The sequence below is a fragment of the Mesorhizobium sp. M1027 genome, assembly GCF_040318745.1.
Lineage (GTDB): Bacteria > Pseudomonadota > Alphaproteobacteria > Rhizobiales > Rhizobiaceae > Mesorhizobium.
On the sequence record NZ_JAMYMW010000011.1, the window covers coordinates 115,344 to 170,121 of the forward strand.

The window sequence follows — 54,778 nt, forward strand, 5'->3', positions numbered from 1 at the left end:
TCGGGCTGGCGGGCTATCATGTCGTCCGGTGGCGTCCATTTCGGCCATTTCTGCTTCCATTGGACTACCGCATCGCCCGACCATTCGAAGCCGGCGCGGCCGAGGCCGACGCCGTAGCGGATCGCCTGGCCGCCCGGGCGCACCAGGTAGAGGAAGTGGTTGGTCGTGTCGACGACGATGGTGCCGGGCTGCTGCCCGGTCGGATTGTCAACGATCTGGCGCAGGAACTGCGGGTCGATCTTGTCGACAGGTATGGCCGGCAGCTCGAAGCCCCCATCCGACATCGGCCCATACATCGTCACATAGTCGCCGAGCGCCGGCTCGACATAGGTCGGCGGCGGTGGCTCGACTGGCTGCTGCGACAGCGTGGTGCAACTGGAAACCGCGACCGAGGCGGCGCCAAGGGCGGCCGCGTTGAGGAAACCGCGACGGCTAAGGCGCAGAGAGGACGATTGGGGTGTGAACATGATTGCCTTTTTTAAGTCTCAAATCGCAACAAAGCGTGAATGCGTCCGATACGGCGCAGGTGCTTGAGCAATGCCAGTGCGATAGGCGGTTCCAATTCTGGCCGCAGGGTGGACAAACAAAGGCAAAGCTGTGACTGGACCGTACTGTTGCGTCGAGGCAACATGTCCGACCGTCAAACCCCGGAGATCAGACCATCGAGGGACGGCAGGATCAGGGCCGGTGGAAAATCCCGGTATTCCTCTGGCTGATTGGCGCGGTTGATCCACACCGTCCTGAAGCCGAACTTGGTGGCGCCGGCGACGTCCCAGCGGTTGGATGACTGGAAAGAGACGGCGCCCGGATAGAGGCGCCAGCCCGTGGTGACCATGTCGTAGACCGACGGATCGGTCTTGAAGCGCCTGACGCTGTCGACGGAAAAGACGTCGTCCAGGACCTGGTCGAGCGCGGCGGATTTGACCGCCGCTTCCAACATCTCAGGCGAACCGTTTGACAGGATCGCCAGCCTTGCCCCCGATGCCTTGAGCGCCTTGAGCACGGCCGGTACCTCCGGATAGCAGTCCAGCCGCCAATAGGCCTCGAGCAGTTTCGCCCTCAGCCCGGCATCCGCGGATGGAACCTTGCGCAGGGCGAAGTCGAGGGCCTGCTCGGTGAGCTGCCAGAAATCGGCATAGGCCCCCATCAGCGTCCTGACCCAGGAATATTCCAGCTGCTTGGCGCGCCAGATATCGGACAGCAACTGGCCGTCCGGCCCAATCTGGTCGGCGTGACGGCGCACGGCCGCATGCACGTCGAACAGCGTGCCATAGGCGTCGAAAACGTAAGCCGCGAACTGCATTCGACAGTTTTGAGGCCGCGTAAGGCAAGGCGCAAGCGCTGATTGCAGTCCGCCAGCCCGCTGGCCTCAACAAATCTCAGCCAAGCCGGTTGACGGCGGCCGCCAAAGCATCTTCCAATGCGCCGCAACAAGCATCGAACGGAACCTGGCAATGACACTGGCGACTGCGGCGCAATCCGCGACATGGACCTTCGTCGACGGCGACTGGTACGAGGGCAATGTTGCCATTCTAGGGCCGCGCAGCCATGCCATGTGGCTCGGCACCAGCGTGTTCGACGGCGCCCGCTGGTTCGAGGGCGTCGCTCCCGATCTCGATCGCCATGCAGCGCGGGTCAATGCCTCGGCGATCGCGCTCGGCCTGAAGCCGACGATGAGCACCGACAAGATCGTCGGCCTGACCTGGGACGGGCTGAAGAAGTTCGACGGCAAGACGGCGGTCTACATCAGGCCGATGTATTGGGCCGAGCATGGCGGCTATATGGGCGTGCCGGCCGACCCGGCCTCGACGCGTTTCTGCCTTTGCCTCTACGAATCGCCGATGATCTCGCCAGCGGGGTTTTCGGTGACGGTGTCGCCGTTCCGGCGCCCGACCATCGAAACCATGCCGACCAACGCCAAGGCTGGCTGCCTTTATCCCAACAACGGCCGGGCCATCCTCGAAGCCAAGATGCGCGGCTTCGACAATGCGCTGGTGCTCGACATGCTGGGCAATGTCGCCGAGACCGGCACCTCGAATATTTTCCTGGTCAAGGACGGCCATGTCCAGACGCCGGCGCCGAACGGCACCTTCCTGTCCGGCATTACCCGCGCGCGCACCATGGCCCTGCTGGGCGAATACGGCTTCACGACGACGGAAAAGACGCTGTCGATCCGCGATTTTCTCGAGGCGGACGAAATCTTCTCGACCGGAAACCACTCGAAAGTCGTGCCGGTCACCCGTATCGAGGAGCGCAATCTGCAGCCCGGACCGGTGGCCAAGAAGGCGCGCGAACTCTATTGGGAATGGGCGCATTCGACTTCGCCCGGCTGACCCGCTAAAAAGCGGCCGGCGCTTCGTTTCCGGAGTTGTTCCAGACCAATCCAGTCCTATGTTAGTCCGGTATCGACACCGGATTTTTCCACGAGGGAGTACGACCGATGGCTTTTGAATTGCCCGCCTTGCCCTATGATTACGAGGCCTTGCAGCCTTATATGTCAAAGGAAACGCTGGAATATCACCACGACAAGCACCACAAGGCCTATGTCGACAACGGCAACAAGCTGGCCGCCGAGGCGGGCATGGGCGATTTGTCGGTCGAAGAGGCCGTCAAACAGTCCTTCGGCAAGAATGCGGGCCTCTTCAACAATGCCGCCCAGCACTACAATCACATCCATTTCTGGAAATGGATGAAGAAGGGCGGCGGTGGCAACAAGCTGCCGGGCGCATTGCAAAAGGCGGTCGACAGCGATCTTGGTGGCTACGACAAGTTCAAGGCCGACTTCATCGCCGCCGGCACCACACAGTTCGGTTCGGGCTGGGCCTGGGTTTCGGTCAAGGACGGCAAGCTGGCGATCTCGAAGACGCCGAATGGCGAGAACCCGCTCGTCCATGGCGCGACGCCGATCCTCGGCGTCGATGTTTGGGAACATTCCTATTACATCGATTATCGCAACGCCCGGCCGAAATACCTCGAAGCCTTCGTCGACAGTCTCATCAACTGGGACTATGTGCTCGAACTCTACGAAAAGGCCTGATCCGTTCCAGAAAAGCCCCGGCAGAACCGGGGCTTTTCTTTTTCAGCATCAGAAACGACAGCTGCAAAAATTTCACGCAAGCGTGAGGCGCAGCGTCGGAATTTTTAAGCCATCCTTGCCGTTTGTCATCGGGGTGGGACCGCATCCTGAATTGCCTTCAACATGGAGCCAAGTGAATGAGAAAGCTTATCCTCGCCATCTCGATGCTCGCCTTCGTCGGTTCGGCGGCGTTTGCCGACCCGGTTGCTGACCGGCAGGCCCTGATGAAGGAACGTGGCAAGATTGCCGCCGGCTTGTCGAAAGTGGTCAAGGGCGAGACGCCCTACGACGCAGCTTCGGTGCTGACCGCGTTGCAGGCACTGCAGGCCAATGCCGAGAAATTCCATGCCGGCGTCGACACGCTTTTCCCCGCGGGCAGCGACACCGGCGACACCACGGCGTCTCCCAAGATCTGGCAGGACATGGCCGGCTTCAAGACGGCTGAAGGCAAGTACCTCGCAGACGTCAAGGCAGCGGTCGCCGCAGCACCTGCGGACGCCGAGGCGTTGAAGGCACAGTTCAACACCATCGGCGGCGGCTGCGGCAACTGTCATCAAAACTACAGGGTGAAAAAAGGCTGATGGCGGGCAATGCGCTTGCTGAAGAAACTTGTCGGCGCCGCCCTCGTTCTGGGCGGCGCGGCCGCGATTGCCGGCTGGTTCCTGTCGGCTCCGGTCAGGCTCGATGCCGCAACGCTGGCTGAGCTTGGTCCCGGCGACGCCGCCAGGGGCAAGCGCATCTTCTACGCCGGCGGCTGCACGTCCTGTCATGCCAAGCCCGGCTCGCAAGGCGACGCCCGCCTTCAACTGGTCGGCGGCCTCGAGCTCAAGACGCCGTTCGGCACCTTCGTGCCGCCGAACATATCGCAGGATGCGAGGGACGGCATCGGCGCCTGGTCGGTCGAGGACTTTGCCAACGCCATGCTGAAGGGCGTATCACCCTCGGGCGAGCATCTTTATCCGGCATTTCCCTATACTTCATACGCGCGCATGAAGCCGGCCGACATTGCCGATCTCTATGCATTCCTCAAGACCTTGCCCGCGGTCGCCGGCAAGGCGCCCGCCAATTCGCTGGCATTTCCCTTCAATGTCCGACGCGGTCTTGGCTTGTGGAAACTGCTCTATTTGAGTGACCAGCCGGTCGTTTCCTTTCCCGACGGCACGCCCGACCCGGTGCTGGCCGGCCGCTATCTGGTGGAAGGCCCCGGTCATTGCGGCGAATGCCACACGCCGCGGGACCTCGCCGGCGGCACCAGGAAGGGCCAGTGGCTGGCAGGTGCGGCCGCCGCCGAAGGCAGCGGTATCGTGCCGAACATCACGTCGGGCGAGGGCGGCATCGCCGACTGGTCCGAAGCTGACATCGCCAACTATCTCGAAACCGGCTTCACGCCGGATTTCGATACGGTCGGCGGCGCGATGGTCGACGTGCAACGGAACATGGCCGTGCTGACCCCGGAGGACCGTGCGGCGATCGCCGCCTATCTGAAAGCCGTGCCGCCGCATCCCAACGGCTATCCGGCTCGCAAGAAGCCGGCGAGCTGACGGCCGTTGCGTCAGCGGTCGCCGAGAAAGTCGAAGCCGGTTTCGAAGAAGTGATTGTAGTCGCAGGTCATTTCCTCGCCAGGCGCAATGTCGCGCAAGGCATAGGTCTCCTCCGGCTGCGAGACGTCGCAATTCGGGTCGTCGGCATGGTTCATGTAGCGCGCATCGTCGGCTTCGAAGACGATGTAGTTCGGGTCGCACCGGTCCGGGTAGGCGTAGCGGTCAAGATAGGTTTTCACCGGCCCGGTTTCCCGCTCGTAGGTCGTCACCTCGATGCGGCGGTCGTATTTCGGGTCGAGCTTCCAGACCAGCGTGCCGCGGGGAATGTGGTTCTTGGCAAAGACGCCGATGCCCTGGATGGGCGATTTGTCGAGATAGACATCGACGAGCAACATGGCAGATCCCTGGGTGAATGAGTGTTGGCGGCGACCGTGAAAAGGCCGCGCATTGGGTAGCGCGCGACCTTTGCAATTGCGAGCGGAAAATCAACTGTGCTTGCCCAGTATCCGAAGCCTCATACGGCGTCGCATGTCGAGAACCCTAGCGCTGCTGCAGCGCCAGCCGGATGCCCAAGGCGCAATAGATGCCGCCGACAGCCTTGCCCTGCCATCTCAGCACCGTAGGGTTTCGGCGCAGGAAAGCGCCAAGGCCGCCCGCACCCACGGCGAAAACCACCGTGCTGACGAGGCCCAACAGAACAAAGATCACGCCCAATGTCGCCAGTTGAAGCATCACCGATCCGTTTTCAGGCCGCACAAACTGCGGAAGAAATGCAAGGAAGAAAAGCGCGGTCTTGGGGTTGAGAATCTCGGTCAAAACAGCCTGCCGAAATGCTTTGGCAGCGGGGATCGCAAGTGCGCCGGCGGCCGGATAGGCAGGCGTTTGCTCGATGATCGCGCGAATGCCGAGATAAATGAGGTAGGCTGCGCCGATGTACTTCACTATGCTGAAAAGCGCCGCCGACGTGGCAATGATCGCCGAAATGCCGACGATCGCCATGAAGGTGTGAACCACGTCGCCGGCCGCGATCCCCGCGCCGGTCGCGATGCCCACCCTGGTTCCAGAGCTGGTTGCTCGCGCCACGGTCAAAAGGGTGGCAGGACCCGGGATGAAGACAAAGCCAAGCACAACCGCGACATACGCAATCAATGTGGCAAGATCGATCATTGGTGGGCTTCTCCGCAACTTTCATCCTCAATGAAGGCATGTAGCGGAACAGCAAGCAATACCTGCCTATCCGCGGTGTTCACGCGGCAAGCTCGGCCTTGCCTGTGACCTTGAGCGCAAAGGCATAGGTGAAGGCGATTTCCTCCAGCCTCGAAAACCGGCCAGAGGCGCCGGCATGGCCTGAATCCATGTTGATCTTGAACAGCACCGGATTCTCACCTGTCTTGCGGTCGCGCAACCGCGCTACCCATTTGGCCGGCTCCCAATAAGTGACGCGCGGGTCGGTTAGGCCGGCCAGCGCCAGAATCGGCGGATAGTCGAGTGCGGCGACATTGTCGTAGGGTGAATAGGCGGCGATGGTCCGGTAATCCTCCGCCGAAGCGATCGGATTGCCCCATTCCGGCCATTCCGGCGGCGTCAGCGGCAAGCTGGCGTCGAGCATGGTGGAGAGCACGTCGACGAAGGGAACCTCGGCGACGACGGCGCCGAAGCATTGCGGCGCCATGTTGGCGACCGCCCCCATCAGCATGCCGCCGGCCGAACCGCCTTGCGCGACGATGCGGTCATGCTGCGTATAGCGTTCGGCGACGAGGTGCTGAGCGACCGCGATGAAATCGGTGAACGTGTTCATCTTGTTCGCCCGCTTGCCGTCGTCGTACCAGCCATAGCCCTTGTCCTTGCCGCCGCGAACATGGGCTATCGCGTAGACAAAGCCGCGGTCGACCAGCGAAAACAGATTGGTATTGAACGCGGCCGGCGCGGTGATGCCGTAGGAGCCGTAGCCGTAAAGCAGGCACGGCGCCGACCCGTCGAGCGGCGTGTCGCGGTGATGGAGGAGCGAGATCGGCACCAGTTCGCCGTCGGCGGCAGGCGCCATCAGCCGGCGCGTGACGTAGTGCTCCGGGTCGTGGCCGGACGGCACTTCCTGGGTCTTGAGCAGCACCCGCTCGCGGGTGCGCATATTGTAGTCGAAGACCTGCGCCGGGGTCGTCATCGACGAATAGGAAAAGCGCATGATCTCGGTGTCGTATTCGTAGGAGCCGGACAGGCCGAGCGAGAAGGCCTCCTCGTCGAAGGAGATCAGGTGCTCCTCGCCGCTCTTGCGGTCGTGCACGACGATGCGCGGCAGGCCTTCCTTGCGCTCGAGCCGGACCATGTGGTCCTTGAAGCCGATCACCGAAAGGATCAGCCGTCCCGCTTCGTGCGGCACCAGTTCCTGCCAATTGGCGCGCGCCGGATCATGCGCCGGCGCCGTCATGATCTTGAAGTCCTTGGCGCCGTCGGCATTGGTGAGGATGAAGAAGATGTCGCCGCCTTCCTCGAGCTCGTACTGCAGGCCGGTCTGGCGCGGTGCAACCAGCTTCGGCTCTGCGAACGGATCGTTGGCGCTCATGATGCGGTATTCCGAGGTCTCATGGTCGTTGATGCCGATCATGATCCACTCGTTGGAGCGCGTGCCGCCGACATCCATGAAGAAGCCGGGATCAGTCTCCTCGTAGATCAGCCGGTCGTTTTCAGGACTGTCACCAAGCGCATGGAACAGCACTTTGGAAGGACGGTGGTTGGGGTCGAGGCGAGTGTAGAAAAAACCGTCATTGCCGGCATCCCAAACACCGCCACCGCCGGTGTCCGGAACCCTGTCCGCCAGATCGTTGCCGCCGGCGAGATCGCGGACGCGCAGCGTGTAGAATTCGGAACCCTTGTCGTCGAAGGCCCAGAGCAGCTTGCTGTGGTCGTCTGAATGATCGACGCCGCCCAGCCGGAAATAGGGCTTACCCTCGGCCTCGGCATCGCCGTCGAGCAATATCTGCTTGTCGCCGCCGTCACGCGCGGTGCGGAAATAACGCGGCTGCTGGCCGCCAAGCTTGAAGGAGGAGCCGTAGGCATAGGGCCCATCCTTCATAGGCACAGAGGAATCATCTTCCTTGATACGCCCCTTCATTTCCGCGAAAAGCTGCTTCTGCAGCTGAGCCGTGTCGGCCATCAGCGCCGCCTGGTAAGCATTCTCGGCTTCGAGGTGGGCGCGGATTTGGCCGTCGAGCAGAGACGGATCCCTGAACATCTCTTGCCAATTGGTGGCCCTCAGCCAAGCATAGTCGTCCGTCCGCGTCATGCCGTGATGCGTGTCGAAGATCGGCCGTTTCTCCGGCTTCGGTGGGGTGGCGGTCGGAAACACTGGGGTTCTGGTCATTGCGTCTCGCTGTGGAAGTTACTTGAATAGCGAATGAACACGCCGCTCAGCGCGAGTTCAACGGCTATGATCTATTGTCTGGTGGCTCGAGGGGACGGGCTGGAGGAGAGGACAATGAACATTTTTTCTCGGACTGTCGCGGCCCTCGCCGTCGCTGCGACGACCCTGGCCAATGCCGGTCATTCTCATGCAACTGCCTTTGCGGCTTGGCAAGTGGCCAATGTGCCGTTCGGCGACACACTCAATGTGCGCAAATATCCTTCCGGAACTTCGCAGAAGCAGGCCGCCTATCCCAACGGGACGGTTCTGCAGATGACCGGCAAATGCACCGGTGGGATAAATCTGCTCAATCTCGCCAACCATTCGTACTGGCAGCAGAAACAGAAGATCCGCAATCACTGGTGCCAAGTCTGGCATGATCCGGCACAGAACGGCCAGTTCGTCACCGGCTGGGTCTACGGAAAATACATCACTCCGTTTCAGTGACGCGGCACGCCGCTCCCGGCCGACGGCTCACGAGCAACAGTAATGCTTCGCAACCTATGATTTTACTGAATCCGCCGATTGGCCAGGCTGTAATGCTGCCGGCTGGAACAAGCATTGAGCTCTATTTACCTGCTGCAGTCTGTGTAATGGCTGCTTGCCGCCGCGTCAGTCGATGCTGGTCTGACCAGAAAAAACGGCAAGTTTACACTCTGCACGAAAGAGTGAAGCTGAATATGAAAGATTTGACTTGCATCGCTGAATAGAGCGCAAGAAGCGAATTGACTTACTTGACGCCAAGGCCCATTAAGGTGCCGCGACGCGAATCGCGGAGGCTTTTTCCTGCACAAGTTCGCGCGATGCCCAACTATCGAAACGGGCGCAAACAGAAACAATTCTCGTTGGGGCCTGAACGCCATGGATATTACCGAAACACCTTCCAGAAACAGTGACGCGCTGATCGAGCTTACCGCCGACGTGGTGGCCGCCTATGTCAGCAACAATCCCGTGCCGGTCGGCGAATTGCCGAACCTCATTGCCGATGTCCATGCCGCTTTGGGGCGCGTCGGCGGGGCCGCCGAGCAGCCGCCTGCCGACAAGCAGAAGCCGGCGGTAAATCCGAAGCGTTCGGTGCATGACGACTACATCATCTGTCTCGAAGACGGCAAGAAGTTCAAGTCGCTCAAGCGTCACTTGATGACCCACTATGATCTCACGCCCGACCAGTATCGCGAAAAGTGGAACCTGGACCCGAGCTATCCGATGGTTGCGCCCAATTATGCGGCCGCCCGTTCGCAGCTCGCCAAGAAGATGGGTCTCGGCCGCAAGCGCAAGGGACGCTGATAACCGGCTCTTCGGGTTTGACACTCAAACGGCGCCTGCAGGCGCCGTTTTGTATTATGGGGTCAAAGGTCGAACCCGCCATGCTGCCGGCAACTGCTGTACGGTCAGGCGGTCTGCTTCAACGCTGCTTCGGCGTCACGCTTGATGCGCTTGACCATCGAGCGAAGACCATTGGCGCGCTGCGGCGACAGGTGCTCGTCAAGTCCGAGCGCCTTCAATGTGGCCTCCGCGTCGGTCCTCTGGATTTCGCTGGCCGGCCGTCCCGAAAACAGCGCCAGCATGATGGCGACCAGACCGCGCACGATATGGGCGTCGGAATCGCCCTTGAAGGTGATAACGGGGTCGGGACCCCCGCCCTGTTCGGTGGTCAACCAGACCTGGCTGACGCAGCCGGGCACCTTGTTGGCCAGTATGCGTTGCTCGTCGGGAAACGGCGGCAGCGCTTCACCCAGTTCAATCACATAGCGATAGCGGTCTTCCCACTCGTCGAGCAGGGAAAAGTCGTCGCGGATGGTCTGGATCGTCGTAGTCATCACCCCGGATATAGTTATCCGGCGCTGCCACGTCACGGAAAAAGAGGAGAAACGCTGCAGGCGCCGGGCGTGGGGAGCCTTGCGGTCTGGCGACGAATTCGGCCGAAACCGTCTCAGTTCTTCGCAGGCAAGTGCAGTTTCGCCGGCAGATCGACTTTCGCCGGCAAGACGATTTCCTCGGGCACGCTGCCGGTGGTCGTCACCGTATCTGGTTCAGGGGTTTTGTCGTCCAGCATGGCGGCCGCGATCTTGGCGGTTTCCCTGGCCCGGGCGGTGATGGTGTGCATTGCCGATTTGCCGGTCTCGCACACGTCCGGCTTGCGCTCGCAGATGCCGGCGATGTCGCCGACGGCTTCGCGCGCCGCAAACAGCGCCTGGAGCGGCCCGACGCTTGCGCGGCCCGCATCATCGGCGCCGACACCCAGCGGCAGCGCCAGAAGCACGAGGGAAAACCAGAAAGCAGCTCTTATCAGAAAGCCCATCTGTCTGTCCTTTATGACGGTCATGCCTCCGAACCGCACGACCCTTGTACCGCGATACTGGCACAGACGCGCAAAGGACGGCTTGTCCCGAAAGCAACAGTTTTCCTCAAATTTTAGGCAGATTCGAAACGAAGCGTTTTGAAGTTCATTTGCCTCGAATGGTTCATATTTCATTCAGCAAATGGTAACCATCCAACGTGCTGTTTTTATTAGTTATTTTTTGCGTTGGTGACAGTTTGATGCGATCGGCCGCAAGCCCAGGCGCGGGTGGTCCGGATAACGCTCCGTTTACTATGGCGGCAATTGCCCCGGTTTTTACCCACCGGTATCCCGATATTTGCAGCCTGCCGGGGGACGATCGGCGCAGCCTTATCCATTCCTTAAACGCTGGATGCGAGTTTCGGATCGACAAAAGCCGCCTGCAAAGCAGAGCCGTTCACGACCGGGTGCGTTGAGTTGAGTGCGATCAAGGCCAGATACGCCGAGTTGCCAGGCGCGATAGCCGCCGGTTGCGAACGGATGGTTCATCCGTCCGTCCTCGGCCAGGACGACCGCCGCCGTGAGAGCCGGTTCATTGGCGTCATGCTGGCGGCTCCCTTCTTCAGCGCGGGTGCAGCGGTGACGCTGGTCACGTCGGGCATGGGCGCGGCCGTGACTGTGGCTGCGATCTTTGCGGCGTTCGGCCTTTGCTGGTTCGCCGCCCTGCTGGTGGCTGCATCGGGCAAGATGACCCTGGCCGGCCAACTCGCCTTGGTCGTCGGCAGTGTTGCCCTGGGTGCCCTTATCGCTGCCGCCGGCGGTGTGGCCTCGCCGGTTGCCTTACTCGCGGTGGCGCTGCCGTTTGAAGCCTGGTGGATCGGCCAGTCGCGCCGTGCCGTGATCTGGGGCGCCATATCGGCCCTTGTCGCAGTCTTGCTGCAGCCTTTAGCCGGTTCCGTCTTGCCGCTCGGCCAGACCGAAATCGCCGCATGGCACTGGCTAGTGCCGTTGGCCTGGGCGCTCACGCTCATTCCGCGTGTCGCTTCACTTCGTGCCACCGCCAGCGCTCAGCTCGATCCGGCCGGCAGCCACCGGCTCGAAGACCTGATCGACGCCGTCGTGCTGCGAATCGCTGCGCATGGCGAGGTTCTGGACGCCTCGGCTAAGGCACGCACGATACTGAGGCTGCCACCGGAGCTGCTTTTCGGCACCGGACTTTTCGATCGCATCCATCTGTCCGACCGCGTCCCATATCTCAGTGCGCTGGCCGATATGCGCGAGGGCGCCCTGTCGCGCCGGCTCGATCTTCGCGTCCGGCTACCGCAGAGCAGCGGCGTGACGGCCGACAACTACCAGCCGTTTTCGCTCGAGATGATGCGCGCGCCTGGGCAGGAGACTGTCTTCACGCTTCTTCTGCGCGAGAACGATGAACTGGCCGGACTGCGCCAGGAGCTTGCCGCTGCCAACGAGGCGGCTGCTTCGGCCGAGGTGGCGAAAGGTCGCTTCCTTGCCGTCGTCAGCCATGAGTTGCGCACCCCGCTCAATGCCATCATTGGCTTTTCCGACATGCTGCTGCACGAGATGTTCGGCAGCTTCAAGGATCCGCGCCAGAAGGAATATGTCGGCTTGGTCAGGGATTCGGGCCAGCACTTGCTTGCCGTCGTCACCTCGATACTCGACGTATCGCGGATCGAATCGGGCGCCTACGCGACCGAACCGGAACCGTTCCGCTTCCGCGAAGCGGTCGAGATGTGCCAGTCGATGATGCGCCTGCAAGCCGAGGCAAAGGCCATCGATCTGCAGGCCCAGATCGCGCCGGATGCAGGCGAAATAAATGCCGACCGTCGCGCCGTGCAGCAGATCCTGATCAATCTCGTCTCTAACGCGATCAAGTTCACGCCCGAAGGCGGCAATGTCGTCATCGGCGCCAAGCGGATCGGCTCGCGGCTGCATTTCTGGGTCCGGGACACCGGTATCGGCATCGCCGAGGAAGATTTCGCCAATCTCGGCAAGCCGTTCATGCAGATCCAGAACGACTATACCCGTCGTTTCGAAGGCACAGGGCTCGGGCTTTCGCTGGTGAAGGGGCTGGTGGCGCTGCACGAGGGCACAATGTCGATCGAAAGCATGCCGGGCGAGGGCACCACGGTGACGATCAGCCTTCCCGTGAGCGGCCCGACGGGCCGCTCGGCGGAGAAGACCGGCGTGGTGCCGATGTCCGCGGTCAAAGCCAAGGCGGACGGTGGCAAAGGGGAGAGCAATGGGTCGCTCCGCAAAACAGCCTAAGGCGGTCAAACGCCGCGGCAATGCCTTCGAGCACGGAGCGATGGCGCTGGGCAGCCTGATCTCGCGCAATCCTGTTGTGGTCGGCGGCTCCACCGCGTTCCTGGTGACGCTGTTCTACGTCTCGGCGAACGCGCTTTGGTACCAGCCCTTTCCGCATGCCGGAGCGTTTTTCGCTACCAGAAGCATCGAACGCTTTCCGCGGGCGGATAGCGATGAGCCCGAAACCACCATCAATATCGTGCGTCCGGCCGCTACGCCGATCAAGAGCGACCCGGTCGTCGAGCAGGTCCAGGGCATCTTGAAGGATCTCGATTTCTATTCCGGCACCATCGACGGTATTCCCGGACCGAATACGCGCAAGGCCATCCAGGCCTATCAGCAGAAAGTCGGATTGAATGCCTCCGGCGAGATCGACGGCGTCCTGCTGGATCAACTGGGCGCCACGCCAAAGACCGCGGCCGTGGTTCCGCATCCCGTGCCGCGGCCGGTCGAAACGGCCGCTGCTCCGGCCGCCATTCCGGTATCCGCACCAGCAAACGCAGCGGCGCAAACGCCGGATCCCCGCATCGTCAAGATCCAGGCCGGACTGAAAGCGTTCGGCAATGAGGACATGCAATTGGATGGCGTCGTAGGCGCGCGCACCAAGGCCGCGATCAAGGAATTCCAGGCGCTGTTCGGCTTGCCGGAGACCGGCGAGCCAGACGAGATCGTCTACGTCAAGATGCGCGAGATCGGCCTGACCAACTGAGGGCCGAAACCTAGTCTCCCGGCCTATTTAAGCCATTGCTCCGGGTCACGCATTCCATGGACTATCGCCACGGCTAACACGCCGTAGGGCATGGGCTCGTAAATCACGATGTAGCGCCCCTCGACCAGAATGCGGGCGGTGGCGCTCAATTCCGGTCGAGCTGCGCCCATTTTGGCGTGCTCGCAAGCCAATTCCAGCCTGTCGAAAATGCGTCCGATCAGCTTGTCAGCCGCCTTCTCGTTATCGACGGCAATGTGATGCCAAATATCTCGCAAATCCTGAGAAGCTCGCGGGGTGAGCCGGTATTCAGCCACGGACTGCGCGTTCGGCCTTCAGAGCGCGTAAGAAAGCCGTACGATTTACGTGTTGACCTTCGCCACTTGCCATCCCTTCGTCATAGGCCCTTTTGAGGCGTTCCAGTTCAAGAGTGCGGAATTCCTCGCGCTGCTCCCATAGACGTAGTGCTTCCCTGACGATTTCACTGTTGGAAGCATAGTCTCCGCTGTTCACGGCGTCTTGTAGACGGGCGGCCTGCTTGGGGGTAAGCGACACAGTAAGAGTGCGCATGGGCTGGGCTTTCATACCGGGCACTATAGCATTTTTCACAGAGGCCAACAAGTTTTGTTAGACTTTGTTGGTAAATCGTCGCATTCCGGGACTTGCTTTGATGGCCAACCGTTGCTCGCGAATAAGTGAGAATCTCGACACCACAAACCCGAAATCGTACAGGGTCCCGCCATGCGGGTAACCACCGATCTGTGGGTGTCGGCCCTGTTGCGCCGGGTTTTTAGCGCCGGCGGCTTTGCCGCCGTGGTCAAGCGCGGCGCCACGGAAGCCGGCGCAGTTTTCGTGTTGGCGCGTGGCCGGCTAGGAGAGATGGCGCTGTTCGGGCCGGCGCCGCAGACGAGCTACGATTCGGCCAGGCCGGACGACCGTTTTTTCAGTCTGCTTGGCGAAGGCGACGATGCCGCCATTTTCGACGCGCAGCTGGAGCGCGAGAAGAAATTCGATCCGGATATCTGGGTGATCGAGATCGAGGCGGGCGTCGTTCCCGTCGAGGAGCTTATCTCGGTCAAGGCGTCGTAACGGCAAGCCTTCAGATGCGAAGCGCCTTTGGGGTGGCGGTTACATCGGCGCTGTTCGGCTTGCGCAGGTCGGCATTTGCCGCGACGCGCCCGGGCTTGCGAACGATTTTCGACACGGTGTCGGCCTTCCAGCCGCGGAGCCTGTCCAACGCAGCGTCGCGGTGCAGCAGGCGGTAGCGGTCGAGGAAGATGCGGATCGCCTGCGGGTGCGGAAACTCGGTCGGATAGATGGCAGCCGTGATCAGGAACGCCTTGTCTTCGCTGAGGTCGAGCGCGCGCAAGGCGAAAAGTAGCGGTGTGTAATTTTGGCTCGCGGTGAGCGTCCGCGCCGTTGAAAAATCGACTTCGAGCGCATCGGCGAGCGCTGTCTGAAAGAATGCCGCATTGCCGGTCAGCGCGGTTTCGCGCAGCTTGACGTAGGTTTGTGGCTCGACGAACGGTCTGATGGCGGTGCCGCGCTCGGAGCGCATCATGGATCGCAACCGGCGGCGTACGGTTTCGGCGGCGTCGGCCGCCTCTTGTCTGTTTGCGTCGCTCGCGACCATTTCCGCGTTTTCGGACGGGGCAATGGCAGTTGCTTCCGGCTGCTGCTGCGACCGCACCAGCGTCGGCCTTTCAAGCACTTTGATGAGATCGGCGATGGTTTGGTTGAGATCCTTGCGGCGGGCAATGGCACGGGCATGCGGCAGGCCGTGACGCCCGATCAGCGCGATCAGGTCGATGTCGCTGAGGGCACGCGAGCGGATGAGTAGCGGAGCGGCGATGTCGACCCGCTCCTGGCAAAGCCGCCGCACCAGCGCGGCGGGTGCATATTCGCATTCGGAAAGGGCCGCTGCGACGTAGCGGCGCGATTCGACCGAGACATTCTCGAAAAGCGGCAGCGTCAGGTCTTCGAGCTGCGCGATCTCCCGGCGCGAAGGGCGGGTGAGCGAACAGAATGCCGATACCGCGGCGCGAAACAGCCTTTCGGCCTTTCCCGATTCAGCTCCTGCTGCGATTTGCCCGAAATCCGAAGCTGACACGAAGGATACGCCTGACACTCGACACGATCTGGAGGGCGCTCTGCCGGGCTGTACCGGTTTCGCGTTTCCCAAGAACAAAGATCAATTTAGCGGCGATCCGTTAGCGCTCCGTTAACCTACTGCCTTCTTAATCGACTATGGAGGCGTTGCGTTGTGCTCCGGGGCAACCGAGAGGAATACGCGAACCATGGGCATGGTACTGTCTTTCGTGCCGCGAACGGCGGCAACCAATCGAGCACAACAAGCCGCGCCGGCGGCAGTGATCATATTTCCCGGGGTGCGCTACGAGCAGCGGCCGCTGACGGCCGAAACGCGGCCGACCGGCCCCGACAAGCCGGGACCGTCGGGAACATTGCCGGTACCGCACCACTGAGCATCGGAACCGGCCTAAAAATCCTGCAGTTCGCAGGAACTCTGTTCGAGAAAGCGCGAGACAATCGGCTTCCAGCTGTCGTCGGGCACGAACGAACGGATGACGAACACGCCTTCCTCTATCGGCGCCTCGACGAAGATGGCCCCTTGCAGTTCCTCGGGAAGATCCTTGCGGACCTCGATCATCTGGGCCGGCGTCAGCACAACGGTGTCGAGCACGCCTGCGGTCGCGCTGTGGTCGTTGAACGAGTAGATGTTGTGGCCGCCGCGGTCATAGACCGATATCGACCAGAATGGCACCTTGCCCGGCGCCTTGACCCGCACCATCCCCTCGGCAAGGTCGAAGCGGCAAGCCGCCGCATAAAACAGCGGATCGACCGATTTCACCACCGGCGCGCCGCCGGCTTCCGCGTCGAGCCTGGTCATCTTGTAGAGATCCGAGGCCATGGCCAATCGCGACCAGGCGTCGCGTTCGGAGAACTCGGGGACGAGCAGCAGCACGACGATGTGCACGATGCCGGCGCCGAGCAGGCCGAGCAGCACGGCATGCAGCAGGCTACGCATTGCAGCCGACCTTCTGGATTTGTGGTAGCGTGACGTCCGACAGACCGGTGCTGCTGGCGATCGGTGTGTCGTAGAACGTGAGCACCAAATACATCTTGCCGGCGCCGCTGGTCAGCAGCCAGTTGCCGGGCGCAGGGCGGCTGCCGACGGAAATGACCACCGAATTGTCGGCCTGGCGCAGCACTTGATAGGACTGCAGCGCAGCCGGCCTCGGCGTGCCGGTCTCGACCACCCCAAGCGACTGGTCGGCGGCATAAAGCGTCCAGAACCGGGCGGTGGGAAAACCGCCCGCAATCTTGTAGGCGCATTGCCGCTTGAGCTGTTCGCCGCCGGAATCGCGTTCGGCTATGAAGGACAGTCCTTCCGCCTGTCCAAGCGCCAGCACGCCTTCGCGAGCCACGCGGGCCTTGGAATAGGGATCCGCCGTCGGCGTGCCGATATCCGGGAAGGCGGTCCATTGGCCGATCCTGATGGCGCCGACGCCATCCTGCAGCTTCAGCGCGTACCAGACGCTGGCGCCACCGCCACCGATGGCGATGGCAAGCGAAAGCAGCGTCAGGAAGGCGTTCTTGAGCATGAGGAGCCGAGAGAACCGAAGGCCGGGGACAGAAAGATTGCGGCCCGGGATATCTCGGCGCAGGGGCTTATGGCAAGCGGCCCCGCGGAATTGGCCGTCACAGCGCCGACAGGGTCTCCGGTGCAGCGGGCGCGTCGAGCACGGGTGCCGCCTGGAAAAGCCTGGTCAGTTCTTTCAGGGTCCGGGTGGTCCGGCTGGACAGCACCGGCGGACGCTCGGCGTCGGCGTCGGCTGCTGCCTGTTCGGCGTTCTTCTTTTCCGCTTCCTCGGCCTTGGCGGCAATTTCGGCATCGACGAAGGGGTGATCGATACCGGGGATCGGTTTCAGGTCTATATTCTGGTGCGCATAGAGCATCAGCCGCTGCCACACCATTGCCGGCAGCGTGCCGCCGGTCATCTTGTTGGTCGCGGTGAAGTCGTCGTTACCGAGCCAGACGGCGGCTGTGTAGTTGCCGGTAAAGCCGACGAACCAGGCATCGCGGTAGGACTGCGTCGTGCCGGTCTTGCCGGCGACAACGATGTTTGGAAGGGCCGCGCGCCGGGCCGTGCCGATCACCGGCACCGCCGCCAGCATGGTGTTCATGTATTTGAGCGCCTGCTCCGACAGCACCCGGTGCGGCGGCGGCGCGTCCTTGGCGAAGTCGTAGACCACCTCGCCGGTACGGTTGAAGAGTTGGCTTATGCCGTGCCGGGTTCCGGCAAAGCCGTTCTGGGCGAACACGCTGTAGCCCGTCGCCTGGTCCATCACAGTCATGCCCGATGTACCGAGCACCATGGTCTTGTGCGATTCCAGCGGCGACTCGACGCCCATGGCTTCGGCCATCGCCTTGATCGGCTTGATGCCGAGATAATCCTTGGCCAGCCGCACCGGCACGGTGTTGATCGATTTGGCCATCGCCGTGATCAGCGTCACCTTGCCGGCCGACCCGCCATTGTAATTGTGGGGCGACCAGCTGCCCCAGGAGATGGGTCCGCCGGACACCACCGAATCCGGCGTGAAGCCATGCTCCATCGCCGTCGCATAGACATAGGGCTTGAACGAGGAGCCGGTCTGGCGAAGTGCCTTGGTGGCGCGGTTGAACTGGCTGGCGCCGTAGTCGCGGCCGCCGACGATCGCCCGGACGGCGCCGTTGGTCTCGATGACGACGATGGCGCCCTCGGTGACGTTGTATTCCTTGCCGAACTGGCGGAGGTGGAACTCCATCGATTCTTCGGCCGCCTTCTGGATGTTGGCGTCGAAAGTGGTGTGGGCGACAAGCGAGTGCGGGCCGCCTTTGGCGGCGATCTTCTTGACCTCGTCGAAGGCCCAGTCGAGGTAATAATCGGGGCTCTTCTGCTCGCCGCGGTCGACGATTTCGGCCGGGTGTAATCTTGCCTGCAGCACCTGGCCTTCGGTCATGAAGCCGGAATCGACCAGATTGGACAGTACCACATTGGCCCGCGCACGGGCGGCGGGCAGGTTTATGTGCGGCGCGTATTTGGTCGGCGCCTTGAACAGGCCGGCCAGCATCGCCGCCTCGGCAAGGTTCAGGTCCTTGACGCTCTTGCCGAAATAGAAATCGGCTGCTGCCTCGATGCCGAAAGTGCCGCCGCCCATGTAGGCGCGGTCGAGGTAAAGCTGCAGGATTTCCTTCTTCGACAGATTGGCTTCGAGCCACAGCGACAGGAAGGCTTCCTTGATCTTGCGCTCGAAGGTCCGTTCGTTGGTCAGGAACAGGTTCTTGGCCAGCTGCTGGGTGATGCTCGAGCCGCCCTGGACGACGGAATTTGCCCGTACGTTCTCGAAGATGGCGCGCGACAGGCCGAGCACATCGATGCCGTAATGGTCGAAGAAACGGCGGTCCTCGGTGGCCAGCACCGCCTTGATGACATGGTCGGGCATCTCGTCGACCGGCACCGAATCGCGCTGGATGATGCCCCGCTGGCCGATCTCGTTGCCGTAGCGGTCTAGGAAGGTGACGGCGAAGTCGCCTTGCGTGCGCCAGTCGCCGGCGGTTATCTGGAAGGCCGGCAAAGCCAGCGCCAAAAGGACGACGATGCCGCCGGCACCGAGCGTAAAGCCTTCACTCAACAGTTCGATCAGGCCGCGGCGCCAGCCGCCGACGCGGAAACGCCGCGAGAAGATGGTGGCCGCCTCCCAGAACTGGCGCGCCCTGAAGCCGATTTCGTAGGCAGAGGAATCGATCCACGCATCCACCGCCAGCAGCCTTGCGGCGATCGGACCTCTTCTCTTGCGTGGTTCCAAAGGACTGGCCATTCCAGGATCCGGCTGCGGGGACGCCGCCAACTGAGAAACCGCATGCCGGCAATTTCACGGCGGCGCGCCTTTCAAGACTATTCGTCCATTTTGGTGCTGCCTACAAGGGCGATGAAGGTTCCGCGCTTGCGTGGGTGCTGAGGATCGGCAGCGTCACATGGGACGCTTGTCCGCGATCTTTTTCGGGTCGCGGCCTATCATACCGGCGTTGGCTTTCCTGTGCTTGTCGGCAAGCCTGCGAATGCGATCGAAGCGGCTTTCCTCGGCCACTTCGATTTTCGCCGCTGCATTTGGCTTCGGGACGAATGCGATCATTGATCGATCTCCTTGCCGATGGTGCGCGCCGGGGATACCCGGCGGCTGTCTTTCAGGCTTGTTTCCGGCAGTGGCTGGTCAATAGCCCATGCCGCCGGGCGAAGCAGCGGCTTCCTTCGCCGGAACGTCGGTGATCATGGCTTCCGCCGTGATCAGAAGCGCCGCAATGGAGCCCGCGTCCTGCAGCGCCGTCCGTACCACCTTCGCCGGGTCGACGATGCCGGCCTTGATCATGTCGACATAGACCTCGTTCTGGGCATCGAAGCCCTGATTGTGATCCTTGCCGTCGGCGAGCTTGCCGACGACGATCGAACCTTCGACGCCGGAATTCTCGGCGATCTGCCGGATCGGCGCTTCGAGCGCTCTCGACACGATCGAAATGCCCGCCGTCACATCGGCATTGGCTCCGGTCATCCCGTTCAGCACAGCCTTGGCGCGCAGCAACGCGACACCGCCGCCCGGAACGATGCCTTCTTCAACGGCCGCGCGCGTGGCGTTCAGCGCATCGTCGATGCGGTCCTTCTTTTCCTTGACCTCGGATTCGGTGGCGCCGCCGACGCGGATGACGGCAACGCCGCCCGCCAGCTTGGCGAGACGTTCCTGCAGCTTCTCCTTGTCATAGTCGGACGTGGTTTCCTCGATCTGCGCCTTGATCTGCTGGACGCGCGCCTGGATGGTGGTCTTCTCGCCGGCGCCGTCGATGATCGTGGTGGTGTCCTTCTCGATCAGCACGCGCTTGGCGCGGCCGAGCATGTCTATGGTAATGTTCTCCAGCTTGATGCCGAGATCCTCGGAAATCATCTGTCCGGCGGTGAGCACGGCGATGTCTTCCAGCATCGCCTTGCGGCGGTCACCGAAGCCAGGCGCCTTGACGGCCGCTACCTTGAGGCCGCCGCGCAGCTTGTTGACGACCAGCGTTGCCAGCGCTTCGCCCTCGACGTCCTCGGAGATGATCAACAGCGGCCTCCCGCTTTGCACCACGGCTTCGAGGATGGGCAGCAGTGCCTGCAGATTTCCGAGCTTCTTTTCGTGGATGAGGACGTAAGGGTCTTCCAGCTCGGCGTGCATCTTCTCGGCATTGGTGACGAAATAGGGCGAGAGATAGCCGCGGTCGAACTGCATGCCTTCGACGACGTCTAGTTCGGTTTCGGCGGTCTTGGCCTCCTCGACGGTGATGACGCCGTCATTGCCGACCTTGTCCATCGCCTTGGCGATCATGGCGCCGACGCTGGTGTCGCCATTGGCGGCAATGGTGCCGACCTGCGCGATCTCGCCTGAGGACTTGACCTTCTTGGCGCGCGCCTGGATTTCCTGGACGACGGCGCTGACGGCAAAGTCGATGCCGCGCTTGAGGTCCATCGGGTTCATGCCGGCGGCAACGAATTTGGCGCCCTCGCGCAGGATGGAAGCGGCAAGCACCGTGGCGGTGGTGGTGCCGTCGCCGGCGAGGTCGTTGGTCTTCGAAGCCACTTCGCGCACCATCTGTGCGCCCATGTTTTCGAACTTGTCGGAAAGCTCGATTTCCTTTGCTACGGCCACCCCGTCCTTGGTGACGCGCGGCGCGCCGTAGGCCTTGTCGATGATGACGTTGCGGCCCTTGGGGCCGAGCGTCACCTTGACGGCGTTGTTGAGGATTTCGACGCCGCGCAGCATGCGGTCACGCGCGTCGGTGGAGAATTTGATTTCCTTGGCAGACATGGTTTTTTCCAGTTCGGTTGTCGTGGCACGGCGCTTGCAGCGCCTGAATCAAAGCTCGGAGCGTCCGTGCGCGCCCGGGTGGGCGCGCGGCCTTCCAATCAGGCGGCCTTCTTCTTGGCAGCCACGGTCTTGTCGACGATGCCCATCTCGCTTTTTTCGATGATGCCCATGATGTCGGCCTCCTTCATGATCAGAAGGTCCTCGCCGTCTATCTTGACCTCGGTGCCGGACCATTTGCCGAACAGGATGAGGTCGCCAGTCTTGACGTCGAGCGGGATCAGCGCGCCGCTTTCGTCCCGCGCGCCCGGCCCGACAGCGATCACTTCGCCTTCCTGCGGTTTTTCCTTGGCATTGTCGGGGATGATGATGCCGCCCTTGGATTTGGTGTCGCTTTCGGCGCGCCGAATGACGACGCGATCGTGGAGTGGCCGGAATTTCATGGGGACTCTTTCTGGGGCCGGCTTAGGCGGCCGCCCCCTCTCTATAGGCGCCTTGGCACTCGATTGATAGGAGTGCCAAAAAATATTCATAGGGCATATAAAATATTGAACGAATTATCTTGCCTGATCATCCCTTGGTGTTCGGGGCCTTTCCGAATATTAATGAAATTGAATTTCTGTCTTTGAACACCTATTTACGATGAAGTTCACAGCCATGACTTTCGCTGCAAGGGAGATTTTACCGATGGCCGAAGGCAATCAGAACATCATGGAAAAAGCTCAGGCTCGCTTCATGGAAAACCAGAAGAAGACGGCGGAACGGAACAAAGCAACTGCCGAATATCTTTCGGAGGCGAAGGCTAGGAGCATCAAAACGGCAAGGCTGAGGGAATTGCGACTGGCCAAGGAAGAGGCGGACCGCGCGGCGGAAGCTCTGAATCCGGTCGCCGCAAAGAAGAAGCGGGCGTCACGGGCAGTCAAGAAGGCCGTAACCGCATCGACGGAGGCGAAATCATGAGCCTGACATTTCCCAATCCCAGCCGCAGCTACGACGAGGCAAGCAAACGCATCCGCTTCGTCGGCCATGACGGCATGTTCCAGATTTCCTTCTCTGTCGCTACCGATGCCATCTCCAAGATGCAGCCGGGAACGGCGGCCTCAGAAGCTACCTACCTGGCAGCCTTCGACACGGCTTCCAACTCGATCCACGATGTCGCCAGGAATGCCTATGCCCGCACCCGCAGGAGCATATATGTGCTGACCGCGGCCGATTTTCGCTAGTCGCGATCCGTCCACAAGACGCTTTCTCAGGGCGTCCGACTTCGCTCGCCGTTTGACGTCGCGACCGTTCAGCCGGTCACGGGTCCGTGACGCGGACGGCTGCGGCGTCGCGCATTCCAGGAGCAGGGCTTATTCCCGAGGTCATGAAGGTTCATAATCCGTATGAGACGCGCTGATTCGCGCTTTTGCCGGGATGCCGTCATGCAACGCAGCTACGCAGCCGGGAGGTCGACGCGACGGGCGAGGGCAAAGACAATGACCGCGCCGGCCGTCGAATTGCAGAGGGCAATATTCGAGGCAGTGAACGGCGATCCCGACCTGTCGGCGGCACTGGGCGATGCAAGACTGTTCGACCATGCCCCGGAAAATGTTGCGTTCCCCCACATGACCTTCGGCCGCACCAGCGTCTACGACTGGGCAACGGGGACGGAGAACAACGCCGAGCAGTTGCTGACGCTGCATGTCTGGTCGAAATCCGAGGCCAGCAAGGAAACCACCGACATCATGGACCTGGTCAGCGCCCGCCTGCGAGATGCGGCGCTCTCGCTTGGCGAACATCGTCGCGCCCATCTCAAGCTCGAATTCGCCGAAGCCCGCTACGACGAGGACCTTTCGGCCCATCACGGGCTGCTGCGCTTCCGCGCCGTGATCGAGGAAGACGGCTGAGCGTCGGGCACTTTCCGTAAAATCGGGCAATTTTGTTCTTGCTTTGTGCCGGCAGCTATGCTACTAATTTGGCTATGGTGCTGATTGGCGCCAATGACCCGTCGCAGAGCGGGTTTTTTTATTTCCGGTCGGTTCGGCTGAATCTGCCTTCGGTTGCCGGATCGATTGTCGAAGTCGGGGCAAACCTAAAGCGATTGCCTTTCACCGCCAAACGATGCCCGGTTGTCGGCGGAGGATCGGAGGGCTAGGTTAAACTTGGCAATTCGCGGGACGGGCGGCGAAATGGCAATCCGGTAATCTCGCGCTTCAGGGGTGTGGCGGGCATGCATTCGAGCGTTCACCGTTCATATCATGTTCAGCACCGGCGCGTTAGAACGCTGGCCATGAAAACCCTTCGCTCCCACTTCCGGACCGCGGCACTTGCGCTCTCAGCCGCCGGCCTGCTTGCGTCGCAAGCGATGGCGATCCCCGCTGTCACGCCCGAGCGGACTCAGCCGGTCGTCCTCGCCGCGTCCGACTGCTACGCGATCGGCCAGCAGGTGGCGGAGCAGAATGGCGGCACTTTGGCCAAGGCCTCGCAGTCGACACGCGGCGGCCAGCCGGTCTGCGTCATCGTCGTGCTCCTTCCGGGCAAGGACGGGCAGCGTCCCCGTCGCTCGGAGATCGTCGTTCCGCTGAACTGAACCGTGCCGTTTCCCAGTCCGCCGGAATCGGCCTATATCTGAACAGCTTCAACAGGCCTTCCGCATGCGCGTACTCGTCGTCGAAGATGACAAGGATCTCAACCGGCAGATCGGCGACGCGCTGGTCGATGCCGGCTATGTCGTCGACCGCGCTTTTGACGGCGAGGAAGGGCACTTTCTCGGCGACACCGAGCCCTATGATGCCGTGGTGCTCGACATCGGCCTGCCGCAGATGGACGGCATCAGCGTGGTCGAGCGCTGGCGGCGCGGCGGCCGCAAGATGCCGGTGCTGATCCTGACGGCACGCGACCGCTGGAGCGACAAGGTTGCCGGCATCGACGCCGGCGCCGACGACTACGTCACCAAACCCTTCCACATCGAGGAAATTCTGGCCAGGGTGCGCGCTCTGATCCGGCGCGCTGCCGGGCATGCCTCGTCCGAGCTGACCTGCGGGCCGCTGCGTCTCGACACCAAGGCCTCCAAAGCCGACGTCGACGGCGTGCCGCTGAAGCTGACCTCGCACGAATTCCGGTTGCTTGCCTACCTCATGCATCATATGGGCGAGGTGGTGTCCCGGACCGAGCTGGTCGAGCATCTCTACGACCAGGATTTCGACCGCGATTCCAACACGATCGAGGTCTTTGTCGGACGGCTTCGCAAGAAGATGGGCATCGACATGATCGAAACCGTTCGCGGCATGGGCTACCGCATGCGTAAGCCGGAGGCGTAACGCGGAACCGCTTCCTACAAGACCCGCCGTCTCGAACACGCCGTCGCTGCGGTCATGGCCGCGTTCGCTGGCGTTTCGCGTCATCGCCTTTTCCACGGTCTGGGCGATCCTCACACTGGTGGTCATCTTCACCTTGATCACCACGCTCTATCGCCAGGCCAGCGAGCGCGGTTTCGACAGCCTGCTTTCGGCGCATCTGTTCAACCTGATCGGCTCGGTGGGCGTTTCCGAAGGCGGCCAGTTGACGGGCGCTCCCGACCTTGGCGATTTGAGATTCTCGGAGCCGAATTCCGGCTGGTACTGGTCGGTCGAGCCCGCCTCGGAAGGCGTGCACGGCGATCTCCATTCGTCGTCAATGACCAAGGCGATCCCGTCGCCAAGCGTTGCCGAGGTGCCCTTCAATGCCAGCTTCCAGCGCAGCTATTCAGCGGACGGCATCGAAGGCGAGCAGTTGGAGGTGTTCGAGAGCGAGTTCGTCCTCGATGCGAAAAATCGCGCCGCGCGCTTCCGTGTCATGGGCAACCAGACCGAGCTCGAGCAGGAAATCGCTACCTTCCAGCGGCGCCTCTTGACCTATCTGTCGCTGTTCGGCGTCGGCATGATCGCCATCAACGCAATTGCGATCCTGCTCGGCCTGCAGCCGCTGCGCCGGGTCAGGAATGCGCTTGCGATGGTGCGCGAAGGAACCGCGCAACGCCTCGACGGCCGTTTCCCGGCCGAGATCGAGCCGCTCGCCAACGAGACCAATGCGCTGATCGAGAACAACAGGCGTATCGTCGAGCGGTCGCGCACGCAGGTCGGCAACCTGGCGCACTCGCTGAAGACGCCGCTTGCCGTGCTGCTCAACGAGGCGCGGGCGCTGGGTGGCGCCAAGGGGCAGCTGATCGCTGAGCAGGCTGCTTCCATGCAGAAGCAAGTGGACCATTATCTGCAACGTGCCCGTGTCGCCGCGCAGCGCGACAGCGTCGTCTACCGAACGCCGGTGACACCGCTGGTCCAGCGCATGGTTCGGGTTCTGCAGAAGCTCAACCCGCAGGCGGCGCTGTCGCTCTCACTGCCGGCTACCGACATCGTCTTTGCCGGCGAACGCGAGGACCTGGAGGAGTTGCTCGGCAATCTGCTCGACAATGCGATGAAATGGGCAAGGAGCGCGGTCGCCGTTTCGGTCAAGCTCGTCGCTGGCACGGAAGGCTCAGCCAACCTGTTCGAGATAGCCATCGAGGATGACGGCCCCGGCATTCCCGACGACAAGGCGCGCGAGGTATTGCAGCGCGGCCGGCGCCTCGACGAGACGAAACCGGGCAGCGGGCTCGGACTTGCCATTGTCGCCGACCTTGTCAACGAGTATGGAGGCTCTCTGGCGCTGGAACGATCCGTCATGGGTGGATTGAAGGCGATGGTTCGATTGCGGAGCCTTCAGTAATGCTTTTCCAGGTGGCCGGCTGCGGCCAAATTTCCGACAAACATCGACATTATCGCCGCGCCAGCCTGCTGACAGCGCGGCGGTCCAGCTCAAGAAAGCCGGTATTGGCATGAAGATTCGCGTCGCGCTCGTTTCCGCCCTGCTCGCCGTCTCCGGCTGCACAACGCTCAGCAAGGGCCCGGCCGTTACGGTAACGCCGGCCGCCACGCCCCCCAGCGGCGCCAAGGTGGCGACGACGATCATCTCCGCCATGGGCGGCGGCCTCGTCGGCGGCTCTATCGGCGCCGGCCTGAGCGAGACCGAGAAACGCAGCGCGCTCGAGGCGGAATACAAGGCGCTTGAATACACGGCGAGCGGCCAGAAAGTGGCTTGGAAGAGCGACAGTTCGGCCCATCGCGGCGAAGTGGTTGCCGCCCAGCCCTATCGCGTCGGATCGCAGGATTGTCGGCAATACACCCATACGGTGTTTACCGGCACCGCCGGCGCCACCGCGCGCGGAACCGCCTGCCGCAATGCCGACGGCAGCTGGACGCCGCTGACGTAGCTGGTCCGGCCGTTCCCGCCAAAGCGTCGCAGCACGCTTGTGTTGGCAGGGCAGGGGTCTCGTTCTATTGGAAGAGCCATGCTGTTCTGGGTCATAGCCGCAATCCTGACGCTGGGCGCGAGCCTGGCGGTGCTGCTGCCGTTGGCTGGCGGTTCGAAGAACGCGTCCGCTGCCGGCGATCACGACCTCGAAGTCTATCGCGACCAGCTGGCCGAGCTTGACCGCGATATGGCGCGTGGCCTGATCCAGCCGATGGAGGCCGAAGAGGCTCGCGCCGAAATCGCCCGCCGCATCCTTCGCCTGAGCAATGCCGGCCAAGCCGGCGAGACGGCGACGCAGCCGTCGCGGTCGACAAGACTGGTGGCGACGGCTGCCGTGCTGGTGGTTCCACTGGTCAGCTGGGGCCTCTATGGCCAGCTCGGCTCACCCGACCTTCCATCGCAGCCACTCAGCGAACGCCTGGCCAAGAACCCCGCCGACAGCTCGGTCGACGAGCTGATAGCCCGCGCCGAGGCGCACCTGGCGGTCAACCCATCCGATGGCCGTGGCTGGGACGTTCTGGCGCCGGTCTATCTGCGCATGCAGCGATACGCCGATGCGGTGACCGCCTATCGCAACGCCATCCGCCTCGACGGCAACAGCGCCGCCCGTCAGGCGGGTCTTGGCGAGGCGATCGCCAATGCGGCCGGCGGCATTGTCTCAGCCGAAGCGCAGGCGGCGTTCAAGGCGGCGTTGAAGCTCGATCCGGCCAATCCGAAGGCCGTGTTCTATCTCGCGATGGGCATGGCACAGGAAGGGCGCATAGCTGAAGCCACGGCGGCCTGGCAAAAGATGCTTGCCGCCTTGCCGCAGGGCTCGCCGTGGCGCGGCGCCGTCGAGCAGGCGCTGGCTGAATCCGCCGCCCGCAACGTCGCTTCCGGAGCGCCCGCGAAAGGACCGAGCGCCGAGGATATCGATGCTGCCTCCTCGATGTCGCCGCAGGACCGACAAGCCATGATCAGCACTATGGTTGCCGGCCTCGATGAAAAGCTTCGGCAAAATCCGCGCGACGAGGAAGGGTGGATGCAGCTCGTTCGTTCTTATGTCGTGCTGGGCAAGACAGATCAGGCACGTGACGCGCTCAATCGCGGTATTGCCGTCTTTGGCGCCGATAGCGACCAGGCCAAGAAATTCACCGCCTTTGCCGCCTCGCTCGGCGTGACGGCGACGGAGTAGACGATGACGCGCAAGCAGAAACGACTGTCGGCGATCGCCGCGGGGCTGGCGTTTCTCGGTGTTGCCACCGGGCTGACCTTCTATGCGCTTGGCCAGAAGGCCTCCTATTTCTACATGCCGGCCGATCTGGCCACCGCCAGCCTTCAGCCGGGCCAGCGCATCAGGCTCGGCGGCCTCGTCGAAAAAGGCACGGTCGAGCGTAGCCAAGGCGCCACCGTCGCCTTTTCGGTGACCGACAACCAGAAGGACGTCAAGGTTACCTATACCGGCATTCTTCCCGACCTTTTCCGGGAAGGGCAGGGCGTGATCACCGAAGGCTCGTTTGGCCCTGACGGCATTTTTGTCGCCGACAGCGTGCTCGCCAAGCATGACGAGACCTATATGCCCAAGGAAGTGGCCGACGGCCTCAAGGCCAAGGGCGTGTGGCAGGAGAGCAAGAGTGACTGAGCAGGTTCCGCAAAAGTGTTCCACGGTTTTGCGGCAAGAACCTGCGGCAAGATCTAGCGGGTGCGGCGACAATGGTTGAAACCGGACATTTCGCCCTGGTCCTGGCGTTTGCGCTGGCCCTGGTGCAGACGGTGGTGCCGGTGTTCGGCGCGCGCACCGGCAACCACAAGATGATGGCCGTCGGCGCACCCGCCGCGCTGACCGGCTTTGCCTTGACGGCGCTGTCCTTCGTAGCGCTGGCGACCGCCTATGCAGGGTCCGATTTTTCGGTTGAGAGCGTCTGGGAGAACTCGCATTCGCTGCAGCCGCTGATCTACAAGATCACCGGAACCTGGGGCAATCACGAAGGTTCGATGCTGCTCTGGGTGCTGATCCTGACCTTCTTCGGCGCGCTTGTCGCCGTTTTCGGCGGCAATCTTCCGGCGACGCTCCGGGCCAATGTGCTTGCCGTGCAGGGAGCGATCGGCGCCACGTTCTTGCTGTTCATCCTGACGACGTCGAACCCGTTCGTCAGGCTCAATCCGGCGCCTATCGAGGGACGCGATCTCAACCCGATCCTGCAGGATCTCGGCCTCGCCATCCATCCGCCGCTGCTCTATCTCGGCTATGTCGGTTTCTCGATCTGCTTTTCCTTCTCGGTCGCCGCCCTCATCGAGGGCCGCATCGACGCTTCGTGGGCGCGCTGGGTAAGGCCATGGACGCTGGTCGCCTGGATGTTCCTGACCGGCGGCATCGCCATGGGCTCCTACTGGGCCTATTACGAGCTCGGCTGGGGCGGCTTCTGGTTCTGGGATCCGGTCGAGAACGCATCCTTCATGCCGTGGCTGGCGGGCACGGCGCTGCTGCATTCGGCCATCGTCATGGAAAAGCGCTCGGCGCTGAAGATCTGGACGCTGCTTCTGGCGATCCTGACCTTCTCGCTGTCGCTGCTCGGCACCTTCCTGGTGCGCTCCGGCGTGCTGACCTCGGTGCACGCCTTTGCCACCGATCCGACGCGTGGCGTGTTCATCCTCTGCATCCTGACGCTGTTCATCGGCGGCTCGCTGGCGCTGTTTGCCTTGCGCGCCTCCCGGCTGACGGCCGGCGGCCTGTTTCACCCGATCTCGCGCGAAGGCGCGCTGGTCCTGAACAATCTGTTCCTGACCACCGCCACCGCCACCGTGCTGGTCGGCACGCTCTATCCGCTCGTCGTCGAAGCCCTGTCTGCCGACAAGATTTCGGTCGGCGCGCCGTTCTTCAACCTGACATTCGGCCCGCTGATGGTGCCGCTCTTGGTCGTCGTGCCGTTCGGGCCGCTACTCGCCTGGAAGCGCGGCGACATTTTCGCGGTCGCCCAGCGCCTGATGGCGGCTTTCGCCGCGGCGCTGCTCACCGTACTGGTGACGGCCTTGTTCATCGATGGCGCATCGGTATTCGCAGCGCTCGGTGTCGGCCTTGCCTTCTGGCTAATCTGCGGTGCGCTCACCGATCTCGGCGTCAAATCCGGCTTCGGCACCGTCGCGCTCGCCACCATGCTCAGGCGCTTCGCCGGCCTGCCGCGCTCGGTCTTCGGTACAGCGCTTGCGCATCTCGGTCTCGGGCTGACGACGCTCGGCATTGTCGGCACGCTTTGCTTCGGCACCGAAAAAATCCTGTCGATGCATGCCGGCGAGACCGTCGAACTGTCCGGTCACAGGCTGCGCTTCGAGGGGCTCTACCCGGCCCAGGGGCCTAACTACAGTGAGGATCGCGGCCGCTTCGCCCTGCTTGGCGCCGACGGCAGCGTCGCAGGCGAGATCACCTCGGCCAAGCGCTCCTATCCGGTGCGCCAGATGACTACAACCGAATCCGGCATCAGGACGATCGGCTTCAGCCAGCTCTATCTTTCGCTTGGCGACGAGGGCAGCGATGGCTCTGTGGTCGTTCGTCTGTGGTGGAAGCCGCTGGTGACGCTGATCTGGGGCGGCGGACTGGTGATGATGGCGGGCGCGGCGATGTCGCTGCTCGACCGTCGCCTGCGCGTCGGCGCACCGTCGCGCCGCAAGCCTGCAGGCGCCATGCCATCGGCGAGCCCGCAATGAGAAGGAGCACGCTGGCCTCGCTGGTCCTGCTGCTGGCGCTGTTGTTCGCCGGCGCCGCGCAGGCGGTCAAGCCCGACGAGGTGCTCGCCGACCCGGCACTCGAGGCGAGGGCGCGCGCTTTGTCGGAAGGCCTGCGCTGCATGGTCTGCCAGAACCAGTCGATCGACGAGTCCGATGCCGATCTCGCCCGTGACCTGCGCATCCTTGTGCGCCAGCGTCTGGTCGCCGGCGATACCGATCAGCAGGTGATGGACTATGTCGTTTCGCGCTACGGCGAGTTCGTGCTGCTGAAGCCACGCTTCAATCTGCGCAATGTCTTGCTCTGGGGGACGCCAGTTCTTCTGCTGCTCGTTGGCGGGACGTTTATCCTGCTGGCCGCCCGCTCGCGCCGCTCGACGGCGACAAATGCCCTGACCGCGGACGAGCAGGCGGCGTTGGACGCAATGCTCCGCCGCGATTGATCGATACATTACGAAAGTTTCATGTACCGGAAATGGCGCCGTAATGTGCGGCTCTCTATTTCCTTTGTCGAGGATGCCAAACAAGGGGCGTCCCTTGAAAAGAGGATACGAGAACCATGAATGTTGCCCCCAATTCATCTCTTCGCACTCGCAAACGCCTGCTGGCCGCAGCCGCATCCCTGGCCATTGCCGGCGCGATCGGCTTCGGCGCCGTTGCCACCGGGACAGCCCCGGTGCTGGCCGACGCCGTGCGTGTCGAGGCACCGCAGGTCCCAAGCTTCGCCGATGTGGTCGAGCGTGTTTCGCCGGCGGTTGTCAGCGTGCGCGTCAAGGCCAAGATCCAGCCGACGGCCGATGACGGTTCCGACCAGATGGACGACGAGGACGGCTTAGGCAATCTTCCCGATAACCCGCAGCTGCGGCGTTTCTTCCGCGAATTCCGCGGCTTTGGCGACCAAGGCCCGAACGGAATGCGTCGTTTTGGACATCGTGACCGCAACAACGACCAGCCGCGGCCGGTGGCGCAAGGGTCCGGCTTCTTCATCTCCGATGACGGCTATCTCGTCACCAACAACCATGTCGTCGAGGAGGGGACCGCCTTCACCGTGGTGACCAATGACGGCAAGGAACTCGACGCCAAGCTGATCGGCACCGATCCGCGCACCGATCTTGCCGTGCTCAAGGTCGATGACGGCAACAGGTTCACCTATGTCGACTTCGCCGATGATTCCAAGGTTCGCGTCGGCGACTGGGTGGTGGCTGTCGGCAATCCGTTCGGCCTCGGCGGCACGGTTACCGCAGGCATCGTTTCGGCCCGCGGCCGCGATATCGGCGCCGGTCCCTATGACGACTTCATCCAGATCGACGCCTCGGTGAACCGCGGCAATTCGGGCGGCCCGACCTTCAACCTCAACGGCCAGGTTGTCGGCATCAACACCGCGATCTTCTCGCCGTCGGGCGGCAGCGTCGGCATTGCCTTCGACATTCCCGCTTCGACCGCCAAGCAGGTCGTGCAGGACCTGATGAGGAACGGTACCGTCCAGCGCGGCTGGCTCGGCGTCGAAATCCAGCCGGTCACGCCTGAAATCGCCGAGTCGCTTGGCCTTGGGTCCGGCAAAGGCGCGCTCGTTGCCAGCGCGCAGGACAACGGTCCCGGCAAGAAGGCCGGCATCACCGCCGGTGACGTGATCACCCAGGTGGACGGCAAGGACGTTGCTTCGCCGAAGGAACTCGCCCGACTGATTGGCGCTTACCCGCCCGGCAAATCGGTCGACGTCACGGTGTGGCGCAACGGCAAGAGCGAGGCGGTTAAGGTCGACCTTGGCAAGCTGCCGTCGAGCGACAAGCAGGCCTCGGCCGACCAGCAGCCTGCTCCGGCACCGAAGACCGACACGCTCGCCGATCTCGGCCTGACCGTTACCAAGTCCGAAAATGGCAAGGGACTTGTGGTGACCGACGTCGACCCCGACAGCGATGCCGCCGATCGCGGCATCCAGCCCGGCGACGTCATCACCTCCGTCAATTCGACGGAAGTGAGCGGCACCGCCGACGTCGACAAGGCGATGGCCGACGCGGTGAAGTCCGGCCGCAAAGCGGTGTTGATGCAGATCACCCGCGACGACAGTAACCGCTTCGTCGCACTGCCTGTCGCCAAGGGCTGACTTTTCCGGTGCGGCGGTTTTCAACACCCCCGAGCCGCCGCACGGGAAAGCACGGGGCCTGAATACGTTAGTCAGTCATCGTGTTCCGCCCCAGCGGCAGCGGGCTTCCCATCGCCCGCTGCCGCTCGAACATGTCGCTCAAAGCGTGAAGCGGTTTTAGGCTACGACATGCTAAAACAAAGACTTACCGCGTATCCTTGAATCACTTTGTTCGCGATACGCCATGGAGAAGGCCACGATGCGTATGCCGGCCACTCAATCTTCCAGCGAAATCGCGTATAACGGTTCTATGAAGATTCTCGTCATAGAAGACGATCGCGAGGCAGCCGACTACCTGCAGAAGGCGTTCGCCGAGGCCGGCCATACCGCCCATGTCGCCGGCGACGGCGAAACCGGCTTCGCGCTCGCTGATTCCGGCGACTATGACGTCATGGTCGTTGACCGCATGATGCCGCGCCGCGACGGCCTGTCCGTCATTGCCGGGCTCAGGTCCAGAGGCAATACGACGCCCGTCCTGATCCTTTCGGCGCTCGGCGAAGTCGACGACCGGGTCACCGGTCTGCGCGCCGGCGGTGACGACTACCTGACCAAACCCTACGCCTTTTCCGAACTGCTCGCCCGCGTCGAGGTGCTGAACCGCCGCGCCAGCGCCAGGGAAGCCGAAACCGTCTACCGGGTCGGTGATCTCGAACTCGACCGGCTGTCGCACTCGGTGCGCCGCGCCGGGCGCGAGATAACGCTGCAGCCGCGCGAGTTCCGCCTGCTCGAATATCTGATGCGCCATGCCGGCCAGGTGGTGACGCGCACCATGCTGCTCGAGAACGTCTGGGACTATCATTTCGATCCGCAGACCAACGTCATCGACGTTCATATCTCGCGGCTGCGGGGCAAGATCGAGAAGGGGTTCGACAAGCCGATCCTGCACACGGTTCGCGGCGCCGGCTACATGCTGAAAAGCGGCTAGAACCCCATGGCTCTTTCCGTGCCGGCCATCATGAAGACGACGGCAGCGCGGCTTTCAGCGCTTTATCTTCTGCTTTTTGCGCTGTGTGCGGTGTTGCTGGTCTTGTACATGACCTCGCTCTCGGTGCGCATGCTGACCGCCCAGACGCAGGAGACGATCAACGACGAGGTGCTCGGCCTTGCCCGCGCCTATCAGCGCGGCGGCCTGCCGCTGCTGGTCCGCGTCGTCGAGCAGCGCTCCCGCCAGCCCGGCGCCAATCTCTATCTGATCGCCGATGCCAACGGCCAGATCCTGACCGGCAACGTGCAGAGCCTGGAGCCGGGCGTGATCGAGGCCGAGGGCTGGACCACCGAACCGTTCTCCTACCGCCGCTTCGGTGAGGGCGAGCTCGAACGGCAGCGCAACCCGGTCTCCGACCCGAACGAGCCCGCCCAGAGCGAAGTCCAGGCCGAAGGCGAGAAAGGCCACAACGCCGTTGCCCTGGTGCTGCGCCTGCCCAACCAGATGATCATGCTGGTCGGCCGCGACCTCGGCGAGCCGGAGCGCTTCCGCGCTGTCATTCGCCGTGCCTTGATGCTGGCGCTCGGCATGATGGGCGTCGGCGGGCTGCTGATCTGGTTCTTCGTCGGGCGCGCGGCGCTGAAGCGCATCGACAGCGTGTCGGAGGCGAGCCGCCGCATCATGGGCGGCGATCTTTCCGGCCGGCTGCCGGTCACCGGCGCCGGTGACGAGTTCGACCGGCTGTCGGAAAACCTCAATTCCATGCTGGCCCGGATCGCCACGCTGAACGAGGGCCTGAAGCAGGTCTCCGACAACATCGCCCATGACCTGAAGACGCCGCTGACCAGGCTGCGTAATCGCGCCGAGGCGACGCTTTCCGGCAAGCACAACGCCAGTGACTACCGGCAGGCTCTGGAAGGAACGATCGCCGAATCCGATCAGCTGATAAAGACCTTCAACGCTATCCTGATGATTTCGCGGCTGGAGGCCGGCTATTCCTCGGAAAGCACCACCAGGGTCGATCTGGCCGCTGCCGTGCACGATGTCGTCGAACTCTACGAGCCGGTAGCGGAGGAGGCGGGCGTGACACTCGAAACTTCGGTGCAAGGTTCTTTCGTCGTCGACGGCAATCGCGAGCTGATCGGCCAAGCGCTGTCCAACATCGTCGACAATGCGATCAAATATTCGACCGACTCGACCTCCGGGCCTACGGTTCGCGTGACGCTGGAGCGTGTCGGTAGCGAGATCAGACTCGCCGTCTCCGACAACGGCCAGGGCATTCCCGACGATGTCGACCGCGCCAGGGTGACCGAGCGTTTCGTGCGGCTGGAAAAGAGCCGCTTGCAGCCGGGTTCCGGCCTTGGCTTGAGTCTCGCCAAGGCGATCATGACATTCCACAATGGACGGCTTGAGCTGCTGCCCGGCAATCCCGGATTGTCGGTCGTCATGAGTTTTCCCGGGCGGGAGGATCGCTGATGGTTGCGAGGATGGCAGTGCGACGCCTGGAAACGGACTGGCTGTTGAAGCCGGCGGTAGAGCTCGTTCCGCTGGATGCAAGCCGCGCCAGGCAGGAACTGTCGGAGATCGCCGACGCCGCGCGGCAAAAGGAACTGCCGCGACTGGCGAAATTTCTCGCCGGCAAGGGGGTCGTCCAGGATTTCCTCGCCGCCGTGTTCGACCTGTCGCCGTTCCTGCGCGATACCGCGCGCCGCCGGCCGCAGATACTCGATGCGCTTTTCGACGGGAGGGTCGAGGCGCGGCTGTCATCGATCGGCGCCGCGATCGACAAGGCAGCACGCGCAGAGGCCGTCTCCGAAACCAGCCTGATGATGGAGCTGCGCCAATGCAAGGCGGAGGCGCATTTCCTGATCGCCTTGGCCGATCTGGCCGGCGAGGCCGAGACCTCGTTGACAGTGCGGCGACTGAGCGACCTTGCCGATGCCTGCACGCGTGCGGCCGTCGATTTCCTGCTCCGCGACGCGCATGAGCAGGGCAAGCTCCGATTGCCGGATCCCAAAAATCCGGCGCGACGCTCGGGCTGGATTCTGCTCGGCATGGGCAAGCTCGGCGCGCATGAGTTGAACTTCTCCTCCGACATCGACCTCGTCGCCTTCTTCGACCCCGATGCGCCTGCCGTCGTCGACCCGCTCGATGCCACAGAGCTGTTTTCGCGCCTGACCCGTCGGCTGGTCCGTATCCTCCAGGACCGCACCGAGCACGGTTACGTCTTCCGCACCGATCTCAGGCTTCGTCCTGACCCCGGCTCGACACCGCTGGCGATCCCGGTCGAGGCGGCGCTGCGCTACTATGAGGCGCGCGGCCAGAACTGGGAGCGCGCCGCCATGATCAAGGCTCGCCCGGTGGCCGGCGATGTTGCTGCCGGCGCCGCGTTCCTGAAGGAACTGCAGCCCTATATCTGGCGCAAATACATGGACTATGCGGCGATTGCCGACGTCCATTCGATCAAGCGCCAGATCCACGCCCACAAGGGCCATGGCGAGGTCGCGGTCAAGGGCCACAACGTCAAGCTTGGCCGCGGCGGCATCCGCGAGATCGAGTTCTTCGTCCAGACCCAGCAGCTTATCGCCGGCGGCCGCTTTCCCGAACTGCGCGGCCGCGAGACCGTGCCGATGCTCGGCGAACTCGCCGCGCGCGGCTGGATCACCGCCGACGCGCGCGATGCACTCACCAGGCAATACTGGTTCCTGCGCCGCGTCGAACATGCCATCCAGATGGTTGCCGACCAGCAGACGCATATCCTGCCGGAGGACGAAGAGGGGCTGGAACGCGTCGCCCGCATGCTGGGCTTTGCCGATGCGGCAGGCTTTGCCGAAACGTTCCGCGCGGCGCTGCATCAGGTCGAGCGCCACTATGCAGCGCTGTTCGAGACCGCGCCGGAGCTTTCGGCCGGCATCGGCAATCTGGTCTTTACCGGCGACGTCGACGATCCCGATACCTTGCAGACCCTGCGGCGGCTCGGCTTCCAGCGGCCGAGCGACATCTGCCGGGTTATCCGCGGCTGGCACTTCGGCCGCTACCGCGTCACCCGGTCGGCGGAGGCACGCGAGCGGCTGACCGAACTGACGCCGGCGCTGCTGCAAGCCTTCGGCCAGACGCGGCGAGCGGACGAGGCGGTGATCCGCTTCGACGAATTCCTTGCCGGCCTCCCTGCCGGCATTCAGCTGTTTTCGCTGCTGCAGTCGAATCCGGCGTTGCTGAAGCTGATGGCGACGATCATGGGCGCGGCACCGCGGCTGGCCGCCATCATCACGCGCCGGCCGCATGTCTTCGATGGCCTGCTCGATCCGGCGCTGCTGAGCGAACTGCCCAACCGCGCCTATCTATCGGCGCGCCTTGCCGGCTTTCTCGAAGGCGACAGGGCTTATGAGGACGTGCTCGACCGGCTGCGCATCTTTGCTTCGGAGCAAAAATTCCTGATCGGCGTCAGGCTGCTTGCAGGGTCGATCGATCCGCCGCGCGCCGGCCGCGCCTTTTCCGATCTCGCCGATCTGACCATCGGGGCGGCGTTGCAGGCGGTGACGGCGGAATTCGCGTTGCGTCATGGCTATATTGCCGGCGGCAGGGTCGCACTGCTCGGCATGGGCAAGCTCGGCAGCCGCGAACTGACGGCGGGTTCGGACGTCGACCTCATCCTGCTCTACGATCACGACGCCGATGCCGAGGAGTCCGACGGCGACAAGCCGCTTGCCCCGTCGCATTACTACAGCCGGCTGACGCAGCGGCTGATCGCCGCCGTTTCCGCGCCGACCGCCGAGGGCGTGCTCTACGAGCTCGACCTTCGCCTGCGACCGTCCGGCAACAAGGGGCCGGTGGCCACGCACGTCGATGCATTCAAGAAGTACCAGCGCCAGGACGCCTGGACGTGGGAGCATATGGCGCTGGCGCGGGCCCGCACGATCGGTGGCGATGCCGAGCTCTGCCGCGAGGTTGAGGAGGAAGTTGCCGCAGTACTCGCTCTGCCGCGCGATCCAGCCAAGGTGATGGCCGAGGCATCCGAGATGCGCGCCATGGTCGACAAGGAGAAGCCGCCGCGCGATCCCTGGGACATCAAGCTGATCCCGGGCGGCCTCATAGATCTCGAATTCATTGCCCAGGTTGCGTTGATCACGGGAAAGATCGAAGCCGGCCGCAGGGCTACCGGCACGGCTGAGGTCCTGTCGCGCTTGGCGCCGGATTTCGCCAGCGCCCAGGTCAGGCAGGAACTGGTGGATGCCTTTTCGCTCTATCTGGCGCTGACTCAGATGATACGGCTTTGCCTCACCGGCGCGTTCGAACGCGACGACGTTCCGCCAGGGCTTTCCGATCTGCTTCTTGCGGTCACCGACCTGCCTGATTTCGGTGTGCTTGAAGGGCATCTCAAGGAGACGTCGCAGAAGGTCAGAAAGGATTTCGACCTTCTGGTTCGTGCGAAATAACCGTGACGGCAACCAGCCGTACGGGCGAGAGCATCGGACCCGAAATTGCGACCTTTTTTGGGAGGTTCCGATGTTCAATCAAAGAGATAGGGCGGGGGATGAAGGTCCGCCGCTCTAGCATCGGGGGTGACGATGCAACAGGAGAAGACCATGAGAAAGACAACCAGACTTGCACTCGTTTTCGCAGCCCTGGCCGGCGCCGTCGGCACCGCAGCCTTGCAGACGAGCACTCCGGCGCCAGGCCGCGCGACGGCATGATGATGCGCCTCGGCAAGGTCATGAAGGACAATGACGGCACCATCACCTTCGACCAGTTCTCCGACGCCATGAACGCGCGGCTGAAGAAGATGGTCGCTGACAATGGCGGCAAGCTGACCGTGGCACAGCTCGCCGACGCGCTGGAGAAGGCACGCTTCGAGCAGATGGCCAGGCGCATCATCGCCCGTTACGACACCAAGGGCGACGGCACGCTGACCGCCGACGACATCACCAGCCGCCAGAAGAAGGTGTTCGCCATGCTCGACCGTGACAATGACGGCAAGATCGAGAAGAACGAACTGCCGAAGGGTCTCGGCCGCCACCGCCAATGGGACGGCGAGGGCAATGATGGCGCTGACGGCATGCAGTGAGAATTGACAACCGCTCCGGCGGCGCAAGCCGCCGGAGACCTATGTGGTCATTCAGGCAGCCGCCCTGACCGCCTGCGCGACTTTCTTCATCGGGATGCGTACCGAGACGATCGTGCCGATGCTTTCGGTCGAACGGATCTTCAACGCGCCACCCTGAAGCTCGGCCAGCGAGCGCGAGATGGCGAGGCCGAGGCCGGAGCCGGTATGGCTCTTGGAGAACTGGTTTTGCACTTGTTCGAATGGCCGTCCGAGCTTGCTCAGCGCCGCTTTCGGGATGCCACAGCCATTGTCCTCGATCGTCAGGATCAGCGCGCTGGAAATGCTGCGGGCTCTGACCGAAATGTGGCCGCCTTGCCCGGTGAACTTCACCGCATTGGACAGAAGGTTGATGAGGATCTGCTTGATCGCCCTGCGGTCGGCGAACAGCGTCAGCGAATCGGCGATGCGGGTTTCGACGGTGATCGACTTTTCCGCCGCCTGCAGCGAGACGACGCGAACCGTCTCCCTGATGAGCGGGCAGAGATCGATTTCTTCCTGATCCAGGGCGAACTGGCCGGCCTCGATCTTCGACATGTCGAGGATGTCGTTGATCACGCCGAGAAGATATTTGCCGCTGCCGTTGATGTCGGTGGCATACTCTTCGTAGCGCGGCGACCCCAGCGGCCCGAACAGCCGCCGTTCCATCAGTTCCGAGAAGCCGATGATCGCGTTGAGCGGCGTGCGCAACTCGTGCGACATGTTGGCCAGGAATTCGGATTTGGCCCGGTTTGCCGCTTCGGCCCGCTCGGTTTCCTTCATGTATTTGCGATTGAGCTCGACGAGCTCACGAGCCCGTTCTTCTTCCGCGCGGCGGGCAAGGCTGAGGTCGTGGATTGTCGCCATCAGCCGGCGCTCGCTGTCGACCAGCTTCTCCTGGTGCAGCTTGATCTGGGTGATGTCGGAGCCGACCGAGACGGTGCCGCCGTCCCTTGTCCGCAACTCGTTCACTTGCAGCCAGCGGCCGTCGGCAAGCTGGCGCTCGAAGGTCACGCCCCCCTGCGGTCCATTGGTATTGGCAAGCCGCCGCTCCGAGGCAAAGGCCAGCATGCGTTCCTCCAGAACGGCGCGCGGAGCGCCCGGCATCACGTCGCGATCCGACAGGCCGTTGTCCTGCTGGTATTTGGAATTGCACATGATCAGGCGCTCGGACGAATCCCACAGCACGAAGGATTCGTTGATGTTTTCGATGGCCGTCCTCAGGCGCAGGTCCGCCGCTTCGGAGCGCAGCGCCAGGTGCCGCTGCTCGGTGACGTCGACGGCGATGCCGATCAGCTGGATCTCCGGCGCTTCCGGGTCGATAACCTGCGCTCTTGCGCGCATCCAAACCCATTGCCCGTCGGCATGGCGCATCCGGAACACCTGGTCGATATAGTCGATCTCGCGTGCGACGATCCTGTTGGCGAGTTCGAACAAATCGCCGTCCTCGGGATGAATGATTTCGTCGACTTCGCCGAACGACAGCATCGTGTCGCAAGGCTCGTAGCCCAGCATGTCGTACATCGAGCGCGACCAGTACATCTTGCCGCGCACCATGTCCCAATCCCACAGGCCGCAGCGGCCGCGTACCAACGCCATGTCGATGCGCTGGTGGGCTTCGAGATAGATGCGGTCGGCGGCCTGGGCACGCGCCGCCTGGCCGAAATAGGCATAAAGGATGACGATCAGCACGCCGGCCGTCAGCACGAACAGCGTGACATTGAGTGAGACCGTCTTGCGCCAGGCGTCAAAAACTGCCTCCTGCGGCACGAACGCTGCCGCGGCACCCTTTCGGCCATTCGCCAGGCTCACTGCTGTGTACCAGTCCTGTCCGCCGATGCTGACCTCCATCACTCCGGCGCGATCGCCGAACATGAACAGCGGCTGCCCGCCCTGCACGACGCCATCGAGCGATCGGCCCTCCCAGTGCATCGACTGCGGCGACACGGCAATGATCTTGAAGGCGCTGTCGGTGATCGCCAGTACGTGGCTTCGGCCCATCGCGCCCTGACGACCGGTGCTCTCCAGCAGGTCCTGGATCGCACCTGGCGCGGAAACCATGGTCGCGTCGGCGATCGAACTGGCCAGTTGGCCGGCGGCCAGCGCAAGGATCGCTTTGGCGTCGCGCTCGATCTCGTCGCGCTCGTTCATCAGCGACAGAAAGCGCAGTACTGCGATGATCAACAGAAACATGATAATGAGGGCCGGTATCGATCGCCGCAACAGCGGCTCGGCTGCCAGCAGCCGTCGGTAGGCAGGTTCGGCGATGAGCCGCGTATTGCCCGCGAGACCGTCGTTTCGCGCCTCGCGACGCTCAAACGCCGTCCCACCGGGCGCGCCCCACGCGTCCGCCTTCGCCATAAATGGCACTCCCCGATTTTCTGTCCCGCTTGACGATCCGGCAACGCCGCACTTCCGAATCGTCACTAAAGAATCAAAGGTGATTCGCCTTGTCCAGAGGTGCGGCGAAAAAAGATTAAAAATCGACTAAAATAATGGGTTTTCGGATGGTCTTCCCTTCTCCCACGACAAGGGGAGAAGGGGAGGTCGCTTACGCCAGGGTGCGCTCGACGATGTCTCGCAAATCGGCCGACAGCTTCTCGGTATTGGCGATTGAAAGCAACGCCTCCCTTGCCTTGGCCTGCCGCACGGGTTCGAGCGAGCGCCACGACCTGAGCGCCGTCGCCAGCCTGGCGGCCACCTGCGGGTTGCGTTTTTCGACCTGCAGCACCGTTTCGACGAAAAGCCGGTAGCCCTCGCCGTCGGCGCGATGAAAGCCGGTCTGGTTGGCGCTGGAAAACGTACCGATGAGCGCGCGTACCCGGTTCGGGTTGGCCATCGAGAACGTTGGGTGGCTGGTCAAGGCGCGCACCGCGTCGACGGTTTGCGGACCGGGCACGCTGGCCTGGATCTGGAACCATTTGTCCATGACCAGCGGATCGGTTGCATATTTCGCCTCGAAATCGGCCAGTGCCTTGATTGCCTCAGGTGAGCCGTGGTGACGGTGCGCAAGCACGGTCAACGCCGCGGCACGATCCGTCATGTTGGTCGCCGATTGGAAGTGCCGGGCAGCGAGTTCCGCACCTCCCGGCAGCAAGGAGAGATAGTCCAGCAGGACATTGCGCAGCGCCCGCCGCCCGGCACTGGCCGCGTCCGGGCTGAACGGACCATTGTCGGCGAGCCGATCGTAGAAGTTGGAGAATATCTCGCGGTTGGCCTCGGCGATCGCAACTGCCAGCGCCCCGCGCGCCGCGAAAATGGCGTCGGGGTCGATGTTCTTGCCGATGTCGCGGGCGATATCGGCCTCGCCGGGCAGCGCCAGCGCCAGTGCCCGATAGGCGGGTTCGAGCGCTTCGTCGCCGGCTATTTTGCCGGCAAGCCCGGTCAGCCGGGCGCTGAACTCGGGTTGCCTGTGGTCTAGGATCTGGCGGAAAGCTGCAATCAGCGCATCGGTCAAAAGCGTGTTGAACGCCTGCCAGCGCGAGAAGGCGTCGCTGTCGTGGCCAGCCAGAAAAAACTGGTCGTCGGGCCGCTGCTCGACCGAAAGCGTCACCGGCGCCGAAAAGCCGCGGTTGAGCGACATGGCCGGCCGCTCGGCAATACCGGAAAACCTGACGACATGGCGGCGTTTGCGAATATGGATGACGCCGTCCTCGACATTCGCTCCTTCCACGCCGCTATAGGCTGTCGCCTCTCCGCCGGCGCCGACCAGGCCGAAGGCAAGCGGAATGTGCATCAGCCGTTTGCGGCTTTCCGACGGCGTTGGCGGCACCGACTGCTCGATTTCGAGCGTGAATTCCTGCGCCGCAGGATTATACGCCGAACTGACGGTCAGGTTCGGCGTACCGGCCTGATGATACCAGAGCGAAAACTGCGACAGGTCGCGACCGGAAACGTCTTCGAATACCTTGATGAAGTCTTCGATCGTCGCCGCCTGGCCGTCGTGACGTTCGAAGTAGAGGTCCATGCCGGCGCGGAACGTCTCTGCGCCGAGGATAGTGTGGATCATGCGCACGACTTCCGAGCCCTTTTCATAGACCGTCGCCGTATAGAAATTGTTGATCTCGCGGTAGCGGCGCGGCCGCACCGGATGCGCCAGCGGCCCTTGGTCCTCGGGAAACTGATGGGCGCGCAGTGTACGCACCTCGGCGATGCGCTTGACGGCGCGCGAGCGCTGATCTGCCGAGAATTCGTGGTCGCGGAAAACGGTCAGGCCTTCCTTCAGGCAAAGCTGGAACCAGTCGCGGCAAGTGATTCTGTTACCTGTCCAATTGTGGAAATACTCATGCGCAATGATGGCTTCGATATTGGCAAAATCGGCGTCGGTCGCGGTTTCCTGGTCGGCTAGCACATATTTGTCGTTGAAGATGTTGAGACCCTTGTTCTCCATCGCGCCCATATTGAAGTCGGACACGGCGACGATGTTGAAGACATCGAGGTCGTATTCGCGGCCGAATGCCTCCTCGTCCCATTTCATCGACCGTTTCAATGCGTCCATGGCGTAGCCGGCGAGCCTCTCTTTGCCCGGTTCGACATAGATTCCGAGCTCGACTTTGCGGCCAGACAGGGTAACGAAACTGTCCGAGATCTTGCCGAGGTCGCCCGCCACCAGCGCAAACAAATAGGACGGCTTGGGGAAGGGGTCGTGCCAGACCGCATAGTGCCACCCGCCGGCAAGCTCGCCGCTGCCGGCCGGGTTGCCGTTGGACAAAAGCAGCGGCGCCTCATTGCGCTCCGCTTCGATACGCACCGTATAGACCGACAGGATGTCGGGACGGTCGAGGAAATAAGTGATGCGGCGAAAGCCTTCGGCCTCGCATTGCGTGCAATAGACGTCGCTGGAGCGATAGAGGCCCATCAGCGCTTCGTTCTGCGCCGGCGCCAACACGGTTTCAATTCTCAGCTGGAAGCGCCTTGTGGCAGGGGGGCTGATGATTGTCAGTTGATCGGGCGTGACGAGAAAATCCGCAGGGCTCGGCTCCTGGCCGTCGATGGCGATGCCGCGGAGCGTCAGCCCGTCGCCATCCAGCACCAGTGGCACCGACGCCGCAATCCCGTCGCGGCGTTCGACCGTCAGCACGGCGGTCACATGCGTTGCTTCAGGCGAAAGGCGGAAAGTCAGGCTGGTTTCCGGAATGAGATAATCACTGGGGCGATAGTCTTCGAGCTTGAAGACCTGGCCGGTATCTGTGCGCATTCCTTGATTTTTCCTGTCGATCCGGGTGCGGCGGGCGGGTCCGCTGGTCCAAATAATTTGAAGTCTGCGCTCTTTACACGAAACGCTCCCTCGACAAAACTGCAGCGACGTCTATTTCAGGCGATCATTTCCCAAGCATCATCGCGAGGCTTCCATGACCGTCGTCACGCCGAAATTCGGAACGAGCGCCTCTGTGTTGCGTCGCGAGGATGTGGCCTTCATCAAGGGCGCGCGGGAGGCGGGTACGATCGGGTCGACGCCTGCCGCGCTCAATGCGGTGACCGACGCGCACTACCGCACCTACGGCATCAGGCATATCGACATGCCGGCAACGCCGGCGTGCATCTGGGCGGCGATCGAGGAAGCAAGAGGGGCGTGACAGCCAGACCGGATTTGCCAGTGCTTGCAGTTGGCGACCTTGCCGGCGAGCACAGCACGCTGACCGGAATCTTGCTCAAGATCGTATCGGTGGCGGTCTTCGTCGGCATGTCGTCCTGCATCAAGGCGGCAGGCACCGTCCCGGCGGGCCAGATCGTCTTCTTCCGCTCCTTCTTTGCCATTTTTCCGATCATCGCCTTCCTCGCCTTCCAGGGAAAACTCGGAACCGCCTTTTCGACAAAGCGCCCGCTCAACCACATTGCGCGCGGCGTCGTCGGTGTCTGTGCCATGGGGCTCGGCTTCTTCGCGCTGACGCGGCTGCCGCTGCCGGAGGCGATCACACTGAACTACGCGCAGCCGCTGCTGGTCGTGGTGTTCAGTTCGATCTTCCTCGGCGAAGCCATCCGCATCTATCGCTGGAGTGCGGTTGCCGTCGGCCTGGTCGGGGTGCTGATCATCTCGTGGCCGGAACTGACGCTGCTCAGTTCGGGCGCTGCCCTTGGCGATCAGGAGGTGCTTGGCGTCATCGCCGCCCTGATAGCCGCGGCGATCTCGGCCATCGCCATGCTCCTGGTTCGCAACCTCGTCCAGAGCGAGCGGACGGCGACCATCGTGCTGTGGTTTTCGGTAACCGCGAGCGTCATGGCGCTGCTTTCGCTGCCATTCGGCTGGCAGGCGCTGACGCCAGCACAGGCGGGGCTTCTGATTGCCGCGGGTTTTTGCGGCGGGCTTGGCCAGATTCTGATGACCTCGGCCTATCGCCATGCCGAGGCTTCCGTCGTAGCACCTTTCGAATACACTTCGATGATCCTCGGCGTCGTCGTCGGCTATCTGGTCTTTGGCGATATCGCCACGATCAACATGCTGGTCGGCGGCATGATCGTGGTTGCGGCGGGGATTTTCATCATCTGGCGCGAGCGCCAGCTGGGTCTCGAACGCACCCGCACCCGCAAGGCCGTCGCGCCGGAAGGGTGATCAGCCCGCTGCGTCGGTCCGCTCTTTCGCCAGCCGCATCAGCACCGCCCGCGTCTGCTCGTCGGCGGGGAAAAAAGATTCGATCGCCAGCTCCGCCAGCGTCACGTCGAGCGGCGTGCCGAACACGGTGATGGTGCTGATGAACGACAGCACCGCGTCGCCATGGGCAAGCTTGAGCGGATGGACAATCGCGTTCGGTTCGACCGGCGCCGGCCGGCTGCTTTTAAGGCCGGACGGATAGGCCCGAAGCTCGCGCTCGAGCTCGACCAGAACCGGATCGGCGGCAGCGTCGTTCTGCCGCTTCAGCCGCTCCAGAAGATGCGTCCGCCATTCCGCAAGGTTGACGATGCGCGGCGCGATGCCGCCGGGATGCAGGCTGAGGCGCAAAACGTTGACCGGCGGCTTCAGCAGGGAGGCGTCGGCGACATTGGCGAGGAACGGGCCGATGGCGGCGTTCGCCGACACCAGGTTCCAATGCCGGTCGACGGCAAGCGCCGGGAACGGCTCGTGCGCCTTGAGCACGGTCTCGACCGCCGCCATCGCCGGTGCCATCGAGGCATCGTCAAGTGGTCGTTCGCTGAAGCTCGGGGCAAAGCCGGCGGCCAGCAGCAGCTGGTTGCGCTGCCTGAGCGGGATCGAAAGCTGCTCCGCCAGATGCAGCACCATGTCACGCGAGGGTGCGGCGCGGCCGCTTTCAACGAAACTCAGATGCCGCTGCGAGATCTCGGCCTCCATGGCGAGGTCGAGCTGGCTCATGCGCCGGCGTGTACGCCATTCGCGAATGAGACTGCCGGCGGAAATCTGGGCTGCTGTCATAACGAGATGACTAGGCCGGCAGTGGGCGCATTTCAATTACCTGCGAGATCATGATGCCGCCCTTCCTTCCTCGCAAGGGGAGGACGGAAGACGCGTTCTGCACCGTTACCCAAGTGCCCGCAACTTCGCCTTCACTTCGAGGAAATCCCGCCACGCCAGCTTCTTGTGCGCAGGCGTTCTCAACAAATAGGCCGGATGCAGGGTCGGCATGGCGGGAATGGCGACGCCAGACGGGGTCGTGTGGACGCGCCAGTTGCCGCGCAGCCGCAATATGCCTTCGGAGGTGTTGAGCAGGGTCTTTGCCGACGGGCCGCCGAGATTGACCAGCACCTTCGGATTGACCAGTTCGATCTGCCGCTCGATGAACGGCCGGCAGATCTCGGTCTCGTGCGGCGTCGGCGTGCGGTTGCCCGGCGGCCGCCAGGGAATCACGTTGGCGATGTAGGCAGATGTCCGGTCAAGACCGATCGCGGCCAGCATGCGGTCGAGCAGCCGGCCCGAGCGGCCGACGAACGGCAAGCCCTCTATGTCCTCGTCGCGGCCCGGCGCTTCGCCGACCAGCATCACCGCGGCAGTCGGATTGCCGTCGGCGAACACCAGGTTCTTGGCGGTGAATTTAAGATTGCAGCCGTCGAATGCCGCCATGTGCTGGCGAAGCTCGTCGAGGTTTGCCGCCGATCTCGCCAGTTGCCGCGCCAATGCCGCCTGCGCCTCGTCGGGCACCGTTGACATGGCCGGGGACGTTCGCACTGCCGGTGCCGTATTCGGTCTCTCGCCCATTTCGCCGCGCGACACGCTCGTCGAGCGATGAGGCGATGCATTTTCACCGGCCGGCAGAGCGGCCGCCGCAGGCACCCGCTCCGGCGGCCTGGCTTCTGCAAACCTGTTTACCGGCTGTTCTTCAAGTGCCTCGTCGACGCCGGCGCTGGCGTAGAAGGCCAGCAGCTCGGCGAGATCGGCTCGGCTAGTGTGGGGGGCGGCAGTCATGGTTTCACATTCGGCCGCGGAGCTTGAATTTGCAAGTTCAGCTCGACGGTATGCGCGGATCCTGCACCAGATAGAACGTCCAGCGCGGCGTGTAGTCGGTGATCAGGAAATAGAAGCTGGCGGTCTTCAGCGGGTCGATCTTGCCGTTCTTGAACAGCAGGCGGTCATACGGTTCGAAATTGCGGTCGAAATCGGCGTAGCTGCTCGACCAGATATTTTCGGGCGTTTTGTTGCGCTGGTCGAACGACAGGCCGTCGCCGAACACGCTCGGCTGGTCGAGGATCTCCTGGAGTTCGAACTGGAACTCGACCCAGGCTTGGCCGCTATTGTTGAGCACGTCGATGCGCATATACATCAGACCATTGGCGAAGTCTCCCGCCTTGCCGAACGGCTGGATCGGCCTTGTCGTGCGAATGGCCAGCGTTACCGGCGTCGCTGAATTCAGCTCTTCGGTGATGACCAGCGGATCCTCTTTCGTGCCGATGCCGGAAGCCCCGGTGATGCGGAAACCGCCGCGCTCGTCGGAAAAGGAATAGGCGCCGGTCGCCCAGACCAGTTGCTGCTCGGCACGGGCATCGAGGGCCGTCAGTGGCAGAAGCGCCAAGAGCGCCGCACGGCAAAACCGGCCGGGCGTGAAAAAAAAGCGCGTCGATGAAAAGCCAGCCGGCCCGAATATGCGCATGGCGGGAAGTATGGCCGATAAGCAAGCCGTCGAACAATTAAAAACATCAGTGCGACATATCTGTGCAAACGGAATAGGATTGAAGATTGATGCTCGTCACCGCGAATCTGTGCGGCAGGACGCGACTTTTTGATGAAATCGGTATTGTCACGTCCGCGCCGGTTTCCCGTCGCTATTTGATGCGCTATGCAGCGCGTGAGCCAGCAAGATGCCGGGAATAGCGAGCCAGTGAGGGATCGATGAGCGATATCGAACGCGAAAGCATGGAATTCGACGTGGTCATCGTCGGCGCCGGCCCGGCCGGCCTCGCCGCCGCGATCCGTCTCAAGCAGGTCAATCCCGAGCTTTCCGTCGTCGTGCTGGAAAAGGGCGGCGAAGTCGGCGCGCACATCCTGTCCGGCGCCGTCGTCGATCCGATCGGCATCGACCGGCTGCTGCCCGGCTGGCGCGAAGAGGAGGGTCATCCCTTCAGGACACCGGTCACCGACGACCATTTCCTGGTTCTCGGCCCCGCCGGTTCGTTCCGTCTGCCCAATATCCTGATGCCGCCGCTGATGAACAATCACGGCAATTATATCGTCTCGCTCGGCAATGTCTGCCGCTGGCTGGCGACCAAGGCCGAGGCGCTGGGCGTCGAGATCTATCCGGGCTTTGCCGCGGTCGGCCTGCTCTACAACGAGGCCGGTGCGGTCACCGGCGTCGTCACCGGCGACATGGGCGTCGAGAAGGACGGCACGCACGGTCCGGGCTTTGCGCCGGGCATGGCGCTGATGGGCAAATATGTCTTGATCGGCGAGGGCGCGCGCGGCTCGCTGGCCAAGCAACTGATCGCCAAATACCACCTTTCCGACGGTCGTGAGCCCGGAAAATACGGCATCGGCCTCAAGGAACTCTGGCAGATCAAACCGGAAAACCACCGGCCGGGCCTTGTCCAGCATTCCTTCGGCTGGCCGCTCGATTTGAAGACCGGCGGCGGCTCCTTCCTCTACCATCTCGAGGACAACCAGGTGGCAGTCGGCTTCGTCGTTCACCTGAACTACAAGAATCCCTATCTGTCGCCCTTTGACGAGTTTCAGCGCTTCAAGACCCATCCGGCGATCCGCGGCACCTTCGAGGGTGCCAAGCGGCTGGGCTATGGTGCCCGCGCCATCACCGAAGGCGGCTGGCAATCGGTGCCGAAACTGTCCTTCCCTGGCGGTGCGCTGATCGGCTGCGCAGCCGGCTTCGTCAACGTGCCGCGCATCAAGGGCTCGCACAATGCCGTGCTCTCCGGAATGCTGGCGGCCGAGCATGTCTGTGATGCGATAGCCGCCGGCCGCACCAATGACGAGCTGGCCTCCTACGAGGCCGCCTGGCGCGCCACCGATATCGGCAAGGACCTGAAGAAAGTGCGCAACGTCAAGCCGCTATGGTCGCGCTTCGGCACCATTGTCGGCGTCGGCCTTGGCGGCCTCGACATGTGGCTGAACACGCTGTTCGGCTTCTCGCCCTTCGGCACGATGAAGCACGGCAGGGCCGACTATGCGACGCTGGAACCGGCCGCCGCGCACCAGAAGATCGCCTACCCGAAGCCGGACGGGGTGCTGACCTTCGACCGGCTGTCGTCGGTGTTCCTGTCCAACACCAACCACGAGGAGAACGAGCCGGTGCATCTGCTCGTCGCCGACATGGACCTGCAGAAGCGCTCTGAGCATGACGTCTATGCGGGACCCTCGACGCGTTACTGCCCGGCCAGCGTCTACGAATGGGTCGACAAGGATGGCAATGCCGCCGCCGATCCTGCGGCCAAGGATGTGCGCTTCGTCATCAACGCGCAGAACTGCGTGCACTGCAAGACTTGCGATATCAAGGACCCGAACCAGAACATAAATTGGGTGCCGCCACAGGGCGGCGAGGGCCCGGTCTACCAGAACATGTAAGTCACAAGGTTTGCTCCGGACTAAACAAGATGAGGAGCAGCGCAACCGTAGGATTGTTGAATAAACCGCCTGCCTGTGTTTCCTTTCTGCGGCGACAGGGAGGAAGGAAAAATGCGCCTGGCAGTTCTGACGAGCGTTGTGGCGATCGGGGCATTGTGCGCCCCTGCAGCCTTGGCCGGCACTAAGGTGCTGGTCAAGACACGAACTTACAACATTGCCGGAACCACCGGCGCGGCCCTGATCGAGGCCATGGATCGCAGTGGGCCGAAGCACGGCTTCATGACCCACGCCATCGCGCAGACCGGCTACAGCGTCGATGATTGGACCTTCGACGCCCAACGGGAAAACGGCGTCTGCCGCCTGCGCCAGGCCAACGGGACGCTCAATCTCTTCTATACCTATCCCAAACTAGTCTCAGCCACGTCGCCTGCGCTGCAGAAGCGCTGGAAGCGGTTCTTCGCTGGCGTTCGCGCCCATGAAGAGACCCATGGCCGCATCGCCAGACAGATGATGCGGGCCACCGAAAAGTCGGTTCGAGGGCTGACAGTCGGTGATGACCCGCACTGTTTCGAGGCACGTCGCGAGGCAAAGCGCCGGATCAATGCCATCTATGCCGAATACGAGGCAAAGCAGATCGCCTTCGATGCGCACGAGCATCGCGACGGCGGCCCTGTCGAGCACCTCATCCGCGCTTTTGTGGGCCAGTAATAAGCCAGGTCGAGATTGGACTGCGGATTTTCAGCTTCGCGTCCCGCCAGGCAGCGCCGCAAGCGCGGTCGCCGTCTGGTGCTCGTCGAGCGGCTTTTGTTCATCCGACCGAAGCGAAAACTCCACCAGCACCGGCAGATGGTCTGAGCCGGTGTCCTCAAGGGTCGACGCCGAATGGATAACAATGGCGCCCTTGCTGAAGACCTGGTCGATCGGCAGTCCGGCGAAGCGCAGGAAATCCGGCAGCCTTCTGTAGAGCCAGGTCGGCCCGACCGACGGCATTACAGTCAGCTTGCCAAGCGATGCGACGCGCCGGACGGCGGCGCTCCATGGCGCTGCGTTGCAGTCGCCTGCCAGGATCGACGTCTCGCCAAGCGAGGCGATTTCGTCAGACAACCCTCCAATCTGCCGTGATTGGTTGTGCGGCCATGGCCAGGTGAGGTGGATGGCGGCGACATCGACGTCGGTTCCGCCGAAATCGACCGTGGCGATCGCCATCGCGCCGCGGCTGTCGCAGTGCGGCTCCGTGCCTATGCCAAACGGTCGTCTGGACAGCAGCGCAACGCCGAACACGCCATTGGGATATGGGCAGAGGATCCGGTAGGGATAGCCGCCGGATAGCAGCCCAAGCTTTGCCTTCCACGTTTCGGACACCTCGTCGAGGGTGATAACATCAGGCTGGGTCCGGCCGATCAGCGACAGCACCTTCTCAGGCGTTGGATTGTTGAACCTGAGGTTCATCTGCAGCAGGCGGTAGACTGGCTCGTCACCGAGTTTGGCTTCGTAGGCGGCCTGCACCTGCCATAGCCGCGAAAGCGGCAAGGCATTCTGCGTGGTGGCAAAGGAGGCTATCGCAAACAGCAATGCGACCGCGGCCTGCAGGCGAAACGAGGTGGCGAGCAGCGGCAGCGCGCAAAGCGCCATCAGCACCGAAAAATGGACGCGGAAATGAGCAAAGGAATCGAGGGCCGGATGCAGCGATCCGAAGAACCCGGCCACCAGCGCGGCCGAGAGTGCAAGCATTGCGACGAATGCCAGCGCAACCGTCATGTCCCGAACACGTGCCATCGCTTTGTCTATCGGCAGAAGTGCGGCTCAATCAAGATGACGAAATGTCCTGACCTGGACCGACACATGCGATTCGGCATTTACTGGAAGGCAGTTTCCGAAAAGCTCCTGAGTTTGCGCGAATGCAGTCGGTCCATCGGCATTTCAGCCAGCTTCTCCATCGCCCTGATGCCGATGGTCAGGTGCTGCGCTACTTGCCGCTTGTAGAACTCGGTCGCCATGCCCGGCAACTTCAATTCGCCATGCAGCGGCTTGTCGGATACGCAAAGCAGCGTGCCATAGGGCACCCGGAAGCGGAAGCCGTTGGCGGCGATCGTCGCCGATTCCATGTCGAGCGCGATCGCCCGCGACTGCGACAGCCGCTGGACCGGCCCGCGCTGGTCGCGCAGCTCCCAATTGCGGTTGTCGATAGTGGCGACGGTGCCAGTGCGCATGATGCGCTTGAGATCATATCCGGAAAGCCCGGTGACCTCGGCGACCGCTTCCTGCAGAGCCACCTGGATTTCGGCTAGCGGCGGGATCGGCACCCAGACCGGAAGATCGTCGTCGAGGACATGGTCTTCTCGTACATAGGCATGGGCCAGCACATAATCCCCGAGCGCCTGCGTGTTGCGCAGGCCGGCGCAATGGCCGAGCATCACCCAGGCATGCGGCCGGAGCACCGCAATATGGTCGGTGATCGTCTTGGCGTTGGAAGGCCCAACGCCGATATTGACCATGGTGATGCCGCCATGATTCGGCTTCTTCAGATGATAGGCCGGCATCTGCGGCAGGCGAGGCGGCGCAGCACCCTCACCGGGCGCGCCGTCCCCTGCTTTGGTCACGATGTTGCCCGGCTCGACGAACTCGACATATCCATCACCGCCATTGGCCATCAATTCGCGTGCACGGGCGACGAATTCGTCGATGTAGAATTGGTAGTTGGTGAACAGCACGAAGTTCTGGAAATGCTGGGGACTGGTCGCCGTATAATGCGACATCCGGTGCAGCGAATAGTCGATGCGTTGCGCGGTGAACGGCGCCAGCGGCCGTGCCTCGCCCAATGCCACTTCGAACGTGCCGTTGGCGATCTGGTCGTCGGTGCCGTCGAGATCCGGCACGTCGAACAGGTCACGGATCGGCCGTTTGATGCGCTCGGCAGCAGTCCCGTCGACATGCGTGCCTTCGAGGAAGGCGAAATGCAGCGGGATGGGAGTGGTCGATTCCGAAACCGTGACGGGAACGCCGTGGTTGCGCATGATCAGCCGAAGCTGTTCGGTGAGGTAGCTTTCGAAAAGAGCAGGCTGGGTGACGGTGGTTGAGAAATGCCCCGGCGTCGGCATGTGGCCATAGGCCTGCCGCGAGTCGATTTGCGTGAAGGAACTCGTGGTGACGCCGATCTCCGGATAGAAAGCCCGGTAGCGTTTGTTGTTGTCGCCGCCCGCGGCGAGCGCGGTAAATGAATCGCGCAGGAACTTGGTGTTGCGGTCGTAAAGCACCTGTAGGGCGGCGACCGCCTTCTTGGCGTCGTTGAAGCTCTGCCGGCCAAACGGCTCCGGCGTGACCACCGATTCAATGGCTTGGGGATAGATTCGCTTTTCCATGACCCAATATAGAGAGTTGGACGCGCGGTTGGGAGGGGGTAAGGCGGCCTCAATACGCGCTGTCGGCGTTTTTCGGTCTGCTAACCGCGCTGCAGGCTAACCAGCAGCACAAAGCCGAGGCCTGACTTCCTCAACGCAGGCGCCTCGATCGTCGAGCCGGCATTGGTGCGCATCGTCGGCACGGCCAGTACCGGTACCGAAAGAACAGTCAGGATGAGCGCCGCGCGCGGCAGCAGCCGAAGCGTCTTGAGGGTGTTGGCGGCGAGGCGGTTCATTGGCGTTTTGCTTTTCTCTAAAGGTTCAGCTCTTTGTCGTTTCAGTGGTGAAGATGGTTCAAGCAACCGAGTCGGCAGGAACTGGCGACGTCCCAGGAGCGGGACGGCCGGCCGGCTTCGGCGACAAGGACGGCGAACAACATGCCGAACAGACTCATCAGCAGGCAGACGATGGTGAAGCGGCGGGCAAGCATTGCGCGGTGTCTCCTTCAACACGCATGACAATGCCTTGCCCCGGCTGAACCGGCTCTGATCCCGGCGTTCATCTGCGGTTCAAAAATGGTTGATGATCTCTGAGAGGGTCCGCTGTGAGTGCAGCGACCCATGGCGACACCATGGCTGCGAGACCGATAACATGAAAACGGGGCCGACTGGCCCCGCTCACCCCGGCAGGAAGGGCACGATCAGAGCTTGTGCCAGGTCTGGCTCTTGCAGATCAGCCCGCCGAGCACGCAGCCGCTCATCTTGAGAGAACTGCCGGAAAGCGAAGCCTTGCCCGAATAGGTCTTGTCGGTTTCCGGGTCGGTTATCGTGCCGGCATATTTGTTGTCGCCGGCAACCTTCAGTGAACCGATGTTCTTGCCGGCAAATTTGCCGGATTTGAGCGTAATCGAAAATGCCCCGCCGCCACCCGAAATGGCGGCAGTCGATCCGGCTTGCGTTTTCCAATTGCCTTCGATCGGATCGGCCCATGCCGCGCCGGTCATCATTATTGCGGCCGCGAGGGCCAGGCTCACTTGTCGAAACATGTCTTTCCTCCCTCAGGTAAGTCCAATCGGGCTCCGTCCCGGGTGTCTGCCCCTTACGCAAACGTAAGCTAGTCCAGCTCCCGGAAAAACAAAAGCGGTGCCGCCACGGAAGGGTTGCGGGTTTTTGCCCGCTCCCGAACGGCCGCGCCGGCGAAAAATGAAACGGGCCGCACACGTCTTTGTCTTCTGTGGTTAGCGGAGTCTTGATCCGCGCCTCGCAAGTTTTCTTCAAATCTTGTGCAAACCGGCGCGATTGCTGGCTTTGTATCCTTAACGAATTTTCGTGTTTACCTCTTGTTTTAGCTTTGTTTTCCTCAAATTAAGCACGCCATTTAACGACGGATTCAAGCCTCCGGGGCATTCTCGAAAGCATCGAAAGAGCGGCCGCCCCCGACGGTAATCAAGGACACCGAGGGACATACGGAGACAGCTCTCGGGAGCCAGAACAGGGGATTTGAAGTGGCACGTTTTGAAATGCTTGAAGCCGGCTTCGGCGCCATGGGGGCAACCGCCCAGGCCGATATTCTTTTCGAGTTGGGCATGATGTATGCGACTGGCCGCGATTGCGAGACCGACGTCGTCGCCGCCCACAAATGGTTCAACATCGCCGCGATCAAGGGTTCGGCCCGCGCCGCGGAACTGCGCTCCGAATTGTCTGCCGCCATGTCGAAGGTCGAGATCGCCAAGGCGCTGCGCGAAGCTCGCGAATGGATGACGATGCACTGAATTCGCCGACACTGAGTTCACTGACAGGGACGCTTCGGGTCAAGGCCGCGCAGACGGCTGGCCCCGAAGAAAAGAGGCCGCGCAAGATGGCCGACCAAGTCAAAACCAAGAACACGGCAGGCTGATCAGGCCGAGCCGTGCAACAGACAGGGAAGGCCAGCGGGTTCCGGCGCGGATGCGCCGGCAAGCTCAATGGCAAAAGCCGCGACCGGCCGGAACAGGGCTGGCGCGGCTTTGTCTTTGGTACCGCATGTTACAGGCCCAATCGAGCGCCGACGATGCGTCTAGACAGCTCCGGCGAAGGATGAAATTCTCCCGCCACTCTGGAAGAGGCGCGGCCGG

Annotated in this window: 58 protein-coding genes (1 of these 58 running past the window's edge); 32 read left to right on the plus strand and 26 right to left on the minus strand. The window is 62.7% G+C overall.

What is annotated here, in order from left to right:
* On the minus strand, positions 1–467 hold the 5' portion of the coding sequence (locus NKH50_RS21375) for a L,D-transpeptidase (protein WP_352880868.1). The gene continues 358 nt to the left of window position 1, outside the view; only the first 467 of its 825 coding nucleotides appear in the window; the start codon lies at positions 465–467; the stop codon falls past the left edge of the window.
* A 173-nt stretch (positions 468–640) separates the two neighbouring features.
* The gene (locus NKH50_RS21380) at positions 641–1,303 is read right to left on the minus strand and encodes a haloacid dehalogenase type II (RefSeq protein WP_352690040.1); all 663 of its coding nucleotides are present in this window, start codon (positions 1,301–1,303) and stop codon (positions 641–643) included.
* A gap of 151 nt (positions 1,304–1,454) precedes the next feature.
* On the opposite strand from NKH50_RS21380, the gene NKH50_RS21385 reads away from it, so the two are divergent.
* From NKH50_RS21385 to NKH50_RS21400, 4 genes are all read left to right on the plus strand, one after another.
* The gene (locus NKH50_RS21385; protein WP_352880870.1) at positions 1,455–2,333 is read left to right on the plus strand and encodes a branched-chain amino acid aminotransferase; all 879 of its coding nucleotides are present in this window, start codon (positions 1,455–1,457) and stop codon (positions 2,331–2,333) included.
* Positions 2,334–2,440: 107 nt separating this feature from the next.
* Positions 2,441–3,037 (plus strand): superoxide dismutase, encoded by a 597-nt coding sequence (locus tag NKH50_RS21390; protein ID WP_023677850.1) that lies wholly within the window; start codon positions 2,441–2,443, stop codon positions 3,035–3,037.
* Between the two features lie 176 nt (positions 3,038–3,213).
* Positions 3,214–3,657, plus strand: a complete 444-nt coding sequence (locus NKH50_RS21395; RefSeq protein ID WP_352821899.1) for a c-type cytochrome — start codon at positions 3,214–3,216, stop codon at positions 3,655–3,657.
* 9 nt (positions 3,658–3,666) lie between these two features.
* Positions 3,667–4,617 (plus strand): cytochrome c, encoded by a 951-nt coding sequence (locus NKH50_RS21400; protein WP_352880872.1) that lies wholly within the window; start codon positions 3,667–3,669, stop codon positions 4,615–4,617.
* Between the two features lie 11 nt (positions 4,618–4,628).
* On the opposite strand, the gene NKH50_RS21405 is transcribed toward NKH50_RS21400, so the two are convergent.
* The 3 genes from NKH50_RS21405 to NKH50_RS21415 form a co-directional block, all read right to left on the minus strand.
* Positions 4,629–5,012, minus strand: a complete 384-nt coding sequence (locus NKH50_RS21405; RefSeq protein ID WP_254819935.1) for an SET domain-containing protein — start codon at positions 5,010–5,012, stop codon at positions 4,629–4,631.
* Positions 5,013–5,157: 145 nt separating this feature from the next.
* Positions 5,158–5,784, minus strand: coding sequence for a LysE family translocator (locus NKH50_RS21410; RefSeq protein ID WP_352880874.1), 627 nt, complete (start codon positions 5,782–5,784; stop codon positions 5,158–5,160).
* Between the two features lie 79 nt (positions 5,785–5,863).
* The gene (locus NKH50_RS21415) at positions 5,864–7,975 is read right to left on the minus strand and encodes a S9 family peptidase (protein ID WP_352880876.1); all 2,112 of its coding nucleotides are present in this window, start codon (positions 7,973–7,975) and stop codon (positions 5,864–5,866) included.
* Positions 7,976–8,089: 114 nt separating this feature from the next.
* Here NKH50_RS21415 and NKH50_RS21420 point away from each other — a divergent pair, with 114 nt between their 5' ends.
* Both NKH50_RS21420 and NKH50_RS21425 read left to right on the plus strand, forming a co-directional pair.
* Positions 8,090–8,461, plus strand: a complete 372-nt coding sequence (locus NKH50_RS21420; protein ID WP_352479517.1) for an SH3 domain-containing protein — start codon at positions 8,090–8,092, stop codon at positions 8,459–8,461.
* A 414-nt stretch (positions 8,462–8,875) separates the two neighbouring features.
* Positions 8,876–9,301 carry a Ros/MucR family transcriptional regulator gene (locus NKH50_RS21425; protein WP_023677844.1) on the plus strand — a complete coding sequence of 142 codons (426 nt, stop codon included), beginning with the start codon at positions 8,876–8,878 and terminating at the stop codon, positions 9,299–9,301.
* A 104-nt stretch (positions 9,302–9,405) separates the two neighbouring features.
* On the opposite strand, the gene NKH50_RS21430 is transcribed toward NKH50_RS21425, so the two are convergent.
* Positions 9,406–9,834, minus strand: a complete 429-nt coding sequence (locus NKH50_RS21430) for a SufE family protein (RefSeq protein ID WP_352880878.1) — start codon at positions 9,832–9,834, stop codon at positions 9,406–9,408.
* A 113-nt stretch (positions 9,835–9,947) separates the two neighbouring features.
* Entirely contained in the window at positions 9,948–10,316 is a 369-nt protein-coding gene (locus NKH50_RS21435) for a DUF5330 domain-containing protein (protein WP_352706097.1), read from the minus strand.
* Positions 10,317–10,835: 519 nt separating this feature from the next.
* On the opposite strand from NKH50_RS21435, the gene NKH50_RS21440 reads away from it, so the two are divergent.
* Both NKH50_RS21440 and NKH50_RS21445 read left to right on the plus strand, forming a co-directional pair.
* On the plus strand, positions 10,836–12,581 hold the full coding sequence (locus NKH50_RS21440) for an ATP-binding protein (RefSeq protein ID WP_352690061.1): 1,746 nt from the start codon (positions 10,836–10,838) through the stop codon (positions 12,579–12,581).
* The gene (locus tag NKH50_RS21445) at positions 12,556–13,329 is read left to right on the plus strand and encodes a peptidoglycan-binding domain-containing protein (RefSeq protein WP_254819938.1); all 774 of its coding nucleotides are present in this window, start codon (positions 12,556–12,558) and stop codon (positions 13,327–13,329) included. Before NKH50_RS21440 ends, NKH50_RS21445 begins: the two co-directional genes overlap by 26 nt.
* Positions 13,330–13,352: 23 nt before the next feature.
* On the opposite strand, the gene NKH50_RS21450 is transcribed toward NKH50_RS21445, so the two are convergent.
* Positions 13,353–13,643, minus strand: a complete 291-nt coding sequence (locus NKH50_RS21450) for a type II toxin-antitoxin system RelE/ParE family toxin (RefSeq protein WP_254819939.1) — start codon at positions 13,641–13,643, stop codon at positions 13,353–13,355.
* A complete protein-coding gene (locus tag NKH50_RS21455) occupies positions 13,636–13,911 on the minus strand; it encodes a type II toxin-antitoxin system ParD family antitoxin (RefSeq protein WP_502895544.1) in 276 nt (91 codons plus the stop codon). Before NKH50_RS21455 ends, NKH50_RS21450 begins: the two co-directional genes overlap by 8 nt.
* Before the next feature lie 156 nt (positions 13,912–14,067).
* Between NKH50_RS21455 and NKH50_RS21460 the strand changes: the two genes are divergently transcribed.
* On the plus strand, positions 14,068–14,415 hold the full coding sequence (locus NKH50_RS21460) for a DUF1491 family protein (protein WP_254819941.1): 348 nt from the start codon (positions 14,068–14,070) through the stop codon (positions 14,413–14,415).
* A 10-nt stretch (positions 14,416–14,425) separates the two neighbouring features.
* On the opposite strand, the gene NKH50_RS21465 is transcribed toward NKH50_RS21460, so the two are convergent.
* The gene (locus NKH50_RS21465; RefSeq protein ID WP_352690033.1) at positions 14,426–15,436 is read right to left on the minus strand and encodes a hypothetical protein; all 1,011 of its coding nucleotides are present in this window, start codon (positions 15,434–15,436) and stop codon (positions 14,426–14,428) included.
* Between the two features lie 187 nt (positions 15,437–15,623).
* On the opposite strand from NKH50_RS21465, the gene NKH50_RS21470 reads away from it, so the two are divergent.
* Complete coding sequence (locus NKH50_RS21470) at positions 15,624–15,809, plus strand: hypothetical protein (protein WP_254819943.1); 186 nt, start codon at positions 15,624–15,626, stop codon at positions 15,807–15,809.
* A 14-nt stretch (positions 15,810–15,823) separates the two neighbouring features.
* On the opposite strand, the gene NKH50_RS21475 is transcribed toward NKH50_RS21470, so the two are convergent.
* The 6 genes from NKH50_RS21475 to NKH50_RS21500 all read right to left on the minus strand — a co-directional run bounded on the left by NKH50_RS21475 (position 15,824) and on the right by NKH50_RS21500 (position 21,659).
* Positions 15,824–16,372: a DUF1254 domain-containing protein gene (locus NKH50_RS21475; protein ID WP_254819944.1), complete on the minus strand. Its 549-nt coding sequence runs from the start codon at positions 16,370–16,372 to the stop codon at positions 15,824–15,826.
* Positions 16,365–16,949, minus strand: a complete 585-nt coding sequence (locus tag NKH50_RS21480) for a DUF1214 domain-containing protein (RefSeq protein ID WP_352706148.1) — start codon at positions 16,947–16,949, stop codon at positions 16,365–16,367. The genes NKH50_RS21475 and NKH50_RS21480 overlap by 8 nt, the downstream gene beginning before the upstream one ends.
* 97 nt (positions 16,950–17,046) lie before the next feature.
* Positions 17,047–19,206 (minus strand): transglycosylase domain-containing protein, encoded by a 2,160-nt coding sequence (locus NKH50_RS21485; RefSeq protein WP_352752363.1) that lies wholly within the window; start codon positions 19,204–19,206, stop codon positions 17,047–17,049.
* A 153-nt stretch (positions 19,207–19,359) separates the two neighbouring features.
* Positions 19,360–19,521: a hypothetical protein gene (locus NKH50_RS21490; RefSeq protein ID WP_352479526.1), complete on the minus strand. Its 162-nt coding sequence runs from the start codon at positions 19,519–19,521 to the stop codon at positions 19,360–19,362.
* Between the two features lie 78 nt (positions 19,522–19,599).
* Complete coding sequence (gene groL / locus NKH50_RS21495; protein WP_352880882.1) at positions 19,600–21,219, minus strand: chaperonin GroEL; 1,620 nt, start codon at positions 21,217–21,219, stop codon at positions 19,600–19,602.
* A gap of 98 nt (positions 21,220–21,317) precedes the next feature.
* Complete coding sequence (locus tag NKH50_RS21500; RefSeq protein ID WP_352880884.1) at positions 21,318–21,659, minus strand: co-chaperone GroES; 342 nt, start codon at positions 21,657–21,659, stop codon at positions 21,318–21,320.
* A gap of 244 nt (positions 21,660–21,903) precedes the next feature.
* Between NKH50_RS21500 and NKH50_RS21505 the strand changes: the two genes are divergently transcribed.
* The 16 genes from NKH50_RS21505 to NKH50_RS21580 all read left to right on the plus strand — a co-directional run bounded on the left by NKH50_RS21505 (position 21,904) and on the right by NKH50_RS21580 (position 38,358).
* Entirely contained in the window at positions 21,904–22,176 is a 273-nt protein-coding gene (locus NKH50_RS21505) for a hypothetical protein (RefSeq protein ID WP_352880886.1), read from the plus strand.
* Positions 22,173–22,439, plus strand: a complete 267-nt coding sequence (locus tag NKH50_RS21510; protein WP_254819951.1) for a DUF1488 family protein — start codon at positions 22,173–22,175, stop codon at positions 22,437–22,439. The genes NKH50_RS21505 and NKH50_RS21510 overlap by 4 nt, the downstream gene beginning before the upstream one ends.
* 255 nt (positions 22,440–22,694) lie before the next feature.
* The gene (locus NKH50_RS21515) at positions 22,695–23,105 is read left to right on the plus strand and encodes a DUF3168 domain-containing protein (RefSeq protein ID WP_352690024.1); all 411 of its coding nucleotides are present in this window, start codon (positions 22,695–22,697) and stop codon (positions 23,103–23,105) included.
* Positions 23,106–23,488: 383 nt separating this feature from the next.
* Positions 23,489–23,788, plus strand: a complete 300-nt coding sequence (locus NKH50_RS21520) for a hypothetical protein (RefSeq protein WP_352880888.1) — start codon at positions 23,489–23,491, stop codon at positions 23,786–23,788.
* 64 nt (positions 23,789–23,852) lie between these two features.
* Positions 23,853–24,518 carry a response regulator transcription factor gene (locus NKH50_RS21525; RefSeq protein ID WP_023718390.1) on the plus strand — a complete coding sequence of 222 codons (666 nt, stop codon included), beginning with the start codon at positions 23,853–23,855 and terminating at the stop codon, positions 24,516–24,518.
* An 82-nt stretch (positions 24,519–24,600) separates the two neighbouring features.
* Positions 24,601–25,941: an ATP-binding protein gene (locus tag NKH50_RS21530; protein ID WP_502906896.1), complete on the plus strand. Its 1,341-nt coding sequence runs from the start codon at positions 24,601–24,603 to the stop codon at positions 25,939–25,941.
* A 109-nt stretch (positions 25,942–26,050) separates the two neighbouring features.
* Positions 26,051–26,485, plus strand: coding sequence for an RT0821/Lpp0805 family surface protein (locus tag NKH50_RS21535; protein ID WP_352690020.1), 435 nt, complete (start codon positions 26,051–26,053; stop codon positions 26,483–26,485).
* 78 nt (positions 26,486–26,563) lie between these two features.
* Positions 26,564–27,700: a c-type cytochrome biogenesis protein CcmI gene (gene ccmI / locus NKH50_RS21540; RefSeq protein WP_352880890.1), complete on the plus strand. Its 1,137-nt coding sequence runs from the start codon at positions 26,564–26,566 to the stop codon at positions 27,698–27,700.
* 3 nt (positions 27,701–27,703) lie between these two features.
* Positions 27,704–28,147 (plus strand): cytochrome c maturation protein CcmE, encoded by a 444-nt coding sequence (ccmE, locus tag NKH50_RS21545; protein WP_352880892.1) that lies wholly within the window; start codon positions 27,704–27,706, stop codon positions 28,145–28,147.
* 71 nt (positions 28,148–28,218) lie between these two features.
* Entirely contained in the window at positions 28,219–30,207 is a 1,989-nt protein-coding gene (locus NKH50_RS21550) for a heme lyase CcmF/NrfE family subunit (protein ID WP_352880894.1), read from the plus strand.
* Positions 30,204–30,668 (plus strand): cytochrome c-type biogenesis protein, encoded by a 465-nt coding sequence (locus NKH50_RS21555; RefSeq protein ID WP_352647241.1) that lies wholly within the window; start codon positions 30,204–30,206, stop codon positions 30,666–30,668. The genes NKH50_RS21550 and NKH50_RS21555 overlap by 4 nt, the downstream gene beginning before the upstream one ends.
* Positions 30,669–30,784: 116 nt before the next feature.
* Complete coding sequence (locus tag NKH50_RS21560) at positions 30,785–32,329, plus strand: Do family serine endopeptidase (protein ID WP_352690015.1); 1,545 nt, start codon at positions 30,785–30,787, stop codon at positions 32,327–32,329.
* 289 nt (positions 32,330–32,618) lie between these two features.
* Complete coding sequence (locus NKH50_RS21565; protein WP_254819962.1) at positions 32,619–33,293, plus strand: response regulator transcription factor; 675 nt, start codon at positions 32,619–32,621, stop codon at positions 33,291–33,293.
* Between the two features lie 6 nt (positions 33,294–33,299).
* On the plus strand, positions 33,300–34,769 hold the full coding sequence (locus NKH50_RS21570; RefSeq protein ID WP_352880896.1) for an ATP-binding protein: 1,470 nt from the start codon (positions 33,300–33,302) through the stop codon (positions 34,767–34,769).
* Positions 34,769–37,729: a bifunctional [glutamine synthetase] adenylyltransferase/[glutamine synthetase]-adenylyl-L-tyrosine phosphorylase gene (locus tag NKH50_RS21575; RefSeq protein ID WP_352778072.1), complete on the plus strand. Its 2,961-nt coding sequence runs from the start codon at positions 34,769–34,771 to the stop codon at positions 37,727–37,729. Before NKH50_RS21570 ends, NKH50_RS21575 begins: the two co-directional genes overlap by 1 nt.
* A 254-nt stretch (positions 37,730–37,983) precedes the next feature.
* Positions 37,984–38,358: an EF-hand domain-containing protein gene (locus NKH50_RS21580; RefSeq protein WP_352880898.1), complete on the plus strand. Its 375-nt coding sequence runs from the start codon at positions 37,984–37,986 to the stop codon at positions 38,356–38,358.
* Between the two features lie 51 nt (positions 38,359–38,409).
* Here NKH50_RS21580 and NKH50_RS21585 read toward each other — a convergent pair whose 3' ends face one another.
* Positions 38,410–40,734: a PAS domain-containing sensor histidine kinase gene (locus tag NKH50_RS21585; protein ID WP_352880900.1), complete on the minus strand. Its 2,325-nt coding sequence runs from the start codon at positions 40,732–40,734 to the stop codon at positions 38,410–38,412.
* A 190-nt stretch (positions 40,735–40,924) separates the two neighbouring features.
* Positions 40,925–43,570 (minus strand): aminopeptidase N, encoded by a 2,646-nt coding sequence (pepN, locus tag NKH50_RS21590; protein ID WP_352880902.1) that lies wholly within the window; start codon positions 43,568–43,570, stop codon positions 40,925–40,927.
* Positions 43,571–43,724: 154 nt separating this feature from the next.
* On the opposite strand from pepN, the gene NKH50_RS21595 reads away from it, so the two are divergent.
* Complete coding sequence (locus NKH50_RS21595; RefSeq protein WP_352616908.1) at positions 43,725–43,949, plus strand: hypothetical protein; 225 nt, start codon at positions 43,725–43,727, stop codon at positions 43,947–43,949.
* Positions 43,946–44,923: a DMT family transporter gene (locus NKH50_RS21600; protein WP_502897762.1), complete on the plus strand. Its 978-nt coding sequence runs from the start codon at positions 43,946–43,948 to the stop codon at positions 44,921–44,923. Before NKH50_RS21595 ends, NKH50_RS21600 begins: the two co-directional genes overlap by 4 nt.
* On the opposite strand, the gene NKH50_RS21605 is transcribed toward NKH50_RS21600, so the two are convergent.
* The 3 genes from NKH50_RS21605 to NKH50_RS21615 form a co-directional block, all read right to left on the minus strand.
* Complete coding sequence (locus NKH50_RS21605; RefSeq protein WP_352471021.1) at positions 44,924–45,739, minus strand: helix-turn-helix domain-containing protein; 816 nt, start codon at positions 45,737–45,739, stop codon at positions 44,924–44,926.
* 105 nt (positions 45,740–45,844) lie between these two features.
* Complete coding sequence (locus NKH50_RS21610) at positions 45,845–46,726, minus strand: uracil-DNA glycosylase (protein ID WP_352501793.1); 882 nt, start codon at positions 46,724–46,726, stop codon at positions 45,845–45,847.
* A 37-nt stretch (positions 46,727–46,763) separates the two neighbouring features.
* Positions 46,764–47,408 carry a hypothetical protein gene (locus NKH50_RS21615; protein WP_023677808.1) on the minus strand — a complete coding sequence of 215 codons (645 nt, stop codon included), beginning with the start codon at positions 47,406–47,408 and terminating at the stop codon, positions 46,764–46,766.
* On the opposite strand from NKH50_RS21615, the gene NKH50_RS21620 reads away from it, so the two are divergent.
* The 3 genes from NKH50_RS21620 to NKH50_RS21630 all read left to right on the plus strand — a co-directional run bounded on the left by NKH50_RS21620 (position 47,359) and on the right by NKH50_RS21630 (position 50,035).
* Complete coding sequence (locus NKH50_RS21620) at positions 47,359–47,541, plus strand: hypothetical protein (protein WP_198023574.1); 183 nt, start codon at positions 47,359–47,361, stop codon at positions 47,539–47,541. The two genes, NKH50_RS21615 and NKH50_RS21620, sit on opposite strands and share 50 nt — an antisense overlap.
* A 106-nt stretch (positions 47,542–47,647) precedes the next feature.
* On the plus strand, positions 47,648–49,327 hold the full coding sequence (locus tag NKH50_RS21625; RefSeq protein WP_352471023.1) for an electron transfer flavoprotein-ubiquinone oxidoreductase: 1,680 nt from the start codon (positions 47,648–47,650) through the stop codon (positions 49,325–49,327).
* Between the two features lie 111 nt (positions 49,328–49,438).
* Positions 49,439–50,035: a DUF922 domain-containing protein gene (locus tag NKH50_RS21630; RefSeq protein ID WP_352501795.1), complete on the plus strand. Its 597-nt coding sequence runs from the start codon at positions 49,439–49,441 to the stop codon at positions 50,033–50,035.
* A gap of 30 nt (positions 50,036–50,065) precedes the next feature.
* Here the strand turns inward: NKH50_RS21630 and NKH50_RS21635 are convergent, their stop codons facing one another.
* The 5 genes from NKH50_RS21635 to NKH50_RS21655 all read right to left on the minus strand — a co-directional run bounded on the left by NKH50_RS21635 (position 50,066) and on the right by NKH50_RS21655 (position 53,710).
* Positions 50,066–51,103 carry an endonuclease/exonuclease/phosphatase family protein gene (locus NKH50_RS21635; RefSeq protein ID WP_352616882.1) on the minus strand — a complete coding sequence of 346 codons (1,038 nt, stop codon included), beginning with the start codon at positions 51,101–51,103 and terminating at the stop codon, positions 50,066–50,068.
* Positions 51,104–51,183: 80 nt separating this feature from the next.
* Entirely contained in the window at positions 51,184–52,686 is a 1,503-nt protein-coding gene (locus NKH50_RS21640) for an AMP nucleosidase (protein ID WP_352540756.1), read from the minus strand.
* Positions 52,687–52,766: 80 nt separating this feature from the next.
* Entirely contained in the window at positions 52,767–52,961 is a 195-nt protein-coding gene (locus NKH50_RS21645) for a hypothetical protein (RefSeq protein ID WP_352454349.1), read from the minus strand.
* 41 nt (positions 52,962–53,002) lie between these two features.
* On the minus strand, positions 53,003–53,155 hold the full coding sequence (locus NKH50_RS21650) for a hypothetical protein (RefSeq protein WP_023677802.1): 153 nt from the start codon (positions 53,153–53,155) through the stop codon (positions 53,003–53,005).
* Positions 53,156–53,365: 210 nt separating this feature from the next.
* Complete coding sequence (locus NKH50_RS21655) at positions 53,366–53,710, minus strand: DUF2147 domain-containing protein (RefSeq protein ID WP_023677801.1); 345 nt, start codon at positions 53,708–53,710, stop codon at positions 53,366–53,368.
* 459 nt (positions 53,711–54,169) lie between these two features.
* On the opposite strand from NKH50_RS21655, the gene NKH50_RS21660 reads away from it, so the two are divergent.
* Positions 54,170–54,436: an SEL1-like repeat protein gene (locus tag NKH50_RS21660; RefSeq protein ID WP_010915070.1), complete on the plus strand. Its 267-nt coding sequence runs from the start codon at positions 54,170–54,172 to the stop codon at positions 54,434–54,436.
* Positions 54,437–54,778: the final 342 nt, after the last annotated feature.

What these genes read in the sequence shown, in the direction of transcription:
- NKH50_RS21380 (WP_352690040.1), bottom strand. Translation starts at nt 1,303, where the DNA reads ATGCAGTTCGCGGCTTACGTTTTCGACGCCTATGGCACGCTGTTCGAC.
- NKH50_RS21385 (WP_352880870.1), top strand. Translation starts at nt 1,455, where the DNA reads ATGACACTGGCGACTGCGGCGCAATCCGCGACATGGACCTTCGTCGAC.
- NKH50_RS21390 (WP_023677850.1), top strand. Translation starts at nt 2,441, where the DNA reads ATGGCTTTTGAATTGCCCGCCTTGCCCTATGATTACGAGGCCTTGCAG.
- NKH50_RS21395 (WP_352821899.1), top strand. Translation starts at nt 3,214, where the DNA reads ATGAGAAAGCTTATCCTCGCCATCTCGATGCTCGCCTTCGTCGGTTCG.
- NKH50_RS21400 (WP_352880872.1), top strand. Translation starts at nt 3,667, where the DNA reads ATGCGCTTGCTGAAGAAACTTGTCGGCGCCGCCCTCGTTCTGGGCGGC.
- NKH50_RS21405 (WP_254819935.1), bottom strand. Translation starts at nt 5,012, where the DNA reads ATGTTGCTCGTCGATGTCTATCTCGACAAATCGCCCATCCAGGGCATC.
- NKH50_RS21410 (WP_352880874.1), bottom strand. Translation starts at nt 5,784, where the DNA reads ATGATCGATCTTGCCACATTGATTGCGTATGTCGCGGTTGTGCTTGGC.
- NKH50_RS21415 (WP_352880876.1), bottom strand. Translation starts at nt 7,975, where the DNA reads ATGACCAGAACCCCAGTGTTTCCGACCGCCACCCCACCGAAGCCGGAG.
- NKH50_RS21420 (WP_352479517.1), top strand. Translation starts at nt 8,090, where the DNA reads ATGAACATTTTTTCTCGGACTGTCGCGGCCCTCGCCGTCGCTGCGACG.
- NKH50_RS21425 (WP_023677844.1), top strand. Translation starts at nt 8,876, where the DNA reads ATGGATATTACCGAAACACCTTCCAGAAACAGTGACGCGCTGATCGAG.
- NKH50_RS21430 (WP_352880878.1), bottom strand. Translation starts at nt 9,834, where the DNA reads ATGACTACGACGATCCAGACCATCCGCGACGACTTTTCCCTGCTCGAC.
- NKH50_RS21435 (WP_352706097.1), bottom strand. Translation starts at nt 10,316, where the DNA reads ATGGGCTTTCTGATAAGAGCTGCTTTCTGGTTTTCCCTCGTGCTTCTG.
- NKH50_RS21440 (WP_352690061.1), top strand. Translation starts at nt 10,836, where the DNA reads ATGGTTCATCCGTCCGTCCTCGGCCAGGACGACCGCCGCCGTGAGAGC.
- NKH50_RS21445 (WP_254819938.1), top strand. Translation starts at nt 12,556, where the DNA reads ATGGGTCGCTCCGCAAAACAGCCTAAGGCGGTCAAACGCCGCGGCAAT.
- NKH50_RS21455 (WP_502895544.1), bottom strand. Translation starts at nt 13,911, where the DNA reads ATGAAAGCCCAGCCCATGCGCACTCTTACTGTGTCGCTTACCCCCAAG.
- NKH50_RS21460 (WP_254819941.1), top strand. Translation starts at nt 14,068, where the DNA reads ATGCGGGTAACCACCGATCTGTGGGTGTCGGCCCTGTTGCGCCGGGTT.
- NKH50_RS21470 (WP_254819943.1), top strand. Translation starts at nt 15,624, where the DNA reads ATGGGCATGGTACTGTCTTTCGTGCCGCGAACGGCGGCAACCAATCGA.
- NKH50_RS21475 (WP_254819944.1), bottom strand. Translation starts at nt 16,372, where the DNA reads ATGCGTAGCCTGCTGCATGCCGTGCTGCTCGGCCTGCTCGGCGCCGGC.
- NKH50_RS21480 (WP_352706148.1), bottom strand. Translation starts at nt 16,949, where the DNA reads ATGCTCAAGAACGCCTTCCTGACGCTGCTTTCGCTTGCCATCGCCATC.
- NKH50_RS21485 (WP_352752363.1), bottom strand. Translation starts at nt 19,206, where the DNA reads ATGGCCAGTCCTTTGGAACCACGCAAGAGAAGAGGTCCGATCGCCGCA.
- NKH50_RS21490 (WP_352479526.1), bottom strand. Translation starts at nt 19,521, where the DNA reads ATGATCGCATTCGTCCCGAAGCCAAATGCAGCGGCGAAAATCGAAGTG.
- groL (WP_352880882.1), bottom strand. Translation starts at nt 21,219, where the DNA reads ATGTCTGCCAAGGAAATCAAATTCTCCACCGACGCGCGTGACCGCATG.
- NKH50_RS21500 (WP_352880884.1), bottom strand. Translation starts at nt 21,659, where the DNA reads ATGAAATTCCGGCCACTCCACGATCGCGTCGTCATTCGGCGCGCCGAA.
- NKH50_RS21505 (WP_352880886.1), top strand. Translation starts at nt 21,904, where the DNA reads ATGGCCGAAGGCAATCAGAACATCATGGAAAAAGCTCAGGCTCGCTTC.
- NKH50_RS21510 (WP_254819951.1), top strand. Translation starts at nt 22,173, where the DNA reads ATGAGCCTGACATTTCCCAATCCCAGCCGCAGCTACGACGAGGCAAGC.
- NKH50_RS21515 (WP_352690024.1), top strand. Translation starts at nt 22,695, where the DNA reads ATGACCGCGCCGGCCGTCGAATTGCAGAGGGCAATATTCGAGGCAGTG.
- NKH50_RS21520 (WP_352880888.1), top strand. Translation starts at nt 23,489, where the DNA reads ATGAAAACCCTTCGCTCCCACTTCCGGACCGCGGCACTTGCGCTCTCA.
- NKH50_RS21525 (WP_023718390.1), top strand. Translation starts at nt 23,853, where the DNA reads ATGCGCGTACTCGTCGTCGAAGATGACAAGGATCTCAACCGGCAGATC.
- NKH50_RS21535 (WP_352690020.1), top strand. Translation starts at nt 26,051, where the DNA reads ATGAAGATTCGCGTCGCGCTCGTTTCCGCCCTGCTCGCCGTCTCCGGC.
- ccmI (WP_352880890.1), top strand. Translation starts at nt 26,564, where the DNA reads ATGCTGTTCTGGGTCATAGCCGCAATCCTGACGCTGGGCGCGAGCCTG.
- ccmE (WP_352880892.1), top strand. Translation starts at nt 27,704, where the DNA reads ATGACGCGCAAGCAGAAACGACTGTCGGCGATCGCCGCGGGGCTGGCG.
- NKH50_RS21550 (WP_352880894.1), top strand. Translation starts at nt 28,219, where the DNA reads ATGGTTGAAACCGGACATTTCGCCCTGGTCCTGGCGTTTGCGCTGGCC.
- NKH50_RS21555 (WP_352647241.1), top strand. Translation starts at nt 30,204, where the DNA reads ATGAGAAGGAGCACGCTGGCCTCGCTGGTCCTGCTGCTGGCGCTGTTG.
- NKH50_RS21560 (WP_352690015.1), top strand. Translation starts at nt 30,785, where the DNA reads ATGAATGTTGCCCCCAATTCATCTCTTCGCACTCGCAAACGCCTGCTG.
- NKH50_RS21565 (WP_254819962.1), top strand. Translation starts at nt 32,619, where the DNA reads ATGAAGATTCTCGTCATAGAAGACGATCGCGAGGCAGCCGACTACCTG.
- NKH50_RS21570 (WP_352880896.1), top strand. Translation starts at nt 33,300, where the DNA reads ATGGCTCTTTCCGTGCCGGCCATCATGAAGACGACGGCAGCGCGGCTT.
- NKH50_RS21575 (WP_352778072.1), top strand. Translation starts at nt 34,769, where the DNA reads ATGGTTGCGAGGATGGCAGTGCGACGCCTGGAAACGGACTGGCTGTTG.
- NKH50_RS21580 (WP_352880898.1), top strand. Translation starts at nt 37,984, where the DNA reads ATGATGATGCGCCTCGGCAAGGTCATGAAGGACAATGACGGCACCATC.
- NKH50_RS21585 (WP_352880900.1), bottom strand. Translation starts at nt 40,734, where the DNA reads ATGGCGAAGGCGGACGCGTGGGGCGCGCCCGGTGGGACGGCGTTTGAG.
- pepN (WP_352880902.1), bottom strand. Translation starts at nt 43,570, where the DNA reads ATGCGCACAGATACCGGCCAGGTCTTCAAGCTCGAAGACTATCGCCCC.
- NKH50_RS21595 (WP_352616908.1), top strand. Translation starts at nt 43,725, where the DNA reads ATGACCGTCGTCACGCCGAAATTCGGAACGAGCGCCTCTGTGTTGCGT.
- NKH50_RS21605 (WP_352471021.1), bottom strand. Translation starts at nt 45,739, where the DNA reads ATGACAGCAGCCCAGATTTCCGCCGGCAGTCTCATTCGCGAATGGCGT.
- NKH50_RS21610 (WP_352501793.1), bottom strand. Translation starts at nt 46,726, where the DNA reads ATGACTGCCGCCCCCCACACTAGCCGAGCCGATCTCGCCGAGCTGCTG.
- NKH50_RS21615 (WP_023677808.1), bottom strand. Translation starts at nt 47,408, where the DNA reads ATGCGCATATTCGGGCCGGCTGGCTTTTCATCGACGCGCTTTTTTTTC.
- NKH50_RS21625 (WP_352471023.1), top strand. Translation starts at nt 47,648, where the DNA reads ATGAGCGATATCGAACGCGAAAGCATGGAATTCGACGTGGTCATCGTC.
- NKH50_RS21630 (WP_352501795.1), top strand. Translation starts at nt 49,439, where the DNA reads ATGCGCCTGGCAGTTCTGACGAGCGTTGTGGCGATCGGGGCATTGTGC.
- NKH50_RS21635 (WP_352616882.1), bottom strand. Translation starts at nt 51,103, where the DNA reads ATGGCACGTGTTCGGGACATGACGGTTGCGCTGGCATTCGTCGCAATG.
- NKH50_RS21640 (WP_352540756.1), bottom strand. Translation starts at nt 52,686, where the DNA reads ATGGAAAAGCGAATCTATCCCCAAGCCATTGAATCGGTGGTCACGCCG.
- NKH50_RS21645 (WP_352454349.1), bottom strand. Translation starts at nt 52,961, where the DNA reads ATGAACCGCCTCGCCGCCAACACCCTCAAGACGCTTCGGCTGCTGCCG.
- NKH50_RS21650 (WP_023677802.1), bottom strand. Translation starts at nt 53,155, where the DNA reads ATGCTTGCCCGCCGCTTCACCATCGTCTGCCTGCTGATGAGTCTGTTC.
- NKH50_RS21655 (WP_023677801.1), bottom strand. Translation starts at nt 53,710, where the DNA reads ATGTTTCGACAAGTGAGCCTGGCCCTCGCGGCCGCAATAATGATGACC.